Below are 50,344 nucleotides of genomic sequence, written 5' to 3'. Positions count from 1 at the left end.
CCTCCCGGTTGCGGACGGGGGCGCTGGCCAGCACCTCCCCGCCGCGGTCGATAAGGCAGGCCCAGTGGGAGGACTTGCCGACGTCCAGGCCGAGCACGGCCCCCGGCCTGGTCGATGGCGCTTTCACGGTGGTATCCTTCCGGTAGTCGTTCGACCGGATGGCCTCCCCCTCGGCACTCACATTACCAGCCGCGGCCTCTGCCCGGCACTTTCCTATCAGCCGTCGGGGGCGGCGCGTCCCGCGCCGGCAGCACCCAACAGGCCCTCTCGGGGGCAGGGACGTTCGGCCGTGCGCGGGCGCCCGGTCGGCGGCCCGTTCTGGGCGCGCCTCAATCGTAGCCCGAGACGGGCCCGGGCTGACAATTTCGACTGTAATGGACGTTCATTAACGACTAGTCGTTTAAGAACGTCCAACGGCTAACAAAGGGACTGTCGCTTTGTCACATTCTAGAGCGTTTGAAGCAGAGCGATGAAAAAGCGTACGCCCTGGAGGTAGGCGCGGCGGGTGATGCGCTCGTTGGTGCCGTGGACACCGCGCTCGCACTCGTCATCGTCTACCACAAAGGCCGAGAAGCGAATGCACTCGGGGCAAATGCGCTGGTAGTTGGCAGCATCGGTCGCGCCAATCACGGTCGAGGGAACGATACCGATAGGAGCTCCGCCCGCCGCTGATGATCCGTTTTCCTCCGTCCCCTCTGGATCACGGAAATAGCGGGCGGCGATGGCGCGGACGGTCTCGAGTCCCGGTCCGCCGATGCGCGGAGACGGCGAGGGTTCGGAGCTGCCAGGACCGAGCTCGATCTCGACACGGTCGGCGAGCCCCGCCTCGGCAACGGCGACGCGGCAGCAGGCCACGACATCGGCCACACTCGTGCCCTCGAGCATGCGGAAATTGATATTGGCCCACATATCCTGCGGCATCACGTTAGCACCGGTGCTACCGCCCTCGATTTGGGTCGGTGCACAGGTGGTGGTCACGAGCGGATAGAGCTTCTTGCTGGCGAGGCACTCGCGCACGATGGCGTCCTTGTTGGAAGCAATCTCGTCGGCCGTGTAGAGCTCCAGCTCGACGAGCTGTGCGGCAAGCAGGTCCGTGACGCGCGTCGGCCACTCGATATCGCAGATTGCGGTGATGGCACGGCTCAACACCTCGAGCGACGTGCCGCCGTAGGGGTTGGAAGAATGCCCACCCGCGCTCTTTGTCTTGAGCACAATGTCGGCATAACCCTTCTCAGCCAGGTCGGCGTGCATGAGCCAACCCTCGCCCGCGTTGTACTCGGCAGCCGAAACAATACGGTAGTCACCCTCGTCGATCAGATATTCAAGTTCAACACCGCGCTCCTCGAGCACGCGGCCGATAGCTCCAGCGCCGTACTGCGTGGTTTCCTCGTCCTGGCCAAAGGCGAGCAACAGCGAACGCTTGTGCTCCCAGCCGTGCGCCAACGCATACTCAACCGCCTCGAGAATGCCTGCGACCTGATCCTTCATGTCGATAGCACCGCGACCCCAAATGTAGGTGTCGTCCACCTGTCCGCTAAAGGGGGCGTGCGTCCAGTCGGCCTCGGTACCCGGCACCACGGGGACCACGTCCATGTGGCCCATGAGCATGACGGGTTTGAGGGCGGAGTCGGAACCGCCAAGCGTCACCAACAGCGAACGGCCGACAAGCTCGACCTCGCCCGCCGCAAATACGTGCGGCCAGGCCTGCTGCATATACGCGCGCAGGTCGCCGAAGGGCTGCCAATCCACCGCCTCGGCATCCATGCTCGAAATGGTCGGAAACGACAGCACGCGGCCCAAGCGCTCGCACGCGCCGGCCTCGTCTATATCGGCAAAATCGTCCTCATGCGCAAAGAAGCGCCAAACCTCGGCCATGACATCCTTTCGATTGTGACGACAAAGGCCGCCCCACGGGAGCGGCCCTGCAACGTAAGCGTTTGCGGTCGGTTATTTGTCCTCGAGATAGCGAGAGAGGAACTCACGAGTGCGCTGGTGTTTGGGGTTGCCGAAGAGCTCGGCCGGCGCGGCATCCTCGAGCACCACGCCCTTGTCCATAAAGACCACGCGGTCGGACACCGTGCGGGCAAAGGCCATCTCGTGCGTGACGACGACCATGGTCATGCCGTCGGCCGCGAGCTTGCGCATGACCTCGAGCACCTCGCCCACGATCTCGGGGTCGAGCGCTGAGGTCGGCTCGTCAAACAGCATGATCTGCGGATTCATGCACAGGGCACGAGCGATGGCCACGCGCTGCTTTTGGCCACCGGACAGGCGACCCACGGCGGCGTGCGCGAACTTTTCGAGTCCCACACTCGCCAGATGCTCCATCGCGACCTTCTCGGCCTCGGCCTTGCTCATCTTTTTGAGCGTGACGGGCGCGAGCGTGCAGTTGTCGAGCACATCCATGTTGTTGAACAGGTTAAAGCCCTGGAACACCATGCCGATGTCCTCGCGGAGTTTATTGATATTGCAGCGCTCGGCCGTAAGGTCCTGGCCGTGGAACCAGATGTGGCCCGCGTCCGGGGTCTCGAGCAGGTTGAGGCAGCGCAGAAAGGTCGATTTGCCCGAACCCGAAGCACCGATGATGGTGACGACCTCGCCGGGATTGACGGACAAGTCGATACCCTTGAGCACCTCGAGCGAGCCGAAGCTCTTGCGCAGGCCCTCGACGCGGATGAGTGACTCTTTAGTTTGTGCGGCGGCCGCGGTGCCGGTAGTGGCGGTATCTGCCATGATGATTCTCCTCGTCTTAAGCCTAGTTAGAGCTGGGCAGCGTGGCAGGAGCCTCGGCGCCGAGCTTTTTGCCAAAGGCCTCGAGCAGGCGGCCTGCCACGAACGTCAGGATCAGGTAGACCACGAGCGCCACGCAGTAGACCTCCATCTGGCGGTAGTACACGCCGGCGACGGTGGTGGTGGCGTACATGAGGTCGAACACGCCGATGACCGAGAGCACCGACGAGTCCTTGATGTTGATGATGAGCTCGTTGGTGAGCGCCGGGATCGCGTTTTTAATGCCCTGGGGAAACACGACTTTGCGCATGGCCTGCCACTGCGGCAGACCCAGCGAGCGCGCTGCCTCGGCCTGGCCGGGGTCGATGGACTCGATGCCACCGCGCAGGACCTCCATCATGTAGGCAGTAGAGTTGAGCGAGATGGTGACGAGGCCCGCGGTAAAGGTACTCCAGATCTGGTTGGCCTGGGCGGTCTCGAAGCCCATGCCGCGCAAAACGGTGAAGCCCGCGTAATAGATGAGCAAGCCCTGGACCATCATGGGCGTGCCGCGCACGACGGTGGAATAGACGGTCGCAAAGCCTCGGCCAATACTCTTAAAGAAACGCACCAGGTCGTTGTCGACGCGATCGAAGGTCTGGGTGCGCAAGAATACAAAGAGCAGCGCCAAGAAGAAGGCGATGACGGTGCCGAAGGTGGCAAGCGCGATGGTGATCTCGATGCCGCGGATAAAGAAGTCGCTGCTCTTGTAGGTCATGTAGACCAAGCTCGACAGAAAGTCGCTGGGATTGGAGTCCGAGACAATGCTCACCTGCACCAGGTCGATAAACGACATGACGCAGCGGTCGATAAAGAAGATCGCCGCGATGGCAACCACGACATAGCTGCCCAGGCGCGCGCTACGACGGAAGCGCTCAGATGCGAACGGCGACGTTTCGCGATAGTCGCTCCAGTGCATAACCTTGGTGACGAGCGCTGCCGCCGACACGACGATCCAGGCCCAAAGAATCGCCCAAAGGCAATCCTGGAAGATGCCGGTGGGCGCCAAAAAGCTCAGCGGCGTGGGGTTGCGCTGGCTAAATGCCAAGCCGAGCGCCGCGATAACGCTCGTGCCCAGGTACACATAACGGTGGTCGGCCTTGATAAAGGAGGCCAGACGATTGATGCCTTTCATGCTGCCTCCCTATGCCGGCTGACGGTCGAGGCACGCGTCCCACATCTGGTCGCGCTCCTCCTGGCTGATGCCCTTGAGTGTCTTGTCGATGAGCTTAAGCAGTTTGTCCGATCCCTTGCGGCAACCGACATTCGCCGTGACCTCCTGCTTAAAGCCCTCGCCCTCGGCAAAGTGGATGGGGACGATACCGGGATTTTGGGCCATATAGCCCTTTTCGTTCTCAGTGTTGTAGGTCACGGCGTCGCACGTGCCCTGCAGCAGATTCGAGAACACCGTGGGGACCGAATCGACCGGGTTCTTGTGCACAACGCCCGGAATCTCGTCGATGACGGTATCGAGCATGGTGTCCTTTTGGCCGAGCACCGTGGCACCGCTGAAGTCGCTGAGCTTGGTGGCGTTTTGGTAGGGCGAGCCCTCTTTTACGAACAGGCCAAAGTAGCCAATGAAGTACGGGTCGGAAAAGCCGACGGACTCCTCGCGCTCGGGCGTGGCGCTCATGCCGGCGATGATGAGGTCAATCTGGCCGTTGTTGAGCGAGTCGATAAGGCCCGAGAAGCTCTGCTTGACGGCAACGGGCTCGCCGCCGAGAGCCTTGCAGACGATCTTGGCGATCTGCACGTCGTAGCCATCGGCGTAGGCTCCCTGCACGTTATCGATGGGGATCGTGAACTCGCTGGCCTCGGAAACCTGCCAGTTGTACGGGGCGTAGGCCGCCTCCATGCCAATGCGGATCTTATCCTTGCCGATCACAGAATCGGACAGGTCGTCGCGACCGCCGCCCGTCGTGGACTGAACTACTTCCAGCGTGGAGGGACGCTGGCAGCCGGCAAGTGCGCCGGCGACGACAGAAGCGCTCGCAGCGAGAGCGCTACCCAAAAAGATGCGACGACTGCACACCGGCTGGGCCTGCGCGTCGCGCTGTAGTCGAGGTTGCATCTGATGCCTTCCCTATGTCGTTTTGCTGACAATAAGACAGGATATACGTCAACAACCAGCAGCGCGGCATGTGCGCGAAAAATTAATAGACACACGAGGACGATTGGCACAAAGTAACCTGTCCCCCATGCACCAAACCCTTGACGGAAGCGGCGACGCCGATGTTTTGACAATGCCAGCGAGCGCCACACAGAGCGAACAAGTTGGCATGAAAAAGGCAAGGCATAGACCGTCTGGTCATACCGTGCCTTTTGAATGGCAAATTGTCGCTCTGGGTGGCGCGCAGCGTCGACCGGTCCGTCGTTCGTTAGAACGGCGGAACCTCTAGAGCAGGGTAACGCTAAAGGAGCGCTTGTCGGTGGCGCCGGGAGCCAAGGTGATGGTGTTGACCTTGTGCTCAAAGACGTCGTCCTCGGTGTCCATGGTGGTGTGGCCGGTCCAGGGCTCGAGCGCCACAAACGGAGCGTCGTTGGCGGCAGACCACACGCCGATGTACTTAAAGCCCTCAAAGTCGATCTTGACGCCGTGGCCCGACTTGCGGCCGCGCAGTGTGAGCGTGGAGCCCGGAGTATCGGTGAACATGATGGCATCGTTATCGAAGCTGCGGTGCGTGATGGGCAGCACGTCCGAGTTATCGGGAGCCTTGTAGCTACCCTCAAACGTCATAAGGCCATCGGGCGTGATGACGGGGGCCTCGTTAGTCCAAGCCTCGGTAAACGCCAGCTCGTAATCCTCGAACGCCTCGTCCTCGGCACCGGGGGCGGGCACGTTAAATGCGGGATGGCCGCCCACCGAGAACGGCAGGTCCACGTCGCCGGTGTTGGTGACGGCAAAGGTCTGCATGAGGGTGGCGTCGCCGGTCAGGGCATAGGTCATGTTGAGCTTAAAGTGGAACGGGAAGGCCTTGAGCGACTCGGGCGTGTCGGTGATCTCGTAGGTGACGGATGAGCCGTCCTCGGAGACCTCGACCAGCTTATGCTCGGCGATGCGCGCGAGGCCGTGGCGCGGCATCTCGCAGGTGCCAGCCGCAGAAGTCGCCGTGTTGTTGCGCAGTGAGCCCACGATGGGGAACAGAATGGGCGCGTGCTTGCCCCAAAAGGCCGGGTCGCCCTGCCACAGATACTCGTTGCCGTTGAGGGCAAGGCTCGTGAGCTGGGCACCCATGGAATCGATGGCCGCGGTGAGGCCGCCGCGCTTGATGGTGGTGACGGTGGACATGCTACTTCCTCCAAAAGTAAACAACAGTGTCGAGGGCTATTGTCCCACTCTTGGCGGCAAGGAGAAGCGGCAGGCGCAGTTATTGAGCGATTGCGTAAAGGTCGAACCCGCCCTGCGGCGTGCTGTCGACCGTATCGGGCGCCTGTGAATTAAAACTCACCGGAACCATGCGCTTTGAGGCACGGTAACGCGTGCCGTCGGTGGCGACGGGCGGCTCATCGACCGTGAGCTCGTAGTCGCCGGGCTTGAGCTCGATGCCGTCACCTTCGGAATTGACGTATTGGTACTCGTCGATCGCTTGCCCCTTGAGCGTGCGACCCACGATATGGACGAGCATCTGGCTGTCGCCGCGCGCGGTGTCCCACGTCGCGCCGTCCTTGACCTCGACCGATACATGCACCGAGCGCGTGCGGCTGAGCGATTGTTCGACGGACATCTCGACCTTGGCGGCGTCTTTTCGTTGTTGTTCAACATGGCTCCAGACGTTTCCAATTACCGAGCATGCGATAACGCCGGCCATGAAGGCGATGAGGATGGGGCCGAGCGGAGAGCGACGGCCCGCGTCCTCCTCGCGAGCCAGGTCGGGGCGACGTGTGGGCGCGGGTGCTTGGGCACCCTGCGAGGGCACGTCGAGAATGCTGAAGGATGCCGTGCTGCCGGGGTCGATGGTGTGGCGCGGCTGCGGGGTCTTGGCCGGCGAGATGGACATGTCGGCTGGCTCATCCAGCGTGGCCGTGGCATCGGCCTTTGCCTCGTCGGCCTCGGCCTGGGCCCAGGCTTGCTCGAAGGTCAGGGGCTCGGCGGCATCGGAGGCGGCGTCAGGCTCGACAGCAGCATCGCTGCCGGTCTCGTCCTCGTCGCTCGACACGTCACGCGGCGCGGGCTCGTCCCACTCCTCGTCCGGAGCCTCGCCCTCGCTATACCACCATTCAAAGTTATCGATATCCATACGGGGCGCCCCCTTGGCCTCGCAAATAAACACTTGCTAGCCTTATACCCCCAGATGACACGGGAGCTCGCCGGCACAGACAGGAAAAGCGTCACAACATTCGACGCTTTTCCTCGTTTTCGAGATTTTCATCGAATGTTGTGACGGTTTGGGCAGCAGCCACACCACGAATGTGACGAAGGAGCAGTCCCCTTGTCACATCTAGAGGGCGACGGGGATTTGGATGCAGCAAAAGTCCTCTTGGTGGGACTCGTCGTAGCTCGTAGTATCGAGGTAGCAAAAGTCGAAGGCGTTGCCAACGGGCTGGAGCGCGTGCTTGTCCATGCAGGCCACGACGGCGCGGATGCCCTCGGGCTCGTACGGCATGCCCCAGCGGCTCATGCACAGATATGTGCCCTCGGGCAGCACTTCGATGCCGATCTCTGCCAGCTCGGCGGGATCGCTCGGCAGCAGTTCCTCGGCACCGCGCGGCAGCACGGCAAAGGAGCCGGCGCCGGCGATGGGGTCGTCGGAATGCAGCGCCTCGCGACGCAGCATGGCGCCCCAACCGCGCATGGGGCGCGTGCCCGTCAACGTACGCATGCGCAGGATTGCCCGCATGAGCGTAGGGTGAAGCATCGAGCGGCCGCGCTCGATATCACCCGGAAACTCCTCAAAGACCACGTAGCGACGCTCGAATTGCTTGAGCTCCGGCTTGCCCTCGCGCTCGCGCCAGTAAACCGCCTCGTCGTAAAAGCTTAGACGCTCCTGTACGCTCGCGCGCTCGGCTTTGAGCTCAGCGATCTGCTCATCGAGCGCCTGCACCCGCGAGCGCAGGTGATCGGTCATCTCGCCAATGTCGAACGTCGAGGTCAGGCGGTCAATCTCGTCGAGCTCGAGCCCTAGGTCGCGCAGCATGCAGATCAGACGCATGAGCGGGATCTGCGTGGGCGAATAGAAACGGTAGCCTTTTTCGTTAACCACGGCGGGCTTAAACAGGCCGATCTTGTCGTAGTAGATGAGCGTTTGGCGCGAAACGTTAAACAAGCTCGCCATCTCGCTAATCGCATACATACCCGTCTGCATAGGTCCTCCCGACGCATCCTTTGACGCGAAAAACCCGCCGCCCACAGGGGCAGCGGGCTCAAACACTCCTCGTATCCTACCCTAAATGCGCCTATGACCAGCGCTTATAGTTTGCACATGACACGCCGACGGCCTCGAGCGTCTTGGCGGCGATGTGATGCACCGCATCGTCGAGCGTGGCGGGGCCGTTGTAAAACGTGAGCATGGGCGGCATGAGCATGACGCCCGGTATGCGCGCCAAGCGCGCCATGTTATCGACATGGATCGCACTGAAGGGCGTCTCGCGCACCATGAGTACCAGGCGGCGTTGCTCTTTCATCTGCACGTCGGCCGCACGCAGCAACAGGTTTTCGCTGTAACCACTCGCGATGCCGGCAAGCGTCTTCATGGAGCAGGGCGCCACGATCATGCCATCGACCGGATAGGTGCCGCTTGCAATGGCGGCGCCGATGTTCTTGTTGTCGTAGACCACATCGGCATGCGTGGCAAACTCGTCGAACGTCATGCCGAGCTCCTGCTCGATGGTGATCTCTCCCCCGCGCGTGACGACAAGCGCCGATTCGGCGCCGGCCTGGCGCAGGCATTTGAGACACTCGAGGCCCAGCGCAGCGCCGCTGGCACCAGATACGCCAACGACAATGCGACGGGGACGGCCAGAAGACTCAGGCATGACAACTCCTTGACTACTTGGTAGGGCTACGTACTAGAAAGCGAGCTCTGCTGCCCACTTATCTGTATCGATCTCCATGAACTGCGAGCGGATGAAGTTCTTCTTGAGGTTGAACGGGACCGTGCAGTCGAAGATGGCCTTGCAGGCGATACCGTGCTCGCGGATGCTCGGGTCAAACGCCGGGTCGTTGGACGGGTCGAGCACGTGGCAGTGGCAGCCGGGGATGGTGATGAGGTCCACGTCGGCCTGGAAGCGCGTGGTCATGGCCCACATCACGTCGCTCATGTCGAAGATGTCGACATCCTCGTCGACCAGGATCACATGCTTGAGCTCGGAGAATGCCGAGAAGGCGAGCATGGCGGCGTTGCGCTGACGGCCCTCGTCATTTTTGCTCGACTTCTTGAACTGCATGATGGCAACGAACTTGCCGCCGCCGCAGGGAGCAGCGTGGACGTTGAGCAGGCGGCCCGGGATAGCGGTCTCGACCATCTTGTAGATGGAAGCCTCGGTGGGGATGCCGGCCATGGACACGTGCTCGTGCGAAGGGCCAATGCAGCTCTCCATGATGGGGTTGGTGCGCGTGGTGACGGCGGTGATCTTGATCACCGGGCAGACCTTGGCACCACCGGTGTAGCCGGGGAACTCGGGCATGGCGTAGCCATGACCGTTGACATCCTCGTTGATGACCTCGTCGTGCATGAGATAGCCCTCGAGCACGTACTCGGCATTGGCGATGCACTTCTGCGGAACGGTGACGCAGTCGGCAAGCTCGACGGCATGGCCGCGCAGGGCGCCGGCGATCTGCAGCTCGTTGAAGCCGAGCGGCGTGGTGGGAGCCTCGAAGCCGCAGCACATGTACACGGCGGGGTCCAGGCCGATGGAGATGGAGATGGGCATATCCTCGCCGCGCTGGCAGTACTCGTCAAAGAACGCGCCCAGGTGACGGCTGCCCGGAGTGATCCACATGGCGAGCTTGTCCTTGTCGACACAGGAGAAGCGGTGGATGGTCACGTCGGACTGGGAGCCGTCGGGGCTCGTGCCGTAGGCGAGGCCCATGGTGATGTAGGGACCGCCGTCGACGGGCGTGTTGGTGGGAGCGGGAACGATCTTGCGCAGGTCAAAGCCCTCGTCGGTCGCCTTGTACACAACCTCCTGGCAGTCGATGTGCGCGCCCTCGGCGATCTGCTTGGGCGCGATCAGGCTCTCGAAGCGCTTGCCGATCTCGAGACCCAGGTGCTCCTCGTCCAGGTCGAGCAGGGCGGCAACGCGCTTGCGGCTGGCAAGCATTCCGATGCAGACCTTGGCATCGTCAAAACCCTTGACGTTGTTGAAGACCATCGCAGGACCCTCTTTGGTCGGACGCATAACGGTGCCGCCGGCACCGACGTGGCGATAGACGCCCGAGACCTCGGCGTCCGGGTCGACCTGGGTGTCGGTCTCGAGCAGCTGGCCCGGCATCTCACGCAAAAAGTCGAGCGCGGAGCGCAGGTCGTGGATCTGGGAAGCATCGGTAGTGGACATAGCGTGCTCCTTTCGGGAGAGTGTCCGGCGGCGGGAGTGCCGCCGGCTTGGTAACGTAATGGGGCCGCAGCGCTCATAGATGGGGCGCTCGGGCACTCGCAGTTCAAGCACTCGGCTAATTACAGCCAAGCACTCGACTGCTTACATCAGGCCAAAGAGGTGGAACCAGGCGGCCTCGACCAGCACGACGATAAAGACGACCGCGGTGAGGGGAATGCCCATGCGCATGGCTTCTTTGGAGGTGTAGCCGCCGGCGTCCTTGCCCTCGCCGATAAGGATCGGCAGGTTATGGAACGGCAGGATGTAGTGGATGTTGATGGACGTGAAGACGATGAGTGCCACGGCGAGCGGGCTCACGCTGGAGCCGGCCGCGAAGCTGATGAACGCCGGCACGCACACGCCGAGTACGGCCATGACCGAGCCCATGAACATGTGGATGATCATGGAGAGCGCAGCGACAAGCAGGGCGAACAGGAAGATGTTCTCGGGCACGGAGCTGGGAAGCACGACGTCGGCGATCCAGGCGTTCATACCGGTGGCACCGCCCACGGAGCCCACGGCCATGGCGGCCGTCAGGAACATGAGGGACTTGATGTCGACAGCATTCCAGCTGGCGGGGGTGAGGACCTCGCCGATGACGGGCATGGCGAGGCAGACGCCGATGGCCAGGGTGCCCCAGCCGATGTAATCGCCCGAGACGGTGAGCCACAGCGCGATGGCGATGATAAGCCACACGATGGTGCGGATCTCCTTGACGGAGAGCTTGCCGAGCGCAGCCTGCTTGGCCACGATCTGCTCGCGATCGTAGACGAGCTCCTTGCTGGGCTTAAAGAGGAAGAGACCCAGGAACAGGGTGCACAGCAGCGCGACCAGCATGGGCACGCTCATGTACAGGAACCAGTCGACAAACGACGGGCTCATGCCGCCGGCCTCGGCGCTGTACTGCGCAACGAGCGGATTGAGCGTGGAGTCGCCCGTCAGGAAGAACATGGAGCCCGGGGCGGCAGCGGCAAACACGAGGAAGCCGAGCTTGCCGCGGTCGTCGTCACCGTAGCCGGCGGACTCGGCGATGACCGAGACGACGGCGAGGATGAGGAAGGCGCGGGGGAACGGATGCGGGATCAGCAGCGACAGCACGAAGGTGAGCGCGAAGATCGAGATGATGAGCGACTTGGCGTCGCGCACGAACTTGAGCATGAACGCATAGGCGATGCGCTCGCCCAGGCCCGACTCCTTGACTGCACTGGCGATGAGGTAGGCACCAATGACGAGCCACATGGTGGCTTTGGTCCACGAGCTAAACGTGGAGGCGACCGTCGCCGAGATGCTCGCGGCACCCGTGTCGTCCACGCACACCTTAAACAGAACGAGCAGCGCGCAGTAGAGCAGGCCCACAAAGCCCGGCTGTGCCACGCCACATGCCCAGAACACCACCGTGGCGAGCGTCAGTGCCAGACAGGTCTGACCGCCGACCGTAAGCTCGACCGTCGAGCTCAGCTCCGCCAAAGGAAGAAACTTCACTAGCAAAAAGACAACGATACCCAGCACAAAGCCAATTTCGCGCTTGGTGATCTTAAATGCCTTCTTTTCCGCTTCCATCTCCCCACCTTTCTTGTTGGGGGCGCTCCGGATTCGCAGCCACGTTGCCACTTAAAAAGGGGCGCCCGTTATCGGACACCCCTTACGTTGCGCTGTGTTGTTGCAATACAGTCAAGCGGATTTTTTTGGATGAGAAGCGATCCTCTGGGCAAAAACCGTCACAACATTCGACGCTTTTCCTCGATTTCGAGATTTTCATCGAATGTTGTGACGGTTTGGATGTGGCAAAGGGACTGTCTTTTGTTTCACATAGCGAGATCCGTACGGATGGATGGGTCGCTGAGGGCCTCGCGGAGCCAGGGGGCCAGCTGCTCGGGGTGACCCTGCAGGTAGCCTTTAAGCTCGGACGGGGCCACGCGGCGCACTTCCGAGATCTCCTCTTGGTTGATATGCAGCTCGCCCGGCTCAACATGGGCAAGGTAGACCTCGCACCATTCGCACTCGCAGCGGCCGTCGCCGTGGTCCTCGCGGTACACCACGTGTCCGAGGTGCTTGAGCTGATCGGGCTCGCGCGTGATGCCAAGCTCTTCGTTGATGCGGCGCGCCGTCGCGGCGACAACGTCCTCCCCGGGGAGCGGATGGCCGGCACAGCTATCGGCCAGCACCCCGCCCCACAGTCGTTTGAGCGGACTGCGGCGACAGAGCAGCAGGCGCGCGTCTTCGCCCTGGCCCTCGACCAGAAGCGTCAGAAATGCCTGATGCAGAATGCCCTCGCCGGTATGGGCCTCGATGCGATCGACGGGGCCAAGCGCCTCGCCGGTCGCGGCATCGACCGCCACGACCTCGGCGCCTGCGCCGCCCTCATCCCAGCCGGCGCGCAGAATGCGGGCTGCGGCCTCCTCGAGCGCGGTGACGAGCTCCTTGGTGGTGTCGAGCACGCGCTTCAGGTCGTCCCCGCTCGCCTGTTCAACATGAAAACCCGTGCTTGCAACTGCCGGCACGCCAAAGCGCGTGGCCAGCGCCGCCGCGATATCGTGCGCCGGGATCTCGTCTCGATGGCACGGAACGGCCAGGATGCTCACCGTCGCCGTACGGCCGGGCTCGGGGCGCGGAATGGCCTGCGCCGTAGCGCCCAGGTGCGCGAACTCCGGCGAGCAAGCGTACACCGCCATGCCTCGCGGCGTCACCGTCAGCTGGGCCTCGAGCGCAAACTTGCCCTCGCCCACTGCAACCTTTGTCGTGTGCATACCCATGGGATCTCCTGTCGCCCGCGATGTACCTGAGACCATCTTCGCCTGTATTGCGACTATACAGGCAAGCGCAGCCTGCGACAAAGGGGGCAGGCACCTGACACATTCTGTTAGAGTTGCAGGGATTGAATCCCGCTTATTCATGCGACATTGGAGTGACAACCTTGACCGCCGCAACCACGCCTAAAAGTAAGTCAACCGCCGCCGCGCTCTCCCCCGCGCGCACCAGGCTCTGCCTGGCGCTGCTCGTGCTGCTGGGATTCTCGCTCGGCTGCTCCGAGTTCGTGGTCATCGGCATCGAAAGTGACTTGGCGACGGAACTCGGCATATCGCTTGCCACTGCGGGCCAGCTCATCAGCGTTTTTGCACTGGTCTACGCCATCGCGACGCCGGTGCTTGCGCTCAGCACGGGGCGCTTCCGTCGTTACCAGCTGCTCGTGTGCTACAGCATTATCTTTGTGCTCGGCAATCTGGTCATGGCGTTGGCGCCCAACTTCCAGGTACTGTTTATCTCGCGCATTGTCCTGGGATCCGTCTCGGGCGCACTGCTCGCCGTGGGCGTGACGTACATCCCCGAGCTGCTGTCCCCGCAGCAAACTTCGCTTGCCATCTCGGTGGTATATGGTGCGTTTTCCGTGGCAATGGTCTTTGTCACTTCGATCGGCAAGTTTGTGGCCGACACGCTCGACTGGCACGTTGCCATGTACGGCACGCTGGCCTTTGCCGTTCTGATCTGCGCCGCGCTCGTGGTGTTTATGCCGCGCGCCGGACAGACCGATGAGCCCGCTACCTTTCGCGAGCAGGCGGGGCTTCTACGCGAACCGAGCATCATCACCGGCATGCTCATCTTCTTGTTTGGCGTAGGCTCGGTCTATGTGTTCTACGGCTACGTGACGCCTTATCTTGAGCAGGTGCTGGGCATGGGTACCGTTCAGGCAAGCACCACGCTCATGGCCTACGGCGTGTTCTGCCTGATCTCGAACATCCTGGGCGGATGGATCGATGCGCGCTTTGGCATGAAGGCGCTGCTTGTGACGTTTGTGCTGCAGGCTGTGGCGTTACTCGGGTTGTTTGCTGTGGGCGGCACTATGCCGCTCGCGCTGGTCTTTGTCTTTAGCCTGGCGATGCTCATGTACCTGTTCTCGGTCTCATGCATCACGCACTTTATGGACGTGGCACGCAGCCGCCATCCCAAGTCGATGGTACTCGCAAGTTCGGTTGAGCCCATGGCGTTTAACGTCGGTATCTCGTTTGGCACCGCAGTGGGCGGCGCCGTGGTAAGCAGCATTGGCATTGCGTACGTGGGCGCAGTGGGCGCCGCGTTCTCGCTTGTGGCCTGGATGCTCACGCTGGTGACGATCAAGTTGGCTCGCTGGGAGCGCAGGCGGGCGAGGGCATAGGCGTAGATGCGATACTCGAGCTCGATGATGGCGATCGAAAGGAAACCGCATATGCAACGTGTACTGTTTATCTGTCATGGAAATATCTGCCGCTCGACGATGGCTGAATCGGTGTTTACCGAGTTGGTGCGCCGCGCCGGACGCGAGGGTGAGTTTGCCATCGACTCCGCCGCGACGTCGACCGAGGAGATCGGCAACCCGCCGCATCATGGCACCGTTGCCAAGCTGCGCGAGGTCGGGATTCCCGTCGTCGCGCATCGCGCTCGTCAGGTGCGCCGCGCGGAGTATGGCGACTGGGACCACATGGTCTATATGGATAACGAGAACACCCGCGGCTTGCAGCGCATCTTTAGCAAGGACCCCGAGGGCAAGATCTCTCGCCTGCTCGATTGGACCAATCGCCCCGGCGACGTGGCCGACCCTTGGTACACCGGCAATTTCGATGCCACCTACCGCGATGTGCTCGCCGGCTGCACCGCCATGCTCGAGCAGCTGTAGGTTCGCGAGTGCACGGGCCGCGCCATCGGTATACACCCAGCGTGGATCATCTCCCACTTTGAGCGTTCAAGCGCGCTTAAAACGGGAGAAAATCCACGCTCGGCGGGAGGGACTGTCCCTTTGTCGCATTCGGAACTGACCCTAGACAGGTTTGACCTCCAGCTTTATCCCCTCGGCACGGAAGTCGCCCAAAACATCCGAAAGGGTCCAAGTCGCATACAGAGGCAGATAGAGAACGGCGCCGTCGCGCTCAACGTTGCCTCTCGAGAAAACAATCCCGCGCTTTACGCCATACTCGGCCGTTTCAAGCACATGGCCCAACGCGGCGTGCGCATGGTAATACGTCCCCGATTTAACCTCGATGGGCACGGCCGTTCCATCCGGGCCGTCGATCACGAAATCGACCTCGCCCCGTTTCTTGGTCTGGTAGTAATACAGCCCCCTTCCCTGGGCAGCCAGCTGCTGAGCCACTGCGTTTTCGTACACGCCGCCGAGGTTGGGCTCCTTGCTGTCGAGGTACGCCGCCTGGGCGACCCCGATAGGATAACGGGCCATCAGCATCCCGATATCGGACTGGTACAGCTTGAACTGGGACGGTCGCGCTGTCTTAAGCAGTGGGGACTTGGGCTCGGTCACGATGTCGGTCTTGAGAGCGACGCCGGCATCGACAAGCCAGACAAAATCTCGCTGGTATTTCTCGTAATGCGCCTTGGGATCTATGGAGTTGAGCACGAAACGCTTGTTCTCGCCCTCCAGCATGACGGGCAGTTGGTCGAAGATGCTCTGCACCTGAAGTGCGCGCCCGTTCGCGTATTTTGAGATATCCCGACGGTATTGCCCGTTCAGCTCGGACTGGAGCTGGCGGACGGATGCAAAATCACCCTGCGTGTCGAGGAATCGCTGCACGACTTCCGGCATACCGCCGACGACGATATAGGTCCTGAAGTTTGCCATCATTGCGTCGTGAATATAACCAGGAACCGGTGTCTCGTTGCGGCACGCATCGCAAATCGAGCGCCGCGCCTCTTCGCTCACCCCGATCGCCCAGCTGAACTCCTCAAAATCCAGCGGAAACATCTTGAGTTCATGGACATACCCCACGGGATAGGACCTGACGCCTTTGAATTGGGTCCCGAGCATGGATCCCGAGAACGCCCAGCGGCAACGACCGTCCTCGACAAGGAACTTGGCCATCGTCATGATGTCCGGTGCCTCCTGCACCTCATCGATAAACACGAGGGTCTCGCCCGGAGCAATCGGCTTTCCCGAAAGAAGCGTCACCCTGCTAATGAAATCATCGGCATCTCGCGCCTCGAGCAGAGCGTCCCTTGCCTGGCGGTTTTCCGCGAGATTGAGCTCGATATAGGCTGCGTAGTTTGACTTACCGAATTCGCGAATCGAGTAGCTCTTGCCGATTTGGCGAGAACCCGTGACGAACAGCGCCTTTCGTTCGATGGATCTCTGCCAACGATTAAGCTCGTCTGCGATTTTCCTGCGCAACATAAGCTCTCCCTTCGCCACGATAAATGAAATGCAGAAATTTATATCGACTATTATCAATGAAATGCAGAAATTTTTAGTACTGAAATCGGATGAAATGCAGAAATTTGACCTTACTCGCATACAGAATATAGACGAGAGCGCATGAGCGGGATCAGGATTCCCGTCGCTGCAAATCGAGCGAGGATTTTCTCCCATTTTGAGCGCGAAATTGCGCCCAAAGTGGGAGAAAATCCTCGCTCGGCTACTCGTCGACGATCTCGGCAAGCCAGACGTTGAGGGTGTCGACCTCGGGACAGCAGAACTTTGCCGTACCAGGCTCGTTGCCAGGCACGGTTCCGCCATAGCGCAGGATATCAATATAGGGAAAGCCCACATGGCAGGCCATGGCGCACATCTTGCCGCGGTCTCGGTCGAAGTCAAAGACGTCGCCCGGCTTGTGACCATGGTGGCAGCGACACGCACCCAGCTGGTCCACGCAGCTCACGCGGATACGCGGACGCTTGCCACGCGGCGCGCCGAGCGGCTTGTTCTCGCCCGCAGGCTTGACGCCGCCCTCGCCAGCATTACTCATGGTCAATCACATCCAGGCAGGCCTCGATGGGCAGGCCGGCAGACTTATCCTCCTGCGCAGCATTGCGCTCGATAAGCTCGGCCACCACGCGCATGGCATCGGCCGTGGCGCGCTGAAGCGTCCAACCGCTCATCACGCGACCCATAAGCACGGCCGAGAACGTATCGCCCGTACCCGGGAAGTACACCGGGATCAGCTCGAAGGGGATCGTGAAGTACTCCCCCGCCACATGGTCGTAACCGATAACCGCGTTCGTGCCATTGACCACGGCGCTCGTAATGACCACCGACTTGGCACCCAGCTCGCGCACGGCGTCCACAAGGGCGCGGGCCTCATCGGGCGTGATCTGTTCTGCAATAGGCGTATCGGTGAGCAGACAGGCCTCGGTGTAGTTGGGCACCGCGTAGTCTGCGCACTCCAGCAGGTGCCGCATAAGGCCAATCGTGGACTCGGGCACACCGGCATAGAGCTTGCCGTTGTCGCCCATGATGGGGTCGACGAACACCTTGGTGCCCTTTTGCGCACGGCGGTGGCAAAAGTCCGAGATGATACGCGTCTCTTCCTCGGTCACGATAAAGCCGGTCGAGATGGCGTCAAACTCAAAGCCGAGCTCCTCCCAGATAGCGAGGCTTTGACGCACGTACTCGGTGGTGTCGTGGATGTAGAACTTGGGGTAGTTGAGCGTGTCGGAAACGAGCGCTGTCGGCAGGTTATGGATACGGTAGCCCATGTGCGACAGCACCGGCAGCATGGCAGAAAGCGCGACCTTGCCGTAGCCGCACATATCGTTAATCAGCAGCAGCTGAGTGTTCTTCATGAGTGTCCCCCCTTGGGTCGGGCATGGCGCGACGGCACCACAGTGCAACCAAGTGTAGCGCAGTGCAATCCAGGTCTTGCCTTCGGATGTAAGACCAAGTTTGGGCGCTATTTTGTTCTTAGAATTTTTCTGATGCTTCTTATTGCAGAAACTTGGCCTTAGAAGGCTTTGCACATGGTGCAAAGTAGCCTGCCACCCTTGCACCAATCAAAATCAATTCGGTACCTTGACAATCAGTTAGGTACCTCTAGAATCACTTAGGTACAAAACAATCCCTCTACCTAACTAAAGAAAGGAGCAATGCAGCGACATGTGTGTTGAACCACTCGTCTATCCGCACGAACCCGGCGGCGACCCGTCACAGCCTGCGGATGTACCCGAAGCGGTCAGCGCCGAAGACAAGCTTGCCAAGCGCATCCTCAATAATCTGGGCTTTTGCGGCCATTACATGCATTTTCATGGCGGAGGCGTGTCCGGCAAGGCGCCCATCATCTGCCTGCTGGCCAAGCAACCCGGCGGCGAGATGTCGCAGCAGGAGCTCGGCATGCACTTTGACCTCAAGCCGGGATCGCTTTCCGAGATCCTGTCCAAGCTCGAGCTCAACGGCCTCATCGAGCGCAGCCGTAACCCCAAGGATCGACGGCAACTCACCATTCGCCTGACCGAAACCGGCCGGGAAAACGCCCGCATCGACCAGGCAGCCCGCATCCGCTTTAGAGAACGGGCCTTTAGCGCGCTCACCCACGACGAGCGCGAGGACCTCGCCGAAATGCTCGATAAAATCCGCGTAACCTGGGAGGAACTGGATGATTAAAACCCTCATGGGCAGCATCCGCGACTATATGAAAGTCACCGTTGCTACGCCGTTGCTTGTGCTTGGCGAGGTGCTCTGCGAGATGCTGATTCCATTTATCACTGCCAACCTGATCGACGCCATCAAAGACGGCGCCACCGTAGCCGAGATGCTTCCCACCGCAGGCTTTTTGGTGCTCATCGCGCTGACGTCGCTTGCTTTTGGTGCCGCTGCCGGCGTCACCTGCAGCCATGCGAGCTGCGGGTTCGCCAAGAACCTGCGTCACGACCTGTTCTACAAGATCCAGACGTTCAGCTTTGCCAACATCGATGAGTTCTCGAGCTCCTCGCTCGTCACGCGCCTGACCACCGATATCAACAACGTGCAGCAGGCCTTTATGATGATCATCCGTATCGCCGTGCGCGCGCCGCTGGTATTGATCTTCGCCTTTACCATGGCGTTTATCATGGGCGGCAGCGTCGCCATGGTCTACCTGGTCATCATTCCGCTGCTGGGCTTTGGACTGTTCTTTATCATCTTTAAGGTGCGCCCCATCTTCTCGCGCGTGTTCCACAAGTACGATGCCCTTAACGAGTCCGTCGAGGAAAACGTCACCGGCATGCGCGTGGTCAAGAGCTATGTGCGCGAAGACTTTGAGAAGGAGAAGTTCGCGACCGCCGCGCGCGACGTCCAGATGGACTTCACCCGCGCCGAGAAGCTGCTCGCCTTTAACAACCCCATGATGAACATCTGCGTCAACGGCGCGTTTGTCGTCATCATCTACCTGGGCTCCAAGCTCATCATCACGAGCCAGGGCACGCTGTTCGACGTGGGCCAGCTCTCCTCGACCTTTACCTATGGTTTCCAGATTCTCATGAGCCTGATGCAGCTGTCGATGATCTTTGTCATGGTGACCATGGCCGACGAATCGGCACACCGCATTGCCGAGGTGCTGGCCGCCGAGCCCACGATCGCCGATCCCGCCGAGCCCGTGCTCGAGGTTGCCGACGGTTCCATCGACTTTGACCACGTGAGCTTTAAGTATTCCAAGCATGCGAAGCGCCAGGCGCTCGACGATATCGACCTGCACATTACGAGCGGCGAGACCATCGGCATCATCGGCGGCACCGGTTCGGCCAAGTCCACGCTCGTCAACCTCATCGCCCGCCTGTACGACACCACCGAAGGCGCTGTGCGCGTGGGCGGCGTGGACGTGCGCGACTACGACCTGGACGCACTGCGCCACCAGGTCGCCATGGTGCTGCAGAAAAACGTGCTGTTTAGCGGCACCATCGCCGAGAATCTGCGCTGGGGCGACCCGAACGCCACCGACGAGGAAGTCCGCGAGGCGGCACATCTGGCCTGCGCCGATGAGTTTGTCGACGGCTTCCCCAAGGGCTATGACACCTGGATCGAACAGGGCGGCTCTAATGTTTCGGGCGGTCAGAAGCAGCGCCTGTGCATTGCACGCGCCCTGCTGCGTCGCCCCAAGATCTTGATCCTGGACGACTCCACCAGCGCCGTCGACACCAAGACCGACGCCAAGATCCGCGCAGGGCTGGCAAGCTATCTGCCCAACACGACCAAGCTCATCATCGCCCAGCGCATCAGCTCCGTGCAGGACGCAGACCGCATCATCGTCATGGAGGGCGGCCATATCGCGCAGATCGGCAACCATGACGAGCTACTCAAGACGAGCGAGATCTACCGCGAGACCTTTACCTCGCAAAACAAGATGTCTGCCGAGGGCGAAGGGGCCGTCGAGGCCGACACCGAGGCATCCGCAACGCAAGCTCAGACCCAGGAAGGAGGCGAGGCACATGAGTAAGGCAACGACCGCCGAGCGCGCGCTCAACCGTAAGGGCGGCACCATGTCGCGCCTCATCAAGACGCTCTTTGGCTTCTATCCCGTGCTTTTGCCCCTTGTCGTCGCCGGCGTGGTGCTCTGCGCCATCATCAACTCCATCGGCGCGACCTTCCTGCAGAGCGCCCTGCAGATTATTAGCGAATCGTGGCAGTCGGGCGATTGGGAAGCCGCACAGCCCAAGATTCTGCAGCTCGTGACCACCCTCGCCTGCATCTACGGCGTCGGTGTCCTGTCCTCGCTCTTCTGGAACCGCGCCATGGCTATCGTCACGCAGGGCTCGCTGGAGAAGCTGCGCGAGATGATGTTCAACCGTATGCAGGACCTGCCGATCCGCTACTTCGACACGCACCAGCGCGGCGATATCATGAGCCACTACACCAACGACATCGACACGCTGCGTCAGATGATCAGCCAGTCGCTGCCCAACCTGCTCATGACGATCATCATCATCGTCACGGTGTTCTTTATCATGCTGTACTACAGCGTGTGGATGTGCCTGGTCATCATCGCCGGCGTCGCCTTTATGACCTTTATGACCAAGCTGCTCGGCTCCAACTCCGCGCGCTTCTTCATTGCGCAGCAGACCGAGCTCGGCGTGGTCGAGGGCCATATCGAGGAAGTCATGAACGGTCAGAAGGTCGTCAAGGCGTTCTGCCACGAGTCTGCCGCCGAGGCCGATTTTGACGAGCGCAACGAAAAGCTCTTCGAGGTCTCGCAGAAGGCCAACATGTACGCCAACATCCTCATGCCCATCCTCATGAACCTGGGCAACCTGCTCTACGTGCTGGTGGCCCTTGCCGGCGGCATTTTCCTGGCGTTGGGCGTTCCCAACCTGAGTATCTCGGGCATGGCGCTGTCCATCGCCGTCGTGGTGCCGTTCCTCAACATGACCAAGCAGTTCTGCGGACAGATCGGCCAGATCTCGCAACAGATCAACGCCGTGGTCATGGGCCTCGCCGGCGCCGACCGCATCTTTGAGCTCATCGATGAGGAGCCCGAGGCCGACGAAGGCTACGTGACACTCGTCAACGCGCAGGTCAACCCCGACACCTGGCAGCTCGAGGAGGCTGACCACCACACCGGCATGTGGGCGTGGAAACATCCGCACCGCGCAACCGGCGAGATCGAGTACGTCCCGCTGCGCGGCGACTTGGTCATGGACAACGTCGACTTTGGCTACACCCCCGACCACGAGGTCCTGCACGGCGTGTCCGTGTTTGCCGAGCCGGGTCAGAAGGTCGCGTTTGTCGGCGCCACCGGTGCCGGTAAGACGACCATCACCAACCTCATCAACCGCTTCTATGACATCGCCGACGGCAAGATTCGCTACGACGGCATCAACGTCAATAAGATCCGCAAGGCCGATCTGCGCCGCTCGCTGGGCGTCGTGCTGCAGGACGTGAACCTGTTCACCGGCACCGTGATGGACAACATCCGCTACGGCAACCTGGATGCGACCGACGAGGAGTGCATCGCGGCGGCCAAGCTCGCGGGCGCAGACGACTTTATCACCCGCCTGCCCGACGGCTACGACACGATGCTCACCGGCAACGGCGCACAGCTGTCGCAGGGCCAGCGCCAGCTGATCTCGATCGCCCGCGCCGCCGTCGCCGATCCGCCGGCGATGATTCTAGACGAGGCCACGAGCTCCATCGACACCCGCACCGAGGCCATCGTGCAGGCGGGCATGGATAAGCTCATGGAGGGCCGCACGACGTTTGTCATCGCACACCGCCTGTCCACCGTGCGCAACTCCGACGCGATCATCTGTCTGGACCACGGCCGTATCATCGAGCGCGGCAACCACGACGAGCTGATCGCCAAGCGCGGGTACTACTACCAGCTGTACACGGGTGCGTTTGAGCTGGAGTAGGAACGGTTACTGACGGAGGGTGCCCCGGGGCGTCGGGGTAATTCCTCCGTGCTCAAACATTCTCGCTTCGCTGCGAAACTGCGCGCGGAGGAAATACCCCGCCGCCCCGGGGCACCCTCCTGCGCGCAATCAGCCCGTTGTTTAAAACGGAATAAAGGTTAGTGAGGCCCTGGCCGTTTGGCCAGGGCCTCGTTTTGTTAGTCTTTTTGGGACGGGGCTTTTTGACTACTTTGAGGGTGCGCAGGCAGGGCGGCGAAAGTAGCTAAAAAAGCCCCGTCCCAAAAAGACTACCCGCGCCAAATGAGCTACTTGAGGAGTTGGGCCATGGCGTTGACGAATTTTTGTACTTGGAGGGTGGGCTCGAGCGGGTAGTGCAAGAAGACCGGCACCTCGCGGCCACATAGGAACGGCACGCCTACAAAAGCCGGGTGCACGCCCGACCACGCCCCGCAAGTGAGCACTGCATCGCCCTTTTCCTCCGCCTCGTTAAAGAGCGCAAAGTCAAAACTGTCCACGTCGATCACGTCCACGCCGCCATCGGCCAAAAGATCGATGCGCAGGCTGTCCATGGCGTCGTTGCCGTGGCGCAGTACGCGCAGACGCATACCCTCCAAGTCGGCAACCGTAATGCGATTCTTGCGCGCCAGCGGGCTCGTGCGCGGCAGATCGATATAAAACGGCACGTTGACAATGCGGAGCTTTTGGCAGGCATCACCCCAGCGTGGGGTAGAAAAACTCGATTGCACCACATCGACCTCGCGGCCCAAGCTACGCATGACGGTCTCGCGCTCGTCGTAGAGATCGCTTACCGGCACGATTTCAAATCGCAGCGACGGTTCCAGATCGTGGATGCCCGACCACATCGACAGCGTTTGGCGCCCCGGGCACATCATCGACACGCCCAGGCGCACGGCACCGCCATCGCCCGCCGCGCGTCGGGCACGGCGCAGCGCGTCCTCGGACTGCCGCATGATCGAGCGCGCGTCGTCCACCAGCAGTGCGCCGGCCGGCGTCACTTTGACGCCCGAGTGCGAGCGTTCGAACAGCGTGATGCCGAACTCGGCCTCGAAGCCCGACACCTGCTTGACGAGCGCCGGAGTCGACACGCGCAATTGTGCCGCCGCACGCGAGAAGCTTCCCAGCTCCGCAGCGGCCGATATGGCCTCAAGTCGTCGATCGTACACGTCAATCTCCCGTTTTCGCGCCCGTGGCCACATGGTGCCACAGGAGGTTGTTTTCGCAGGTCATGCGCTCAATTGAGAATAAACTGCATCGCACAGTGTAAACCTATGGTTAACGCCATTCTAACAAATATGCAATTCACCTGCGCAAATGCAAAGCATACGATAACCAGCGAAAACCACGTGGGTCGGTTAATGGGAGCGACCCACCGGGAGGCATAAGAAGGGAAGTTCCTATGAGCAATTGGCTTAAGCTCGAGGGCGATGTTTGCGCTGTGACTGGAGCGCTCGGCGGCATGGGCGTCGAGATTTGCCGCGAGTTCGCCCGCAATGGCGCTAACGTCGTCCTGCTCGACCTGGACGAGGAGAAGGTCAAGGCCGCTGCCGCCGACCTCGCTGCCGAGTTTGGCATCCACGCCGAGGGCTACAAGATGAACGCCACCGACGAGGCCGAGGTTCAGGCCGCCGTCGACGCCACCATCGCCAACTTCGGCCGCGTCGACGTTCTCGTCAACACCGCCGGCATCCTGCGCTTCGCAGCCATGGAGGACCTGCCGCTCTCCGACTGGAACGAGGTCATCAACGTCAACCTCACCGGCTACTTCATCACCTCGCAGCGCTTTGGTCGCGAGATGATCAAGGCCGGCCAGGGCCGCCTGGTTCACATCTCCACCGTCGCCAGTCACTCCCCCGAAACGTTCTCGGGCGTGTACAGCTCCACCAAGGCGGGCGTCAACATGATGTCCAAGATGCTGGCTGCCGAGTGGGGTCCCTACGGCGTGCGCTCCAACTGCGTCGAGCCCTGCTTCGTCAAGACCCCCATGTCGGCAAGCTTTTACGCCGATCCCGAGGTCGAGAAGAGCCGCAGCCGCCTCATCGCCACGCGTCGCATCGGCGAGGTCAGCGATATCGCCAACGCCGTCATGTTCCTGGCGTCCACGCGCTCAGACTTTACCACCGGCGACGCCATCAAGGTCGACGGCGGCTTCTCCAACATGATGGGCGACCTCACCGCCAAGCCCGGCGGCCGCCGCGCCTTTGCCGACAACTACCTCAAGAACAAGGGCGTCGAGCTCTGGTCCGATGAGTCCGGCGTCGCAAAGCCGACTGACCAGTAAACCAGCCCGGTAGAAAGGGGCGCGGGGCAAGCACCTCAGCGGCGTTTGCCCCTCCCCTCCCCCGTATCGATTAGAAAGAGTCCAATGGCTTCCACCAACTCCAACAAGGGTCGCGCCGTCGTGCTTTCCGCCGCGTGCGTCACCATGTTCTTCATCAGCTCCATCGCGCTGTATTCCGTTGTGAGCAAGAACCTGCTCGCCGTCTATCCCGAGTGGTCCAGCGCTCTTACCTGGGCTTTCCCGGTCTTCCAGACCATCATGGCCGTGACGGGCATCTTCGCCGGCCGCATCTCCGATAAGATCGGCCCGCGCAACGTCGTGATCGCTGCCGCCGTGTGCTACGGCGTGGGCTGGTTCATGTCCGGCACCGTCACCGAGCCGTGGCAGTTCTACCTGTGGTTCTCGCTCGTCGCCGCCATCGGCAACGGCCTGGGCTACAACCCCGCGCTCACCACCGGCCAAAAGTGGTTCATCGACAAAAAGGGCCTCGCCTCCGGCATCACCCTGGCCGCTTCGACCGCCGGCCCCGCCGTGCTGTCCCCGGTGCTCGCCTCGCTGCTCATCCCGAGCCTTGGCATCTTTGGCGCCCTTAAGGCACTTGGCGTCATCTTCTTTGTGACGATCGCCGCCTCCGCCCTGTTCCTGAAGGCCCCCGAGGCCGGTTGGCTGCCCGAGGGCTTCGAGGCCCCCAAGGGCGGCGCGCACGCCGGCACTTTCGGCGACCTCACCCCGGGCGAGATGGTCAAAACCCCGCGCTTCTGGGTCCTCATCGCCACCTTCGCCTTCGCCGCCACCGCGGGCACCCTGCTTGTGGGCAAGGTTGCCTCCATCGCCGCCGTCCAGCTCTTCGCCGACCCCACGAGTGCCGCAGCCGTCGCCCTCGGCGGCGTGGTCGTCTCCGTCAACACCTGCGCCAACCTGGTCGGTCGCCTGTCCTTCGGCCAGATCATCGACAAGCTCGGCGCCTACAAGTCGCTGCTCATCAGCCTTGTCGTCACCATCGTCGCGCTCGTCATCATGTCGATGAGCTTTACGCAGAGCATGTTCTTTGTTGCGCTCGCCCTGCTCGGCTTTAGCTTTGGCGCCCTGCTCGTCATCTACCCGCCGCTCACCGGTGGCGCCTTTGGTACCAGCAACATCGGCGTCAACTACGGCATCATGTTCTTGGGCTATGCCGCTTCCACCTGGATCAGCCAGCCCATCACCGCTGTGCTGTATCACGCCGAGGCCGGCAGCGCCGCCTACCAGCAGTCCTTCTACGGCGCCATCGTAATCGCCGCCATCGCCGTCGTGCTCACCGTCTACATGATGGTCTCCGACAGCAAGAAGAAGTCCGCCTAGTTTTACCGATGCGACAAAGGGGCAGCCCTTTTGTCGCATTCCACCGGTCACCAGTATTAAGGAGTCGAAATGTCTGAGCTCAACCCCGTCCGCATTGCCGTTATCGGCGCCGGTGCCATGGGCCGCAACCACATCCGCTTTGTCACCGAGGAGCCCGAGGCCGAGCTCGTCGCCATCGCCGACGCCTTTGAGGGCGCCCGCGCCACGGCCGAGGCCGCTGGCGTGCCGTTTTACACCGATCCCGCCCAGATGATGGACGAGGTCAAACCCGAGGCCGTCATTATCGCCACCCCCAACGACCTGCACCTGGGCGTTGCTCGCGAGGCCATCAAGCGCAACATCGTGCCGCTGGTCGAAAAGCCGATCTCCAACGATCTCGAGGATGCCCAGGCTTTCGCCGCCGAGGCCGAGACCGCCGGCGTGCCCGTGCTCGTGGGTCAGCACCGTCGCCACAACCCCTTCGTCAACAAGGCCAAGGAGATCATCGAGTCCGGCGAGCTGGGCAAGCTCACCGTGTCGAGCTTCCACTACATGATCTATAAGAATGACGAGTACTTCGATGTCGAGTGGCGCCGCAAGAAGGGTGCCGGACCGATCTTGGTCAACCTGGTTCACGACGTGGACCTGCTCCGCTACCTGCTGGGCGAGCCCGTCGCCGTCCAGGGCATGCAGTCCAGCGCCGCCCGCGGTTTTGAGACCGAGGACTCCGCCGTGGTCAACGTCCGTTTTGCCGATGGCGCGCTTGCGAGCATGACCATCTCCGACGCCACCGCCAGCCCCTGGAACTGGGAGGCAACCGCTCGCGAGGATCCGCAGTACCGCCCCTTCGACGCCGACGCCTACTTTATCGGCGGAACCTTGGGTGCCCTTTCGCTGCCCCGCCTGCATCAGTTCTCCTACGACGGCGCCTCCAACTGGCACAAGCCGCTGCAGATGGAGATTCCGGCCGTCGACCCGGCGCTGCCGCACAAGATGCAGCTCAAGCACTTTGTGAAGGTCGTCCGCCGCGAGGTCGAGCCCGTCGTAACCCCCGCCGACAACGTCAAGACGCTCACGCTTCTCAACGCCATCAAGGAGGCCGCCGAGACCGGCCAGCTCGTCGAGCTGTAGCACCTTAGGACAGGCCGCGGCAGAAACCCCATGCCGGGCCCCTCGGTCCGCCACAAATAAGCCCCTCTTCTTTGCCCCGCGAGCAGCTTCCTGCCCGCGGGGCATTTTGCTACGTTGCCAATGATTTTTCTGGGACGGGGGACTTTTTGCACCTTAGCTTGATTCGTTCGCCACGAAATGTGCCTATCTACTACGTTTAACCAATCACCCTCATCCATACAGAATTTCGCGAAATAAAAACCGCAGGTAAACGGCTTGCGCATTTTCGGAAAACCGGGGGATGGTCGACCCACACGGTTCAAACGTAGTAGATAGGCCGCTTTCGTGGTTCCGCGCCAAAACAGTCTTTTTTGGGCGAAGTGGCAGGTGGTATCCTTGGTAGCTCTGTGCTGCAAACGCACCTTAAACGCAAGGAGTCCCATGGATCTTATCGCCCAGCTCGCCCGCGAGCTCAACCTTAAGGCCGCCAACGTCGAGGCGGCCGTCAAGCTCATCGACGAGGGAAACACCATTCCCTTTATCTCGCGCTACCGCAAGGAAGCCACGGGCGGCATGGACGATGTCGCCCTGCGCGCGCTCGACGAGCGCCTGTCCTACCTGCGTAATCTTGAGCAGCGCAAAGAGGACGTCATTCTGCTCATCGGCGCCCAGGGCAAGCTCACGCCCGAGCTCGAGCAACAGATTCGCGAGGCCACACAGCTCCAGCGTGTCGAGGACCTCTACAAGCCCTACCGCAAAAAGCGCATGACCCGCGCGCAGAAGGCACGCGAGGCCGGCCTGGAGCCGCTCGCCAACATGATCATCATGCAGGCCTCGGCCAAGGGCAGCGCGCTCGACGCCGCCGCGGACTACGTCAACGAGGAGGCCGGCTTCGACACGCCCGAAAAGGCGCTCGCCGGCGCCGCCGACATCGTGGCCGAGACGGTGGCCGAAGATCCCGAGAACGTCGCCGACCTGCGCGCCTTTACGCAAAACACCGCCGACATCGTCGTCGAGGCCACCGACCCCGCCGAGAAGACCCCCTACGAGCCGTACTACAGCTATGATGAGCCGCTGCGCCGTATACCCAACCACCGCGTGCTGGCTATCGACCGCGGTGAGCGCGAGGGCAAGCTCCGCGTGCGCGTGAACGTCGACGGCGCTGCCGCTACGGCACGCCTCGGCAGCCGCTGGCCCCGTCGCCAGGGCGTGTTTGCTCCCGTCTTTGACGCCGCCATCGCCGATGGCTACAAGCGCCTCATGGCCCCCTCGCTGGAGCGCGAGGCCCGCGCCAAACTCACCGTTCGTGCCCAGACCGAGGCCATCAACGTCTTTGCCAAGAATCTCGAGGGCTTGCTCTCGACGCGCCCCGTGCGCGGCGCCCGCGTGCTCGCGCTCGATCCGGGCTACCGCACCGGCTGCAAGGTCGCCGTCATGGACGAGACCGGCAAGCTACTCGACCACGGCGTGGTCTATCCCACCAAGCCGCGCCACGACGTCGCCGGCACCAAGCGCGAGCTCGCCCGCCTCGTCAAGAAGGACAGCGTCAACACCATCGTCATCGGCAACGGCACCGCCAGCCGCGAGACCGAGGAAGTCGTCTCAGAGTTCATTGCCGAGCAGGCGCCTGGGCTGCGATACACCATCGTCAACGAGGCCGGCGCGTCGGTGTACTCCGCCTCCGAGCTCGCGAGCCAGGAGTATCCCGATCTGGATGTCACCGTGCGCGGCGCCATGAGCTTGGGTCGTCGCCTGCAGGACCCGCTGGCAGAGCTCGTCAAGATTCCGCCCCAGTCCATCGGCGTGGGCCAATACCAGCATGACCTTGACCAGGCAGAGCTTTCGCGCACCCTGGGCCACGTGGTGGAGGACGTCGTCAACCGCGTGGGCGTCGATGTAAACACCGCAAGCGCGAGCCTGCTGGGCTACGTGTCGGGCATTACGCCAAGCGTGGCCAAAAACATCGTGGCCTACCGCGAGGAAAACGGCGCCTTTACCGATCGCCGCCAGCTTAAGAAGGTCCCCAAGCTGGGACCCAAGGCGTATCTCAACGCCGCGGGCTTTTTGCGCATCAGCGGCGGCAAGAACCCGCTCGACGCGACAAGCGTCCACCCCGAGAGCTACGAGGTGGCCACGTCCGTCCTAGAGCGCGCAGGCGTTAAAGCCAGCGAGCTCAGCCGCGGTGGCGTGCCCGACATCGAGCGCCGCCTGGGCAGCATCTCGGCGCTGGCAAGCGACCTGGACTGCGGCACCCTCACGCTCATCGACATTGTCAACGAGCTCAAGAAGCCCGGCCGCGACCCGCGCGACGACGCGCCCGAGGTAGTCTTTAGCCGCTCGGCGCTTTCGATCGACGACCTGGAGCCCGGCATGGAACTCAAGGGCACGGTGCGCAACGTCGTCGACTTTGGCGCCTTCGTCGACGTGGGCGTGCACCAGGACGGCCTCGTGCACATCTCCAAGCTGGCCAACCGCTTCGTCAAGCACCCCAGCGACGTGGTGCGCGTCGGTGACACGGTCAAGGTGTGGGTTGAAAAGGTCGATCGCGACCGCAAGAAGATCTCCCTCACCATGGTGCAGGGGAAGTAAACCGCCAAGCAAGGGTCCCCCCTCTCGCGACGTGCAAAATCGCGAGTATTCTGCAAATTCCACCGTTCCGGATGCCCCTCAGAGACGAAAAAGCAAGAAACAGCCCCCGTTTTAGCGTCATCAGAGCCAAAACGGGGGCTGTTCCATGCTTCACCCAGCTGGTAAAAGCCTTTACCTTGCTGAATACTCTCAATTTTGCACGGCGCAGGCGGGGGTACCTTTGTCCACGGCAGGATATGGAAGCCTATCACCAACCTACCGGCAAGTTCGTGTCGGCAGCCCCGCCCTTTCCTTTGCCTAGCGCGACCCTCGCGAAGCGCGTGAGCGATAGGGAAAGGAAAGGCCGGGGCGAACAACCCGCGATGTAGCCAGCGTTCGCGTTACGGCAGGATATGGAAACCGAGCGAGGCGATATCCTTGGCAAAACCGCACACGGTATCGAGCGAGACCTCGTACGGGTCACGGCCGATGTTCTTACGCTTGGCCAGGATGCTGTTGGGCACCGTGATGATCTGGCAACCGCATCCTTCCGCCTGGTAAATATTGATAAGCTCACGCGTGGACGCCCACAGGACCTCGCAGTTGGGCTTGGCGGCGGCCTTCTTGACCGACTCCGTCATAAACGGAATGGGATCAACGCCGGTATCGGCGATGCGACCGGCAAAGAGCGAGATAATGGACGGCGTCTCGGCGTCAACGGCCTCGACCATCTCGTCGACCTGCGTAGGCGTAAAGATGGTGGTGACGTTGACCTTGATGCCGTCGGCAGAAAGCTTGCGCACCAGCCCGGCGGTGGACTCGCCCTTGGTGGTCACGCACGGAATCTTGACGTAGACGTTCTCGGCCCAGGTAGCGATCTCGCGCGCCTCGACCTCCATGGTCTCGATGTCGTCGGCAAAGACCTCAAACGACACGGACACATCGGTGATGTGGGCCGGACCTCCTTGGCAAACGCGCGGTAATCCGTCACGCCGCCCTTCTTCATAAGGGACGGGTTGGTCGTGAAACCCTGAACGTTGCCGTTCTCGTACATGTCGAGCATGCCCTCGAGATTTGCACCGTCAGCGAACACCTTGATTGCCATCTGCCTGATTCCTTTCGTTTGCATATGGGCGTTAAGCTGCTAAACACTTTACCTACGTTTATCAAGGCGTGAACTGCGGTTTTTTATCTTCTCGGCGAACGGTTTTGCAGTTTTACCATTTTATATCGACACCCCAGCGGCAAAACGTTTTTGCTGATCATCGCGGTTGATTCCGTTCGCGGCGCAGAGACAGCGCTTCACCGGTGCGTTTTCACAACCAGTCCAAAACAAAAAGCGGTGACGCCTCATTTGAGACGTCACCGCTTCCGTGTAGGAGCCGGTTATCGGAGCTCCGCCCGATTAGGGCTTAACGTATGCCTGGATTACTCTTCCTCAACGTGATTGATCACAGCACCCTTGGTGTGGATGAAGTTGGGGACGAAGGCGACGATCAGAAGGACAGCAAGAATCGCGTAGACACCGGTGGTACCGAAGGCCTCGGCAGCGCGGCCAAGCGTAATACCAATGACGGAGAAATCGAAGTCGCCGAACGTAGTGTTCTTGAAGCCAAAGACGTCAAGAACGGGCAGGAGCAGGGCCGGGGCAAAGGTGATGAGCAGGCCGTTGACGAAAGCGCCAAGAGCTGCGCCCTTGCGACCGCCGGTAGCATTGCCGTAGATGCCCGCGGTAGCACCGCAGAAGAAGTGAGGAACCATGCCCGGGATGATGAAGATGCCCAGGGTAGCGCCCACGATGAACATACCGACCACGCCGCCGATAAAGGAAGCGACAAAGCCGAGGATGACGGCGGTGGGAGCATAGGGGAAGAAGACGGCGCAGTCGACGGCGGGGATGGCACCGGGGATCAGCTTGTTGGAGATGCCCTGGAAAGCCGGGACCAGGTCGGCAAGGATCATACGAACGCCGTTATAGACGATGGTGACACCGACGGCGAAGGACAGGGCACAGGTCAGGGCATAGACAATCACGTTGTCGCCGCCAGCGGTCTTGGTAACGACCGCAGGATCTGCGATGTAAGCGGCGAAAGCGGTAACCAGGTAGAAGAAGGCCATGGTAAGAGCCGTGGAGATGGTAGTGTCGCGCAGGAAGGCGAACTTCTCGGGAACCTCGATCTTCTCGGTGCTGTTCTCCTCGGCGTCCTTAGCAAAAAGCGTACCGACTGCAGCGGAGATGTAATAGGCGAGTGAACCGAAGTGGCCCATGGCGATTTCATCGCCATCGGTAACCTTCTCGGTGAAACGCTGACCAACGGCGGGGAGCATAGCGCTCACGAGGCCCAGGAACATGCCGCCCACGATGACAAGCTGGACATCCTGGAAGCCAGATGCCTGCAGAGCGGCAGACAGCAGGCAGGCCATAAACATGCTGTGATGGCCCGTCAGGAAGATGTACTTAAACTTGGTAAAGCGGGCAATGATAATGTTCACGACGTAGCCGAGAATCAGGATCATCATGGTCTGAACGCCGAGGACGCTCTGAGCCATCGAAACAACGACCTCGTTGTTGGGCACGACGCCGGTGATGTGGAAACCGGTCTCGATGAAGGTGCCCAGCGGAGCAAGGTTCTCCTGAACAACAGCGGCGCCGGCGGACAGCATGATGTAACCAAGAATGGGCTTCAGGGTGCCCGTCATCACCTTGTGGGCAGGACGCTTAAGCGCGACAAGGCCCACAAAGGCAAATAGACCCATAATCCACGCTGGCTTGGTCAGAATCGATTGGATAAACTCAAGTATGGGAAGGATGGCTTGCATCTGCGCTTCCTTTCTCTCTAACGTGGGCGCGTTTCCCTCTTCCACAGGGAACCGCCCTTTTTTGTGCCGCTTTAGGCGTTAGCGGCGGCCGCCTTGATTGCCTCGAGGGCGTCTTCGCGGATCTTCTTCTTGTTCACATAGCTGCGAACGATCACAACGTTGCCGTGGAGCTCGGGGGCGAGTTCTTTAACGGTGATGAACAGATCAGGATTTGCGGAAGAAGCACCGTTCAGGTCCATAGACTCAACGTCGGCCTTGATGCCCTCCTCCTCGCAAAGCTCCTCGACTTTGCCAGCGAGCATCAGGCTGGACCCGATGCCGTTTCCGCATACGGTGATGATATGCATGGCAACCTTCCTCTCCTACACGTGACGGTTTTCCGTCTATCCAAAAGCGGCGACGCATCGCCGCGCCATTAAGGCCTAAAAGAATGAACGCATGGTCTCCAAAACCTGCTCGGGCGTATCGCATGCGCTGAGCTTGGCAACGCAGTCCTCGTCCTCGAACATCTGCGAAAGCTCCGCCAAGCAGCCAAGATGAGCCTTGGGGTCGGGTGCGCAAATACCCACGAGCACGTGAACCGGATCGAAATCCTCGTGTCCAAACGCAATGGCAGGGTCAAGCGTGACGATACAGATCCCCGCTTCACTCACATTGCCATCTGCCTGAGCGTGGGGCATGGCGATGCCCTCTTCCAAGACCATATAGGGGCCGAATTTGTGAACCGATGAAATCATGGCGTCAACATAGCTCTGGTCGCATTTGCCAGCGTCTACGAGCAACTTACCGCATGCCTTGATCGCTTCCTCCCAGTCGGAGGCCTCGACGTGGCAGGCAACAAGCTCGGGCTTAAGAAGATCGGTCAGCATGCTCGTCCCCTACTCCTCGGGCAGGATATGAAAACCAAGCGCCTGAATGTCGCGGGCAAAGCCCTTGACCGTATCAAGCGAGTACTCAAGCAAATCTTTCCCGAAATTCTTGCGCTTGGCAAGAAGGGCATTGGGGACCGTAATGATCTGACAGCCAACGGACTCCGCCTGGAAGATATTGAGGACCTCGCGCGTAGACGCCCAGAGAACCTCGGCAGCAGGCTTAACGGCAGCCTTCTTTACGGACTCCGCCATGAGGGGCAGCGGATCGACGCCGGTATCGGCAATGCGACCGGCAAAGATGGACAGAATAGAGGGGGTCTCAGCAGAGACGGCATCGACAAACTCGTCGACCTGCTCGGGCGTGAAGATAGTGGTGACATTCACCTTGATGCCGTCGGCAGAAAGGCGCTTGACCAGCGCGGCAGTGGACTCACCCTTGGTGTTGAGCGCCGGGATCTTAACGTAGACGTTGTCTGCCCAGGTTGCGATCTCGCGAGCCTCGGCTTCCATACCCGCCTCGTCGTCGGCGAATACCTCAAAAGAGACCGACACATCAGTAATGTGCTCAAGAACCGTCTTGGCAAAAGCGCGGTAGTCGGTCACGCCGCCGGCCTTCATAAGGGAAGGATTGGTCGTGAAGCCCTGAACGTTGCCATTGTCATGCATGTCAAGCATGCCCTCGAGGTTAGCGCCGTCGGCAAACACCTTGATCGCCATGTTCGGTCCTTTCTCATCTAACACTATTGCTATCGAAAGCCTTCTTCTTTGTTTCAAAAGCTTTTCGGTTTTCTTTTATAAACCATTTCAAAAGCTATCGAAAGCTCAATTGTCAACTTTCCGTGAACGGTCGAATATCGGGCGTGAACGTACTTCTTTTGGGCGGCACCTTCAGAATGAGACTCTTTATAGCCCGTTTACGTGCGAACTATCTGCTACGCATGCATTTGTGACATGCCATTCCGTTCTTTTGATTCATTCGAATTTGCCTTGTTCTTTTCATATCGATACGTTATATTTCGATTACGAAAGGCGCATCTTTTACCTTTTGTTCAAAAGGAGCGGCATATGGCATCTACTTCAGACCTTTCACCGGCCGAGCGTCAGCGATTTATCATGAATTGGCTGGCCGAAAAGCCAAATATCTCGGTATCCGACATCGTTCGCCGTTTTTCGGTTTCGGAAGTCACCGCACGACACGACCTCATCTCGCTGGAATCCGAAGGCAAGCTGCGTCGCGTACGCGGCGGAGCGGTATCGCTTTCTCGCTCCAACGCAATCTCGTATCCCGAGGAGCGCATCAATGTCCAAGTCGAGGCCAAGGAAGCCATCGCCGCAACCGCAGCAACTCTTGTTGATGATGGCGATGTTCTGGTAATTGATATCGGCACCACAGGCTTTTACTTCGCTAAGGCCCTCATGGACAAGCGTGAGATCACCATTATCACCGGCGATCTTGCAATCGCGAACTACGCCAGCTTCAATCTCCCCAATGCTTCGGTAGTGCTGCTGGGCGGTTCCGTGCGCAAGGGCCACCTCTATCTCGCGGGCGCACTAACGCTCGACTGCATGAGCAAACTACATGCCGACAAGGCGTTTGTCAGTGCCGACGGATTCCACCCCGACCACGGTTTTACCGTCGAGCACGACTTCTCGGCCATGATCAAGCATATGTACCTTACCAACTCAAACCAGGGCTACATGATGGTTGACCAGGGAAAGTTCAACAAGACCAGTTTTTATCAGTCCGCGCAGATCGATGACCTCGACGGCATCATCGTTGATGGAGACGACGAGGGCATCATGACGGCGGCGATCGAGAGCAGTCGCAGTCATCCCAAGCTCTATATTGCAAAATAGCTCAAATGGCCGGGTCGCCCCCACTGCGGGCGACCCGGCCATTTATTAAATCAACCCAAAATGCTGCATCGCGGTGACGGTACCGTCGTGTGCGACATCGTCGGTCACGTAGTCGGCGACCGTCTTGACCTCGGGCATGGCGTTGCCCATGGCGACAGCCGTCTCGACGGCAGCGAGCATGCCCAGGTCGTTGCCCGAATCGCCAAAGCCAAAGGTGCGCGCATTTCCCTCGCGGCCCAGATATGCCAGCGCTCGCGCCACGCCCACGCCCTTGTCGATGCCCTTGGGGCTCAGTTCGCGATTCTGACCACCGGTGTTGCACAGCTCAAACTCGCGATCGATAAAGCCGTCGTCGTTGGCTACGCGAGCCAGGTTGCACGCGTTAATGCACACCTTGCCCACGCGCAAGCGGCCATCGACACGCATCTGATCAACGCCATGCACCACGCCGGCGCCTAGCAGAAATGACTGTTCGACACCAACTGGCTCAAGTGAATAGGTGGCACCGTTCGTCTCGAACAACGCCTCGCCGCCCGCCACAGTAATGCGACGCGCGAGCTCCTCAACAATGTCCTCGTCAAAGCAATCCTCATGCACCACGCGGCCCTCGACCTCGAGCGTGGCGCCCGCCATGGCAACGACGCCCGCGGGGTCGAGCGCACGCAAGCTATCGGCGATGAGCCACAGGGGACGACCCGTGCAGATAAACGCCTTGTGCCCTGCGTCGCGCAGACGATGAAACGCCTCGATCACCGTCTGCGAGGGACGAACCGCCGAAAAGTCCTTATCGGTCATATCGTCGGGATCGAACGACGTCAGCGTGCCGTCCACGTCAAAAAAGAGTACGGCGGGATCGGGGCACGCATCAATCATATGGGTTCCTTTCGAGGATAAGGGCAAACGAAACATCCATCATATAATGGAGCGACGCAACCAGAGAGGTCACCCATGGAATTTTACGCAAGCTGCCCCGAGGGCTTTGAGTCCGCACTCGCCGATGAGCTTAAACGCCTCGGGCTTTCGCATGTCCGCCGCCTGAAAGGCCGCGCTACGTTTGAGGGCGAGCTCGAAGAAGGCTACCGCGCCTGTCTGTGGTCGCGCCTGGCGAGCCGCGTGTTCGTGGTACTCGGGCGCTTTGAGGCGCAGGATGCCGATGAACTGTACGATAGCGTTTACGACATCGCCTGGGAGAGCATCGTCCGCCCCGGCGCCACCATCGCCATTACCGCCCGCGGCGTGACCGAGCAGCTGCGCAACACGCGCTTCTCGGCCCTGCGCGCCAAGGACGCATTGTGCGACCGCTTGGCCGAAACCACGGGCCGTCGCGCCGATGTCGACGCCGCCGATCCCGATGTTCACCTGCTGCTTTCGCTGCGTCAGCGCCGCGCGAGCATCAGCCTGGACCTTTCGGGCGGCCCGCTGTTCAAACGCCTACCGCCCGCAGCGACCCGCGCCGGCGAGGGCGCGCACGTGCTGCGCCCCGACTGCGCCGCCCTGGTGCTGGCGCAGGTCGGCTGGACCGCACTATGCGAGCGCGAGCTGACGGCCGACGATTACGAGAACGAAGCCCTTCCCACGCTGATCGATGCCTCGTGCGCCGGCGGCGGTCTGCTGCTGGAGGCCGTGAACATTCTGACCGACCGCGCCCCGGGCGCCGCACGCGAGCGCTGGGGCTTTGAGGGCTGGCAGCTGCACGATGCCGCCCTGTGGGAGCAGCTGCTTGCCGAGGCGCGCGAGCGCGAGGCGGCAGCGCGCGAGCGCCAGGCGCGCATCGTGGCCGTGGATGTTGACCCCGCCGCCCGTAAGACCGCTGAGCGCATGGTTAAATGTGCCGGCTACAAGCGCTTTGTCGATTTTTGCGCCGCCAAGTCCGCCACCGTACTGGACCACGCGGGCGCTGTCGCCGGCGCCGCCGTGGTCGCGGATACGACCGAGACACCGCTTTCGCTCATGCACGACGCCATGACGCTGGTCGGCGAGCTGCGCCGCGCGCCCGAACTCGCTTCGGCACCGGTCGCCGCGCTCACCCACGACGGATTGCTGGCCCGCGCGCTCCACACCGAGCCCGAGTGCTCGATCGCCGTCATGCCCAACAACGATGAGTCGACCGTCGAAGTCTGGCCCTCGCTCGACCACGCCGCCGCAGCGTTTGAGGCTGCGACCAGTGCGGATACCGAGGCCGAGGTTGTGGATGCCAACGAAGTCAACGACAAAGCCGCCGCTTCCGCCATGCCCGAACCTGCCGCCACACTCGACCTGGGTGACGGCAAGCCGCTGCCCGTGCTCATCCCCGAGTCCGAGCAGTTCGCCAACCGCCTGCGCAAGGACGCACGCCTGCGCCGCAAGTGGGCCAAGCGCGAGGGCGTGAGCTGCTACCGCGTCTACGATGCCGACCTGCCCGACTACTCCGCCGCCATCGATCTGTACGAGGGTTGCCCGCAGACGCCGGGCCGCTGGCTCGTCATCGCCGAATATGCCGCGCCCAAGACCATCGACCCCGCACTGGCCCAGGCCCGTATGCTCGATATCCTGGCCATCGCGCCGCGTATCCTAGATGTTCCCGCCGAGCATGTGCACGCCAAGGCCCGCATGCGTTCGCGCGGCGGCTCGCAATACGGCAAGCAGGGCGCCGGCAAGGGCGGCTCGGGCGAGCGCGCCAATATCGCGCGCCGTCGTCTGCCGCTCATCGAAGAGGGCGGCCTCACCTTTGCCGTCAACTTTGACGACTACCTGGACGTGGGCATCTTCTTGGACCACCGCGTCACCCGCAACCTGGTGCGCGAGCACGCCAAGCAGGCGCGCCGCTTCCTCAATCTGTTTGCCTACACCGGCACTGCCACCTGCTACGCGGCCGATGGCGGCGTCGAGGAGACCGTGACGGTCGACCTCTCCAATACCTATCTGGACTGGGCCGAGCGCAACATGCGCCAGAACGGCTTTGTGGGGCCTCAGCATCATTTTGTGCGCGACGACGTGCTCGCCTGGATTCGCGACCAGCGCCAGACGCGCAACCGCTGGGACCTGATCTTTGTCGACCCGCCCACGTTCTCGAACTCGTCCAAGATGGGCCGCCGCACCTGGGATGTCCAGCGCGACCATGTTGAGCTTTTGGCTGGCGTATCGCGCCTGCTCGCGCAGGGCGGCCATGCCATCTTTAGCTGCAACCTGCGCGGCTTCCGCCCCGAAACGCGCAAGCTCGCCCGCGCGGGCGTGGTGCTGGAGGACATTACGGCGCAGACCATCCCCGAGGACTTCGCGCGCAACCAGAAGGTGCACCACTGCTACATCGTGCGCCGCCTGCCCATCGAGGACGCCATGGCCGAAGTCGGCTTTAGTGCCGAGGAAATTGCCGAGCGCGTCGAGGAGCTGCGCAACCCCGACGCCCGCAAGCCTCGCGCAACGGCGCCCGCGCACGCGCAGGCAGGCGACCGGGGGCCGTGCGGCAACGGCAAGCCCGACTCCGCCGGCAAGCCCAAAAAGAAGAAGTTCTACGCCAGCAAGCCCAAGGGCAAATAACAAAGTTGCGGTGGAATACGGACTGTTTTGCCTGGAATTAGGCAAATTTAGACCGTATTTCACCGCAACTCATATTGGGATGGTGGTTGGCGATCTAGCCTTGGATGACCAATCGGTAGCCGATACCCACATGCGTCTGGATATAGCGCGGATGCGCGGGGTCGGACTCGATTTTCTTGCGCAGCGTGCCCATAAAGACGCGCAGGCTCGCCAGGTCGCTCTTGGTCGCCGTGCCCCAAATCTCGTGCAGGATAAACTGGTGCGTCAACACCTTGTCGGCGTTGTGCGCCAGCAGACACAGGAGCTTGTACTCGATCGGCGTCAGGTGCAGTTCCTCGCCATCCATCATGGCGATGCCAGCATCAAAATCGATATGCAGCTCACCGGTATCGAACGAGCCCTCGGAGGCAACGCCGCCCGTTTGCGCATACGAAAGGCGCCTGAGCGTCGTGCGAATGCGCGCGAGCAGTTCCTCGACCGAAAACGGCTTGGTCAGGTAGTCGTCGGCACCAGCATCGAGCGCGCGGATCTTGTCCGCGTCCTCGCTGCGCGCCGAGACCACGATGATCGGCATGCCCGACCACGTGCGCACCGACTCCACCACCTTGACGCCGTCCATATCGGGCAGGCCCAGATCGAGCAGCACAATGCTCGGCGCCTGCGACGAGGCGGCGGCGATGGCAGCATGTGCGGTCTCCACGGCCATATGGCGCAAGCCGTGCGCCTCGAGCGCGGCGACGATAAGGTTGCGGACGGCGGGATCGTCCTCAACGACCAAGATGAGCGGTTTCACGGCAGAGTTCGGCACGGCGCTACTCCTTATCAAACGAAACGTCGGCGGCGGGAAGCTCGATCGTAAAGACCGAGCCGTGCGGGTCCGCCGCGGCAACCTCTATGCTACCGCCATGCGCCAGCGCAATGGAGCGGCAAAGCGAAAGCCCCAGGCCCACACTGCGTCGGCTATCGGCCAAACCATGGTTGGCGGTGTAGAACGACTCAAAGATACGCTCGCGGTCCTCGGGAGCAATGCCCGGGCCGTCATCGGCCACCGAGCACGCCACGCGTCCATCGCCGGCGTCAATCGAGATCACGATATGCGAGCCTGCGGGCGTGTAGGTAATGGCATTGTTCACCAGGTTTACCACCAGCTGCACCATCAGGCGCGCATCGACATTGACGAGCGCCGGCTCATCGCTCGCCACCACCTTAAGGTCGTGCTCGCGCACGGCCGGATTAACATGGCGCAGCGCCTCCTCGACGATATCGTCCATAAGCTCGAGCGTGGTCGACAGATGCATGCCGCCGCCCTCGAGTTTGGTGATGGCGAGCAGGTTCTCGACGGTGGCGTTGAGCCACAGCGCATCCGAGCGAATGGATAGCAGCAGGCCGCGGCGCGTCTGGGCATCGAGCACCGCGGTGCCGGTCGAACCCTGATCGAGCAGCACGTCGGCATTACCCGAAATACTGGTAAGCGGCGTGCGCAGATCGTGCGAGATGGAGCGCAGCAGATTGGCGCGCAGCTGCTCATTTTTGGCAAGCACCGCCGCCTCCTCGCGGGCCTCCATGGCGCGGGCGCGATCGAGTGCCAGCTCGCCTTCGCTCACGATGGCATCGGCAAGTGTCCGCTCCTCGTGCGTCAGCACGTCGGGCTCGGCAACGATAGCCAACACGCCCACCACCGAGGCGGGATCGCCCGCGCGCACCATGGTGTCGCCCGAGCGCACGGTCAGGTATATGCCAAAGAACGCCGAGCCGCCGTAGGTGGCATCGAGCGGCGTTCCCACATAGGCGGACGCCGAGAGCCGCGGCGGCATCTGCGGCGCCAGTTCATGCACCGGCGCGACATCGCCCACGGCCGTGTATGTCGCACGCGGCAGCAGGTCATCGCCCTCGGCGTCGGCGCTGTACCACACGACCGGACAGCCCGAAAGACGCGCCAGCTGCGTTGCCATAGCATGGACAATCTGCTGCTGATCGGCGCAGCGCTGCAGCATGCGGTTGGTCTCGAGCACCATCTGCGTGCGGCGGTCGCTGGCGGCGGCCTGCGCCAAGGCACGGCGCAGGGCCAACGCAATCGAGCTCGACACGAGCGAGACCGAAAACATGATAAAGAACATGCCAGGATAGACGCGGTCGATAAACGACAGCGAGTAGCGCGGGTCGACAAACAGGAAGTTGTAGAGCGCCACGGCGGCAGCCGAACTCAGCAAGCAATACAGGCGGCTCCAGGTAAAGAACGCGCACAGCTGCACGGCGAACACATAGACGATCATGATGCTCGGCGCGAGACCCGGATGGTCGAGCAGCGCGCCCACAATCGTCGCCGCGACCAGCAGCCCCACCGATACGCAGGCGTCATACAGAGGGCTGCGACGCGTCAGCGTCGTGCGCCGCCACCAAAAGTTCTCGGCAATATCGCCGTCCGCATGGACGTCCATCAGCGCCCCGCCCCTCTCTCAAAAGCAAAAACCACCACAAAGGGGACAGGCACCTTTGTGGTGGTTTCCCCTTGTGGTGGTTCCAAGTGTATAGCCTTTGCAGCCCGCGGTCGCTAGACAAACAGCAGACGTCGACTACGGACGCTCGTCGGGAGCCAGGCGCTGCATCTTGCTCACGGCCTTAAACTTGGTGAACAGCGGCACGTACTCAAAGCTCACGTTGGAGTTCTCCAGGCCGTACCAGCGCGCAGGCGTGCCGGCGGCGCGGCGGATGATGTACTTGAGCGTGATGGCCGTACGCTCGCTGGGCTCCACGTCGCTTTCGGGCGCCAGCAGCTTGCGGATCATGACGAACTTAAACGTACCGATGTTGCCCGGATCCTTGTAGACCGAGTAATCGTGCGTCTGCGCCGGCAGCTCGCCGCTGGCAGCCAGGTCCTGAACAACCTGGCGCAGGTAAGCATTGACGCGCTGGTTGATCTTATAGCCCAGGTACAGATGCACGCGGAATACGTAGTCGGTGCCGAACGTCTCGACCGAGTAGGCAAAGGTATGCGGCTCGTCCATGGTCTCGACGTTCACGAACCACCAGGCACGAGCGCGCTTGGGGTGCTTGTCCAAAATCGAGTAGACGATATCGCGGTCGATATAGTCGGTATGGGTGTCCTTGGTCAGGTACACGATGTTGTCGCTCAGACGCTCGTAACGGTCGTCGTCGCGCAGGCGCTTGAGCTGCGGCAGGTAGCTGCGCAGCGGCAGCAGCGTAAACTGGCGCTGCTCGACCGCCGTGCCGTTGTACCAGCACACCATAATGCCCATGATGAGTGCAGCCATGAGGATGGTGAAGTAGCCGCCGTGGAAGAACTTGGTGAGTGAGCTCACGAAGAAGAAGCCTTCGAGCAAAAGGAAGAAGGCCGCGAAGATCCACGGAGCAACCTTGAGCTTGCGCTCCTCGTGCAGGTAGAAGAAGAGCAGCAGCGTGGTGCACATCATAGTCAGCGTAATGGCAAGGCCGTAGGCAGCTTCCATATGCGCCGAGTTCTGGAACAGCAGCACCACGATGACGCAGCCCACGAGCATGACGTTGTTGACCATGGGGATGTAGAGCTGGCCCTTGGTCTCGGCAGGGTAGAAGACCTGCATGTGCGGCATGAGGTCCAGACGGCTGGCCTCGGACACCAGCGAGAATGCGCCGGTGATGAGCGCCTGCGAGGCGATGATGGCCGCGACGGTGGAAAGGCCGACGGCAAAGGGGCGCAGACCCGGGGCGAGCATCTGGTAGAAGGGGTTGAGGTCGGCGATACCCATGAGCTCCGGGTTGCCGGCGTTGTTGATAAGCCACGCGCCCTGGCCCATGTAGGACAGCAGCAGGCAGCACTTAACGAACGGCCAGGTGGCGTAGATGTTGCCGCGGCCCACATGGCCCATGTCGGAGTAGAGCGCCTCGGCACCGGTGGTGGCAAGGAAGCAGCTGCCCAGAATCATGATGCCCGCGTGGTTGTTGGGGCTCAGCAGAAAAGCGATGCCACGCAACGGGTTGAGGCACAGCAGCACCGCGGGATACTGGCAGACAAAGAACAGGCCCGTGCCGCCCAGGAACAAAAACCACAGCGTCATGATGGGGCCGAAGGCGTGACCGATCTTGGCCGTGCCGATGCGCTGCACCAAGAAGAGCGCGATGATGATGGCAAGCGTGATGGCGACGACACGACCCTGGTCGTCACCGAGCACGGCATGGACCGCCGGGATGGTGCGCAGGCCCTCGATGGCCGTGGTGACGGTAACGGCAGGCGTCAGGATGCCGTCGGCGAGGAGCGCCGCGCCGCCCAGCATGGCGGGGATGATGAGCCACTTGCCGCAGCGCTTGACCAGGCTGTACAGGGCAAAGATGCCGCCCTCGCCGTGGTTGTCGGCGCGCAGCGAGATCAGCACGTACTTGACGGTCGTCAGCAACGTGACCGTCCACACGACAAGGGAGAGCGCGCCGAGCACGAACTCCTGCGTGACGCTTCCGATGCCGCCGTTGCCAGCAACGAGCGCCTTGGTTACATACATGGGGCTGGTGCCGATATCGCCATACACCACGCCCAGCGTGACGAGCATCGCCGAGATGCTCACAGGAATCGCAGCGTGCGAAGCTGCCTCCTTGGCCTTTTGTTCCATAAGCCAGTTTCCTCCCAATTTTAACGTTCGACGGGATTATAGGTAATCAGCCCATATTTTAATGGCACCGTTTTCCCAGCTAGACAAACATTTATGCGGCCTTTAGGCCACCGCGGCGATATGGAATGCGACAAAGGGACGCCCCCTTTGTCGCATTCGTCATTTTCCGAGCCAGTTTTTGAACCACCACTCCATAGAGCGGCTCATCTCGGCCATAAAGGGGCTCGTGTGCTTACGGGTGTAGATGTCGATGACGCGCTCGCCCACCTCGCGGGCGTGCGGGCGAAACATCGCATCCATCTCGGCCACCTGCGCATCCATCGTCGCGGCGTCGGCGCGGCGGTAGTGCTCCTCGTGCACCAGGTTCACCACGGGATGCGCGATTGCCGGGCGCTCCTTACGGGGCGTGCCGATGATGAGCATCGACAGCGGCATGGTATAGGCAGGCAAGTCCAGCAGTGCGGCAACTTCCTCGGCGTTCTCGACGATATCGCCGATATAGCAGCTCCCCAGCCCCAGAGATTCGGCGGCGACCACGGCGTTTTGCGCGGCGATCACGGCATCCTGCGCCGCGATGGCAAAGTCGCCCAGGCCCGGCGCGCGGCGGGGCGCCTTGCCCGTGCGCCCGACAAACTCGGGTTCAAAGCAGCCCACGTGCTCAAACAGATCGATCCACTTGGCATAATCGACCACAAATATGAGTGCCCAGGGCGCCTTGGCGATCATGGGCTGGTGATCGCACAGGTCGGCCAGACGGTCCAGCGTAGCCTGCTCGCGAATGCTCACGATGGAATACATCATCATGGCGCCCGCCGACGGCGCGCGACTCGCCGCATGCAAGATCGCCGCCCGCTGCTCGTCGGTCACCGCCACGGGACGGCCGTCGTCATCGCGCGCAAAAGCGCGCGTGGACGAACGGTGCTCCAAGATGTCCAGTGCCGCGTTGCCCGTAGTCTCGACCGGATAGCCGCCCGCGTCCATGCCAGTGCCCACGTCGCCCGCACTCGTCATACAAACCCGCTCGTTCATCGCCTCATCCTCGCCATTTCTTTAAGAAGCCTTTACGTTTCCGTGTAATTCCCGTCCATTATCGCGCAGGTCGCCGCTACATTGCGCAACACCGCCACGCACGCGCGTTATTATGGCTGGTTGTTGTGCGCAGTCACCAAATGCAGCGCATATCTTGGTAACAATCGGGTAAACCCCCGCTTTCGTAGGTTTTAGTTTGTGAGGAGTCTCAGCATGTTCGCTGCCGCCATCTCGCTCGTCGGTCTTGCGGCGACCGTCTACCTTGTCTTGCGCGAGGCCAAGGCCATTCGCGCTCAGTCGGGCACCGTCGCCAAAAGTGCTCTTGGGTGGAGCGTCGCCTTCGGCCTGTTCCAGCTCTTTTTGACCATTTGGGGCGCCATTGGCCTCGTCGCCCAAAACGAGCCGCTCGCCTTTGTGATGCTCATCCTGACCAACGCCATCCTCACCGGCTGCGCTTGGGCCAGCATCGCCCGCGACCGCATCGCCCCGCGCGTCTTTGCGTTTGCCGCGCCCGACGCCCCCGCCCCCACCGGCAAGCTCGCCCGCCTGCGCGGCGCCTTTGTGGGCAAACCGCTCGTCGCCGCCGTCCTGTGCCTGCTGCTCGCCGGCGTCTTTGCGCTGCTGGGCATGGAGGTCTCGTCCAACCACGACTTTACCTGGGTCTACCCCCTGTGCATCCTGCTCGAGTGGGCCATCATCACCGTGCTCATGACCGGCCTGTTCTTCCTATTCCAGCGCCACGGCGCAGCTCCCGCGGTCCTGGCCCTTGCCCTCTTTGTCCTGGGCATTGCCGAGTTCTTCGTCATCACGTTTAAATCCATGCCCATCCAGCCGGGCGACCTTTCGGCCATCTCCACCGCCGCCGCGGTCGCCGGCAACGGCTACACCTTCTCGATCTCGCTGTTCTGCGTGCTGTCCATGGGCTTTACCGCCATCGCCATGCTGCTGTGCGAGTACGCCGGCCTGGTGGCACCGCACCGTCAGAAGGGCGCCGCCAACGCCAAGCGCATGCTGCTCACCAACCTGCTCGTGGCAGTGCTATGCCTGGGCGGTGTGACCGCGCATGTCACGCTCATCGACTACTACAACACCCTCGGCATCACCGTCTACACCTGGCGTCCGCTCGAGAGCTACTGGCGCGAGGGCTATCTGCCTGCCTTTATTAGTGCAGCGCAGTCCATCAAGCCGCCCAAACCCGCCGACTACTCCGTCGACGATGCCAAGGCCACGCTCAAAAAGTACGCCAAGGCCTACGACAAGTCCGACGCGGCCAAGAGCGACGAGCGCGCCGCCGCAAAGGAGCAATTCGACAGCGAGAAGCCCACGGTCATCGCCATCATGAACGAGACCTTCTCGGACCTGTCCATCTACCAGAACATGCGCGCCGGCTACGAGGGTCCGCAGTACTTTAAGAGCCTGTCCAACTGCCTCAGTCGCGGCAAGCTCTATGTGAGCGCCTACGGCGGCGGTACCGCCAATACCGAGTTTGAGTTTATGACCGGCAACTCCATGGCCAACCTGGGCTCGGGCGTGTACCCCTACACCATCTACAACATGGAAACGACTGGGAACCTGGCAGAGCAGTTCAAGTCGCTCGGATATTCCACCACGGCCATGCACCCCAACCACGCGACCAACTGGAACCGCGAGAACGTCTACAAGGACTTTGGCTTTGACCAGCTCCTGTCCATCAACGACTTCCAGGGAGCCGATACCCTGCGCGGCATGGTGACCGACCAGGCTACCTACGACAAGATTCTTGAGCTGCTCGACCAGAACGCCGATCCGCAGTTTATCTTCGACGTGACCATGCAGAACCACTCGGGCTACGACACGGGCCTGCTGCCGGTCGACAAGCAGATGCACCTGAACATCGACACGACCGACCTGGACGCCAAGACCGTCGAGGACGGCACGCTCTCCGATGTCGACGAGTATGTCTCGTGCATCGAGCAGTCCGACCAGGCGCTGCGCTACTTCCTTAACGCCTTAAGCAAGCTCGACCGCAAGGTGGTCGTGGTGTTCTGGGGCGACCATCAGCCGTTCTTCCCGTCCAAGTTCAATGACAAGTGGTTTACCAACGAGGACGACGCCACGCACCAGGAGCGTCTGTGGCAGACCGACTACACCATCTGGGCCAACTACGACGTTGCCGGCTGCGACCAGACAAGCGAGGTCGACGACTTGTCCACCAACTACCTGTCCACGCAGCTTATGCAGTTGATCGGCGCACCGCTGTCCGACTACCAGAAGGCGCACATGACGCTGCGCAAGTCGCTGCCCGCCATCAACTCGGTCGGCTACGAGGACGCCAGCCTGCGCTGGGCGCTCTCCTCCAACGTCACCGGTGACGACGCCGCTGCCGCAGCCGCCACCAAGGCGCGCGAGGATTACGCCAAGATGCAGTATTACGAGATGTTCCGCGACGGCAAGAACGTGTATACCGAGCACTTCCAGACCGAGGCCAACGAGACCGACCCCAACCTGGCACCGGGCACGACGAAGATCAAGTAGCGGGTCGCTCATAACTGAAACGTCTGTCCGGGCGGAGGCATATAAGGTTCCCTGCTCGGACAGTCCTGCGCAAGACGGAGGCCACATTAAGTGGCCTCCTTTGCGTGCGGAACTCGCGATGAACCTTATATGCCTCCGCCCGGACAGACGCCTTGTTGTTGGAGCACGGCTTGTCATGGGGGTATCCGCTGAACATATATAAGTTGAAGGCCACATTAAGTGACCTTCTTTGTATTCGGAAAGTGTGTCCCGGAATCTGCCTTCGGAATGGGACGCAGTTTCCGCTTGAGGGCCTGTTGGGAAAGCGCATCCCACTTCAAGAGTAAATTCCGGGTCGCACTTTCCGCTAAGGCTCTCAACCGGAAAGTGCATCCCATTCCAAGCCTTAATTCCGGGACATAGTTTCCGGACAAGACATCAACCGGAAAGTGGGGACCACTCTGAGCGCCGATTCTGGGACACACTTTCCGAAACACCGCCCATCCGGAAAGCCCGTCCCGCTCTGAATACATCCGGGCATGGAATATCCGCTTATTAGGCCTTCCGTCAATAAAGGGGCGCCCTCCCGAGCGGCGGGCTCGAAGTTCATCGCGAGTTCCGCACGCAAAGAAGGCCACTTAATGTGGCCTTCGTCTTGCGCAGGACTGTAGAGCAGGGAACTTCGTGCCCGCCGCCCGGGAGGGCGTTGCGTTTAGAAGATGAACCTAGCGCTTATCCCTCCGGGACAAAAGAAGTGCGGCTATAAATGCGATGATTGCAAGTGTCAGCAACACCAAAAGCAACGTGAGCGTGTTGTCGCCCGTTGCCGCCAGACCAAGCAAGCCGGGCTTCTTGCTGTCAGCAGACTGCACGGGAATCTTCTCGCCATCGTCCTCGGCGGTAATCTCCCAGCGAATGGTCTTGTTTGCGTCGGCAACCTCGTTGCCCACCGATGTCGGAACGTTTAGCTGCAAATTAAGCACCGTGCTGCCATCGCTCGTAAACGTGGCGATTTGCGTGGGATAAGCGAACGCGCTGCCCGGTGTTCCTGTCTGGAGCCAACCTGCAGAGCCATCGCCCGCCGACGCCGTTAGGGTAATGGGCGACAGCAGGCGTGCCGTCTCGTGATCGACAACGGCACGCACAAACACGCGCACCTGGGACTTTACGCCCGTGGCACGAATCTCTATCTGCTGATCACGCACATCGCCAGGCATCAGATCTTTAAAGGCCAAAAACAGATCGGGCTCCCCCGAGGAGTCCGTCGCCCCCGAGACCGTCAGCTGACGCGCATTTCCGTCATAGGCAATCGCGGGAGTATCGGCAAACGCACGGGCGGGAACAGCGAGCGCGACCACGCAGAAAATGGCCGCGACCATGCAACGCAAGGAGCGCGCAACACCTTTACGAATCGGGAACGCCATACTTACGCACCTCCATGCGGCGGCACCAGCACGTCATTCTCGACCGAGCAACCCCATGCGTCGTGCACGGCCTCATCGGGCGTCGCCTGGACCGCCTGAGTGGAGATATCCACGACAAGATTGCGACCTTCGGTTGCCTTGAGCTCGGTAACCCTATTAATGAGCACGCCGGTTTCCGCGCCAGGAGCGACGGGCGACGTCCAGTAATAGAACCCGTCGCTCGCCTTAACCCAGTTATAAGCCGAGTTCGCGCCCGAGGCATCAGCCACGCTCCACGCAATCTCGTAATCCGCCTCACCCTTCGGCTCCTCCTTCGGCTCATCCCACAGGCGTGCGCCATCCTGGTCCTGCCAGTAGATATCCACTGCAGCACGAATATAGGCGGGCGCGGTACCCGTGTTCTTCGCCTTGACATCGCTTTTCACTTTGCCGTTGAGCGTTTCCTGAACCGATGGCGTCACCGACCCGATGCCGAACTGGTTGACCAGCACGCCCGTAACCAAAAGCCAGGCCAACGTGCCTGCCGTACCGGCCAGGAGGATAACCCCCACCAGCAAGGCGATGATGCGCTTGCGCTTGGACATGCTAATCCTCCTTCTTTGCTACGTTGCCGTTGCTCCAAACGTTATGGGCACGATTGCTGCCGTCGATCCATTTGTCGTTCACACGCGTGTTCGTGCAGGTGAACGTGACATCGTTCGCGCTCGATGCAGCGGAGATAGTCGCCTGCGCCTTATCGCCCGGCTGCTTGCCAGGGACGCCGATTTGGTTGCTGTAGCGCCATGCCCACGCTGAGTCCTCCTCGACGGTGTAGATACCCGCCGGGACCGCAAGCTCGATAGCGCCGGAGTACCAGGCGGAACCGTCCTTCAGCTGCGCATCCGATGACACCGTTACCTCAACCGTGCGCTCCTCCAAGGCGTTGCCGTCCATGCCGGCCCGGGAAACCTTGAAGCGGAACGTCTTGCCCTTCGCCCAGCTATCCTGGGTTTGCTTGACGATCTTGAGCATATGCGTAGCGGCGAAATCGAACACCGCATTGCCATCGCTCTGAGTGCCGTCGCCCGTGAGCTTGTAGTCCAAACGATTCGTCAGCTCAAACGAGCCCTCGCCTGAACCCGAACTGTAAAGCGAGACATACTTCCCGTTGACAGGCGCAGGAGTCTGGCCAGGAAGACCATAGCCCACGCGGTCAACGTGCACCGTCAGTTGCGTGCCCATGAAGGGCTTTGCAAAGCAAGCCTTGAACGGCGCCTTATCGCTCTTGTCATCTATCGTGTTCGCGGCATTGGGATCAAGCAACCACTTGAGCTGCCCGGTCACATTCTTAGGGCTCGCATCGTCCGATGTGTCGTTAGCGACGACCTTATACGTCACCGGATACAAATCCATGTTGGCTGTAACCGGTTTACCCTTGAAGTCGCTCCACGCCACAGCTTTGTCGCCATTAACCCACTGCCACTCCAAGAACAACTCCTTCAAGCTGCTATCCGCTCGCTCGCCCAGGAATGCGACGATTGCGGAGTAGGCTTCGGGATCGTAGGCCACTTCCTTTGGCTCCATGACGGGTTCACCCTTGTCGTCATAGACCGGGTTGCCGTTCTCGTCCATCTTGGGCACCTTAACTGTCTGAACAAAGCCGGCATTGCCATCCTGGCCACGCAGAACACTCGTATCGTTCGGGTCTACCGTAGCGGTGTAGATGACGTTGTCTTCGGTGTCGTGATAGCGCACTTTAAGCGGCGTCTTCTTGTACACCGCAGTGTAGGTCACGCTCTCAAAGGGCTCGCTGCCCTCGAGGGGATACTTCTCATCGTCAGTCATCAGGGTGTACTGCCCGTCATTGACATAATCGCGCGACCAGCCGACAAAGTCGTACTTGGTGCCGTCAGTGCCCTCAACCTCCTCGGCGGCCTTGACCTCAAGAGAAATCTGGTCGCCGGAATCAGTGCGGCCGAGGCTACGGACAAGATCGGGATTCGCAAGTTTAGAGTCAATGTTCGATTGAACGGTAACCAGGTTGGGACGGTAGACCGGGTACAGCTCCATGGGGGCCTTGAC

Annotated in this window: 41 protein-coding genes (1 of these 41 running past the window's edge); 12 read left to right on the top strand and 29 right to left on the bottom strand. The window is 61.3% G+C overall.

Annotated elements, in window-relative coordinates; all coding sequences use genetic code 11:
* Positions 1 to 447: 447 nt before the first annotated feature.
* The 11 genes from DXD48_RS05870 to idi form a co-directional block, all read right to left on the bottom strand.
* Positions 448 to 1,875, bottom strand: coding sequence for a M20/M25/M40 family metallo-hydrolase (locus DXD48_RS05870; protein WP_117564373.1), 1,428 nt, complete (start codon positions 1,873 to 1,875; stop codon positions 448 to 450).
* A 72-nt stretch (positions 1,876 to 1,947) separates the two neighbouring features.
* On the bottom strand, positions 1,948 to 2,733 hold the full coding sequence (locus DXD48_RS05865; RefSeq protein WP_117564372.1) for an amino acid ABC transporter ATP-binding protein: 786 nt from the start codon (positions 2,731 to 2,733) through the stop codon (positions 1,948 to 1,950).
* A gap of 22 nt (positions 2,734 to 2,755) precedes the next feature.
* Entirely contained in the window at positions 2,756 to 3,904 is a 1,149-nt protein-coding gene (locus tag DXD48_RS05860) for an amino acid ABC transporter permease (protein ID WP_117564371.1), read from the bottom strand.
* Positions 3,905 to 3,913: 9 nt separating this feature from the next.
* On the bottom strand, positions 3,914 to 4,840 hold the full coding sequence (locus tag DXD48_RS05855) for a transporter substrate-binding domain-containing protein (RefSeq protein ID WP_117564370.1): 927 nt from the start codon (positions 4,838 to 4,840) through the stop codon (positions 3,914 to 3,916).
* A gap of 324 nt (positions 4,841 to 5,164) precedes the next feature.
* Positions 5,165 to 6,058 carry an aldose 1-epimerase family protein gene (locus DXD48_RS05850; RefSeq protein ID WP_117564369.1) on the bottom strand — a complete coding sequence of 298 codons (894 nt, stop codon included), beginning with the start codon at positions 6,056 to 6,058 and terminating at the stop codon, positions 5,165 to 5,167.
* Positions 6,059 to 6,137: 79 nt separating this feature from the next.
* Positions 6,138 to 7,007, bottom strand: a complete 870-nt coding sequence (locus tag DXD48_RS05845) for a hypothetical protein (protein WP_117564368.1) — start codon at positions 7,005 to 7,007, stop codon at positions 6,138 to 6,140.
* A 201-nt stretch (positions 7,008 to 7,208) separates the two neighbouring features.
* A complete protein-coding gene (locus tag DXD48_RS05840) occupies positions 7,209 to 8,072 on the bottom strand; it encodes a MerR family transcriptional regulator (RefSeq protein ID WP_117564367.1) in 864 nt (287 codons plus the stop codon).
* Positions 8,073 to 8,163: 91 nt separating this feature from the next.
* Entirely contained in the window at positions 8,164 to 8,742 is a 579-nt protein-coding gene (locus DXD48_RS05835; RefSeq protein ID WP_117564366.1) for a UbiX family flavin prenyltransferase, read from the bottom strand.
* A 33-nt stretch (positions 8,743 to 8,775) separates the two neighbouring features.
* On the bottom strand, positions 8,776 to 10,263 hold the full coding sequence (locus DXD48_RS05830) for a UbiD family decarboxylase (protein ID WP_117564365.1): 1,488 nt from the start codon (positions 10,261 to 10,263) through the stop codon (positions 8,776 to 8,778).
* 141 nt (positions 10,264 to 10,404) lie between these two features.
* A complete protein-coding gene (locus DXD48_RS05825; RefSeq protein WP_199407908.1) occupies positions 10,405 to 11,862 on the bottom strand; it encodes an SLC13 family permease in 1,458 nt (485 codons plus the stop codon).
* A gap of 245 nt (positions 11,863 to 12,107) precedes the next feature.
* Positions 12,108 to 13,055, bottom strand: a complete 948-nt coding sequence (gene idi / locus DXD48_RS05820; RefSeq protein ID WP_158548939.1) for an isopentenyl-diphosphate Delta-isomerase — start codon at positions 13,053 to 13,055, stop codon at positions 12,108 to 12,110.
* A gap of 152 nt (positions 13,056 to 13,207) precedes the next feature.
* Between idi and DXD48_RS05815 the strand changes: the two genes are divergently transcribed.
* The gene (locus tag DXD48_RS05815) at positions 13,208 to 14,452 is read left to right on the top strand and encodes an MFS transporter (protein WP_233514968.1); all 1,245 of its coding nucleotides are present in this window, start codon (positions 13,208 to 13,210) and stop codon (positions 14,450 to 14,452) included.
* A gap of 51 nt (positions 14,453 to 14,503) precedes the next feature.
* Complete coding sequence (locus tag DXD48_RS05810) at positions 14,504 to 14,950, top strand: low molecular weight protein-tyrosine-phosphatase (RefSeq protein ID WP_199407907.1); 447 nt, start codon at positions 14,504 to 14,506, stop codon at positions 14,948 to 14,950.
* 141 nt (positions 14,951 to 15,091) lie between these two features.
* On the opposite strand, the gene DXD48_RS05805 is transcribed toward DXD48_RS05810, so the two are convergent.
* The 3 genes from DXD48_RS05805 to DXD48_RS05795 all read right to left on the bottom strand — a co-directional run bounded on the left by DXD48_RS05805 (position 15,092) and on the right by DXD48_RS05795 (position 17,841).
* A complete protein-coding gene (locus DXD48_RS05805; RefSeq protein WP_199407906.1) occupies positions 15,092 to 16,471 on the bottom strand; it encodes an ATP-binding protein in 1,380 nt (459 codons plus the stop codon).
* A 223-nt stretch (positions 16,472 to 16,694) separates the two neighbouring features.
* Positions 16,695 to 17,024 (bottom strand): TIGR04076 family protein, encoded by a 330-nt coding sequence (locus DXD48_RS05800; protein WP_192934641.1) that lies wholly within the window; start codon positions 17,022 to 17,024, stop codon positions 16,695 to 16,697.
* Positions 17,017 to 17,841: a PfkB family carbohydrate kinase gene (locus tag DXD48_RS05795; protein ID WP_117564361.1), complete on the bottom strand. Its 825-nt coding sequence runs from the start codon at positions 17,839 to 17,841 to the stop codon at positions 17,017 to 17,019. The genes DXD48_RS05800 and DXD48_RS05795 overlap by 8 nt, the downstream gene beginning before the upstream one ends.
* 310 nt (positions 17,842 to 18,151) lie before the next feature.
* Between DXD48_RS05795 and DXD48_RS05790 the strand changes: the two genes are divergently transcribed.
* The 3 genes from DXD48_RS05790 to DXD48_RS05780 are packed head-to-tail and all read left to right on the top strand — an operon-like array spanning position 18,152 to position 22,374.
* Positions 18,152 to 18,655 carry a MarR family winged helix-turn-helix transcriptional regulator gene (locus DXD48_RS05790; RefSeq protein ID WP_117564360.1) on the top strand — a complete coding sequence of 168 codons (504 nt, stop codon included), beginning with the start codon at positions 18,152 to 18,154 and terminating at the stop codon, positions 18,653 to 18,655.
* Entirely contained in the window at positions 18,648 to 20,462 is a 1,815-nt protein-coding gene (locus DXD48_RS05785; RefSeq protein WP_117564359.1) for an ABC transporter ATP-binding protein, read from the top strand. The genes DXD48_RS05790 and DXD48_RS05785 overlap by 8 nt, the downstream gene beginning before the upstream one ends.
* Positions 20,455 to 22,374, top strand: a complete 1,920-nt coding sequence (locus tag DXD48_RS05780) for an ABC transporter ATP-binding protein (protein ID WP_117564358.1) — start codon at positions 20,455 to 20,457, stop codon at positions 22,372 to 22,374. Before DXD48_RS05785 ends, DXD48_RS05780 begins: the two co-directional genes overlap by 8 nt.
* Before the next feature lie 305 nt (positions 22,375 to 22,679).
* Here the strand turns inward: DXD48_RS05780 and DXD48_RS05775 are convergent, their stop codons facing one another.
* A complete protein-coding gene (locus DXD48_RS05775; RefSeq protein WP_233514967.1) occupies positions 22,680 to 23,558 on the bottom strand; it encodes a LysR family transcriptional regulator in 879 nt (292 codons plus the stop codon).
* A 233-nt stretch (positions 23,559 to 23,791) separates the two neighbouring features.
* Here DXD48_RS05775 and DXD48_RS05770 point away from each other — a divergent pair, with 233 nt between their 5' ends.
* From DXD48_RS05770 to DXD48_RS05755, 4 genes are all read left to right on the top strand, one after another.
* A complete protein-coding gene (locus DXD48_RS05770) occupies positions 23,792 to 24,673 on the top strand; it encodes an SDR family NAD(P)-dependent oxidoreductase (protein ID WP_117564356.1) in 882 nt (293 codons plus the stop codon).
* 84 nt (positions 24,674 to 24,757) lie between these two features.
* Positions 24,758 to 26,014 (top strand): MFS transporter, encoded by a 1,257-nt coding sequence (locus DXD48_RS05765; protein ID WP_117564355.1) that lies wholly within the window; start codon positions 24,758 to 24,760, stop codon positions 26,012 to 26,014.
* A gap of 69 nt (positions 26,015 to 26,083) precedes the next feature.
* The gene (locus tag DXD48_RS05760; protein WP_117564354.1) at positions 26,084 to 27,124 is read left to right on the top strand and encodes a Gfo/Idh/MocA family protein; all 1,041 of its coding nucleotides are present in this window, start codon (positions 26,084 to 26,086) and stop codon (positions 27,122 to 27,124) included.
* 420 nt (positions 27,125 to 27,544) lie between these two features.
* A complete protein-coding gene (locus DXD48_RS05755; protein WP_117564353.1) occupies positions 27,545 to 29,692 on the top strand; it encodes a Tex family protein in 2,148 nt (715 codons plus the stop codon).
* 380 nt (positions 29,693 to 30,072) lie between these two features.
* Here the strand turns inward: DXD48_RS05755 and DXD48_RS05750 are convergent, their stop codons facing one another.
* The 6 genes from DXD48_RS05750 to DXD48_RS05730 form a co-directional block, all read right to left on the bottom strand.
* Positions 30,073 to 30,606 (bottom strand): transaldolase family protein, encoded by a 534-nt coding sequence (locus tag DXD48_RS05750; RefSeq protein WP_255413208.1) that lies wholly within the window; start codon positions 30,604 to 30,606, stop codon positions 30,073 to 30,075.
* Positions 30,504 to 30,725 carry a hypothetical protein gene (locus DXD48_RS10315; RefSeq protein WP_255413209.1) on the bottom strand — a complete coding sequence of 74 codons (222 nt, stop codon included), beginning with the start codon at positions 30,723 to 30,725 and terminating at the stop codon, positions 30,504 to 30,506. Before DXD48_RS10315 ends, DXD48_RS05750 begins: the two co-directional genes overlap by 103 nt.
* Positions 30,726 to 31,099: 374 nt before the next feature.
* On the bottom strand, positions 31,100 to 32,491 hold the full coding sequence (locus DXD48_RS05745) for a PTS ascorbate transporter subunit IIC (RefSeq protein ID WP_117564352.1): 1,392 nt from the start codon (positions 32,489 to 32,491) through the stop codon (positions 31,100 to 31,102).
* Positions 32,492 to 32,562: 71 nt separating this feature from the next.
* Complete coding sequence (locus DXD48_RS05740) at positions 32,563 to 32,838, bottom strand: PTS sugar transporter subunit IIB (protein ID WP_022094539.1); 276 nt, start codon at positions 32,836 to 32,838, stop codon at positions 32,563 to 32,565.
* 75 nt (positions 32,839 to 32,913) lie between these two features.
* Entirely contained in the window at positions 32,914 to 33,360 is a 447-nt protein-coding gene (locus DXD48_RS05735; RefSeq protein WP_117564351.1) for a PTS sugar transporter subunit IIA, read from the bottom strand.
* A 9-nt stretch (positions 33,361 to 33,369) separates the two neighbouring features.
* Positions 33,370 to 34,080, bottom strand: a complete 711-nt coding sequence (locus DXD48_RS05730) for a transaldolase (protein WP_117564350.1) — start codon at positions 34,078 to 34,080, stop codon at positions 33,370 to 33,372.
* Between the two features lie 348 nt (positions 34,081 to 34,428).
* Here DXD48_RS05730 and DXD48_RS05725 point away from each other — a divergent pair, with 348 nt between their 5' ends.
* Positions 34,429 to 35,220: a DeoR/GlpR family DNA-binding transcription regulator gene (locus DXD48_RS05725; protein ID WP_158548938.1), complete on the top strand. Its 792-nt coding sequence runs from the start codon at positions 34,429 to 34,431 to the stop codon at positions 35,218 to 35,220.
* Positions 35,221 to 35,265: 45 nt separating this feature from the next.
* Here DXD48_RS05725 and DXD48_RS05720 read toward each other — a convergent pair whose 3' ends face one another.
* A complete protein-coding gene (locus DXD48_RS05720) occupies positions 35,266 to 36,093 on the bottom strand; it encodes an HAD hydrolase family protein (protein WP_158548937.1) in 828 nt (275 codons plus the stop codon).
* A 75-nt stretch (positions 36,094 to 36,168) separates the two neighbouring features.
* Between DXD48_RS05720 and rlmKL the strand changes: the two genes are divergently transcribed.
* Positions 36,169 to 38,736: a bifunctional 23S rRNA (guanine(2069)-N(7))-methyltransferase RlmK/23S rRNA (guanine(2445)-N(2))-methyltransferase RlmL gene (gene rlmKL / locus DXD48_RS05715; RefSeq protein ID WP_117564347.1), complete on the top strand. Its 2,568-nt coding sequence runs from the start codon at positions 36,169 to 36,171 to the stop codon at positions 38,734 to 38,736.
* A gap of 94 nt (positions 38,737 to 38,830) precedes the next feature.
* On the opposite strand, the gene DXD48_RS05710 is transcribed toward rlmKL, so the two are convergent.
* The 4 genes from DXD48_RS05710 to DXD48_RS05695 all read right to left on the bottom strand — a co-directional run bounded on the left by DXD48_RS05710 (position 38,831) and on the right by DXD48_RS05695 (position 44,366).
* Positions 38,831 to 39,544: a response regulator gene (locus DXD48_RS05710; RefSeq protein WP_199407905.1), complete on the bottom strand. Its 714-nt coding sequence runs from the start codon at positions 39,542 to 39,544 to the stop codon at positions 38,831 to 38,833.
* Positions 39,545 to 39,548: 4 nt separating this feature from the next.
* Complete coding sequence (locus DXD48_RS05705) at positions 39,549 to 41,174, bottom strand: ATP-binding protein (RefSeq protein WP_117564346.1); 1,626 nt, start codon at positions 41,172 to 41,174, stop codon at positions 39,549 to 39,551.
* A 135-nt stretch (positions 41,175 to 41,309) separates the two neighbouring features.
* Positions 41,310 to 43,337, bottom strand: a complete 2,028-nt coding sequence (locus DXD48_RS05700) for a KUP/HAK/KT family potassium transporter (RefSeq protein WP_117564345.1) — start codon at positions 43,335 to 43,337, stop codon at positions 41,310 to 41,312.
* A 159-nt stretch (positions 43,338 to 43,496) separates the two neighbouring features.
* Entirely contained in the window at positions 43,497 to 44,366 is an 870-nt protein-coding gene (locus DXD48_RS05695; protein WP_117564344.1) for a nitroreductase family protein, read from the bottom strand.
* Between the two features lie 213 nt (positions 44,367 to 44,579).
* Between DXD48_RS05695 and DXD48_RS05690 the strand changes: the two genes are divergently transcribed.
* Complete coding sequence (locus tag DXD48_RS05690; protein WP_117564343.1) at positions 44,580 to 46,880, top strand: LTA synthase family protein; 2,301 nt, start codon at positions 44,580 to 44,582, stop codon at positions 46,878 to 46,880.
* A gap of 704 nt (positions 46,881 to 47,584) precedes the next feature.
* Here DXD48_RS05690 and DXD48_RS05685 read toward each other — a convergent pair.
* The 3 genes in view from DXD48_RS05685 to DXD48_RS05675 are tightly spaced (at most 2 nt apart) and all read right to left on the bottom strand, a layout consistent with a single transcriptional unit that may run on beyond the window.
* A complete protein-coding gene (locus tag DXD48_RS05685; RefSeq protein ID WP_117564342.1) occupies positions 47,585 to 48,283 on the bottom strand; it encodes a hypothetical protein in 699 nt (232 codons plus the stop codon).
* 2 nt (positions 48,284 to 48,285) lie between these two features.
* Entirely contained in the window at positions 48,286 to 48,867 is a 582-nt protein-coding gene (locus DXD48_RS05680; RefSeq protein ID WP_117564341.1) for a hypothetical protein, read from the bottom strand.
* Between the two features lies 1 nt (position 48,868).
* A protein-coding gene (locus tag DXD48_RS05675) for a hypothetical protein (protein WP_117564340.1) crosses the window boundary here: on the bottom strand, positions 48,869 to 50,344 show its 3' end. It continues 3,996 nt past the right edge of the window; 1,476 of the gene's 5,472 nt are visible here — the last part of the coding sequence; its start codon lies beyond the right edge, outside the window; it ends in the stop codon at positions 48,869 to 48,871.

The organism is Collinsella sp. TM05-37 (genome assembly GCF_003436455.1).
In the GTDB taxonomy this organism is placed as follows: domain Bacteria; phylum Actinomycetota; class Coriobacteriia; order Coriobacteriales; family Coriobacteriaceae; genus Collinsella.
The sequence above is the reverse complement of the archived record's forward strand: the minus strand, read 5'-3'. Positions and strand labels throughout refer to the sequence as shown.

What these genes read in the sequence shown, in the direction of transcription:
- DXD48_RS05800 (WP_192934641.1), bottom strand. Translation starts at nt 17,024, where the DNA reads ATGAGTAATGCTGGCGAGGGCGGCGTCAAGCCTGCGGGCGAGAACAAG.
- DXD48_RS05695 (WP_117564344.1), bottom strand. Translation starts at nt 44,366, where the DNA reads ATGAACGAGCGGGTTTGTATGACGAGTGCGGGCGACGTGGGCACTGGC.
- DXD48_RS05720 (WP_158548937.1), bottom strand. Translation starts at nt 36,093, where the DNA reads ATGATTGATGCGTGCCCCGATCCCGCCGTACTCTTTTTTGACGTGGAC.
- rlmKL (WP_117564347.1), top strand. Translation starts at nt 36,169, where the DNA reads ATGGAATTTTACGCAAGCTGCCCCGAGGGCTTTGAGTCCGCACTCGCC.
- DXD48_RS05795 (WP_117564361.1), bottom strand. Translation starts at nt 17,841, where the DNA reads ATGAAGAACACTCAGCTGCTGCTGATTAACGATATGTGCGGCTACGGC.
- DXD48_RS05735 (WP_117564351.1), bottom strand. Translation starts at nt 33,360, where the DNA reads ATGCTGACCGATCTTCTTAAGCCCGAGCTTGTTGCCTGCCACGTCGAG.
- DXD48_RS05860 (WP_117564371.1), bottom strand. Translation starts at nt 3,904, where the DNA reads ATGAAAGGCATCAATCGTCTGGCCTCCTTTATCAAGGCCGACCACCGT.
- DXD48_RS05730 (WP_117564350.1), bottom strand. Translation starts at nt 34,080, where the DNA reads ATGGCGATCAAGGTGTTTGCCGACGGCGCTAACCTCGAGGGCATGCTT.
- DXD48_RS05870 (WP_117564373.1), bottom strand. Translation starts at nt 1,875, where the DNA reads ATGGCCGAGGTTTGGCGCTTCTTTGCGCATGAGGACGATTTTGCCGAT.
- DXD48_RS05770 (WP_117564356.1), top strand. Translation starts at nt 23,792, where the DNA reads ATGAGCAATTGGCTTAAGCTCGAGGGCGATGTTTGCGCTGTGACTGGA.
- DXD48_RS05685 (WP_117564342.1), bottom strand. Translation starts at nt 48,283, where the DNA reads ATGGCGTTCCCGATTCGTAAAGGTGTTGCGCGCTCCTTGCGTTGCATG.
- DXD48_RS05835 (WP_117564366.1), bottom strand. Translation starts at nt 8,742, where the DNA reads ATGCCTGAGTCTTCTGGCCGTCCCCGTCGCATTGTCGTTGGCGTATCT.
- DXD48_RS05760 (WP_117564354.1), top strand. Translation starts at nt 26,084, where the DNA reads ATGTCTGAGCTCAACCCCGTCCGCATTGCCGTTATCGGCGCCGGTGCC.
- DXD48_RS05700 (WP_117564345.1), bottom strand. Translation starts at nt 43,337, where the DNA reads ATGGAACAAAAGGCCAAGGAGGCAGCTTCGCACGCTGCGATTCCTGTG.
- DXD48_RS05840 (WP_117564367.1), bottom strand. Translation starts at nt 8,072, where the DNA reads ATGCAGACGGGTATGTATGCGATTAGCGAGATGGCGAGCTTGTTTAAC.
- DXD48_RS05745 (WP_117564352.1), bottom strand. Translation starts at nt 32,491, where the DNA reads ATGCAAGCCATCCTTCCCATACTTGAGTTTATCCAATCGATTCTGACC.
- DXD48_RS05850 (WP_117564369.1), bottom strand. Translation starts at nt 6,058, where the DNA reads ATGTCCACCGTCACCACCATCAAGCGCGGCGGCCTCACCGCGGCCATC.
- DXD48_RS05785 (WP_117564359.1), top strand. Translation starts at nt 18,648, where the DNA reads ATGATTAAAACCCTCATGGGCAGCATCCGCGACTATATGAAAGTCACC.
- DXD48_RS05740 (WP_022094539.1), bottom strand. Translation starts at nt 32,838, where the DNA reads ATGCATATCATCACCGTATGCGGAAACGGCATCGGGTCCAGCCTGATG.
- DXD48_RS05725 (WP_158548938.1), top strand. Translation starts at nt 34,429, where the DNA reads ATGGCATCTACTTCAGACCTTTCACCGGCCGAGCGTCAGCGATTTATC.
- DXD48_RS05845 (WP_117564368.1), bottom strand. Translation starts at nt 7,007, where the DNA reads ATGGATATCGATAACTTTGAATGGTGGTATAGCGAGGGCGAGGCTCCG.
- DXD48_RS05865 (WP_117564372.1), bottom strand. Translation starts at nt 2,733, where the DNA reads ATGGCAGATACCGCCACTACCGGCACCGCGGCCGCCGCACAAACTAAA.
- DXD48_RS05705 (WP_117564346.1), bottom strand. Translation starts at nt 41,174, where the DNA reads ATGGACGTCCATGCGGACGGCGATATTGCCGAGAACTTTTGGTGGCGG.
- DXD48_RS05690 (WP_117564343.1), top strand. Translation starts at nt 44,580, where the DNA reads ATGTTCGCTGCCGCCATCTCGCTCGTCGGTCTTGCGGCGACCGTCTAC.
- DXD48_RS05825 (WP_199407908.1), bottom strand. Translation starts at nt 11,862, where the DNA reads ATGGAAGCGGAAAAGAAGGCATTTAAGATCACCAAGCGCGAAATTGGC.
- idi (WP_158548939.1), bottom strand. Translation starts at nt 13,055, where the DNA reads ATGGGTATGCACACGACAAAGGTTGCAGTGGGCGAGGGCAAGTTTGCG.
- DXD48_RS05830 (WP_117564365.1), bottom strand. Translation starts at nt 10,263, where the DNA reads ATGTCCACTACCGATGCTTCCCAGATCCACGACCTGCGCTCCGCGCTC.
- DXD48_RS05755 (WP_117564353.1), top strand. Translation starts at nt 27,545, where the DNA reads ATGGATCTTATCGCCCAGCTCGCCCGCGAGCTCAACCTTAAGGCCGCC.
- DXD48_RS05790 (WP_117564360.1), top strand. Translation starts at nt 18,152, where the DNA reads ATGTGTGTTGAACCACTCGTCTATCCGCACGAACCCGGCGGCGACCCG.
- DXD48_RS05680 (WP_117564341.1), bottom strand. Translation starts at nt 48,867, where the DNA reads ATGTCCAAGCGCAAGCGCATCATCGCCTTGCTGGTGGGGGTTATCCTC.
- DXD48_RS10315 (WP_255413209.1), bottom strand. Translation starts at nt 30,725, where the DNA reads ATGTACGAGAACGGCAACGTTCAGGGTTTCACGACCAACCCGTCCCTT.
- DXD48_RS05765 (WP_117564355.1), top strand. Translation starts at nt 24,758, where the DNA reads ATGGCTTCCACCAACTCCAACAAGGGTCGCGCCGTCGTGCTTTCCGCC.
- DXD48_RS05810 (WP_199407907.1), top strand. Translation starts at nt 14,504, where the DNA reads ATGCAACGTGTACTGTTTATCTGTCATGGAAATATCTGCCGCTCGACG.
- DXD48_RS05855 (WP_117564370.1), bottom strand. Translation starts at nt 4,840, where the DNA reads ATGCAACCTCGACTACAGCGCGACGCGCAGGCCCAGCCGGTGTGCAGT.
- DXD48_RS05780 (WP_117564358.1), top strand. Translation starts at nt 20,455, where the DNA reads ATGAGTAAGGCAACGACCGCCGAGCGCGCGCTCAACCGTAAGGGCGGC.